The following is a 57671-nucleotide window of genomic DNA, read 5'->3' on the forward strand; positions in this document are numbered from 1 at the left end:
GGTCGCCGCGCAGCAGGCGCTGCCGGTGTCGGTCATCGTGCCCGGCGCGGCGCCGGCCGACCAGACGCTGACGCTGCCCGGCTCGGTCGCGCCGTATGCGGACGCGTCGATCTATGCGCGCACGAGCGGTTATATCGCGCACTGGAGCGTCGATCTCGGCACGCACGTGAAGGCCGGCCAGACGCTCGCGCAGATCTCGGCGCCCGATCTCGACGCGCAGTTGCGCCAGGCGCGCGCCGACGAAGCGAGCGCGCAGGCGAACTACGACTATGCGAAATCGACCGCGCAGCGCTGGCAGGACATGCTGAAAATGCAGTCGGTGTCGCAGCAGGACACCGACACGAAGGTCGCGGACATGAACGCGAAGCGCGCGATGCTTGCCTCAGCTCAGGCGAACGTCGCGCATCTTGCCGAGCTCGTGTCGTACGAGTCCGTCACCGCGCCGTTCGACGGCGTGATCACCGCACGCAACGTCGACGTCGGCACGCTGGTCACCGCGGGCGGCACGCCGGGCAGCCCGGGCCTGTCCGGGGAACTGTTCCATCTCGAACAGACGGACACGCTGCGCGTGTTCGTCGATGTGCCGCAGGACAGCGCGACCGGCGTGTCGGCCGGCACCTCCGTCTACCTGACGACGCCGCAGTATCCGGGGCGGCGGTTTGCCGCGCAGGTCGCGCGCAGCGCGGGCGCGATCGATCCCGTCACGCGCACGCTGCGTGTCGAGATCGACGTCGACAACCGCGACGGCGCGCTGATGCCCGGCGCGTATGCGCAGGCGCATCTCGTCTTGCCGAGTGCGGCGCCGGCGCTCGAGCTGCCTGTCAGTGCGCTGCTGTTCCGCCCGAGCGGCGTGACGGTCGCCACCGTCGGCGCGAACGGGCAAACCGCGCTGAAGACCGTGCAGATCGGGCGGGATTTCGGCACGCGCGTCGAGATCGTCGCGGGGCTCGCGGCGACCGATCGTGTGATCGACAACCCGGGGGATGCGATCACGGCCGGGGAAGCCGTGAAGATCGTGTCGACTTCGCACGATGCGGCGCCGGTTGCGGCTTCGTCTGCTTCGTCTGCTTCGTCTGCTTCGTCTGCTTCGTCCGCGCAGCCAGCGTCCGCGACCGGTGTGCACAACGTGCCGCCGCTGCGCGCGGCCGGCGTCGCACCTGCTGCGTCGACACCCGCTCCAGCGCCCGCCCGCGGCTGACCCATCGACGACGACTCACGAGATACTTGCCATGCGCCTTCCTCATCCGCTCCCGTTCGCTCGCCGCATCGTCGCGCTCGGCGCCGTCGCCGCACTGACCGCCTGCTCGACGCTGCCGCCCTATTCGCCGCCCGCCGTCGCGGTGCCCGCGCACTACGCGGGCGCACCGGCAGTACCGGCCGCGCAAGCCGGCTGGCACGTCGCGATGCCCGCCGACGACGCCGCGCGCGGCGCATGGTGGACCGTGTTCGGCGACGCCGATCTGAACGCGCTCGAAGCGCGCGTCGACGTGTCGAACCAGACGGTGAAGAAAGCCGTCGCCGACCTGCAACAGGCCCGCGCGATGGTCGACTATCAGCACGCCGGGTTCCTGCCGACGATCACGGCAGGCGCCGCGCAGAGCCGGGCGCGCGTGTCGCAGAACCGGCTCGGCTCGTCGCTCGCCGGCAAGACGACGCCCGACTACCAGGCAGGCGTGGCCGCGAGCTGGGAGCCCGACCTGTTCGGCCGCGTGCGCGATGCGGTAACGGGCGCACAGGCGAACGCCGCCGCGAGCGCGGCCGACCTGCAGGCCGTGAAGCTGTCGGTCACGGTCGAACTCGCGACCGACTATTTCGCACTGCGCTCGCTCGACACGCAGAAGCAACTGCTCGACGACTCGGTACGCGCGTACGCCGACGCGCTGACGCTGCTCAAGCAGCAACTCGCGGCCGGTGCGATCGACGCTTCGGCGGTCGCGCAAGCCGAGACCCAGCTCGAATCGACGCGCACGCAGGACACCGACATCGATGCGTCGCGTGCGCAGTTGCAGCACGCGATCGCGACGCTCGTCGGCGAGAGCGCATCGACGTTCGCGCTGCCGCCGCGCGTGCAGGCGTTCCACGTGCCGGCCATTCCGGCCGGCGTGCCGTCGCAACTGCTGGAGCGGCGGCCCGACATCGCGGCGGCCGAGCGTCGCGTGGCGGCCGCGAACGCGCAGATCGGCGAAGCGCGGGCCGCGTTCTTCCCGGATCTCGTGCTGTCGGCGAGCGCCGGCCTCGAAAGTTCGTTCTTCGCGCCGTGGCTCGCCGCGCCGAGCCTGTTCTGGTCGCTCGGCCCGCAACTTGCCGGCACGTTGTTCGACGGCGGCCGCCGCAGCGCGTCGCTGCGCGGCGCGCATGCGCAATACGACGGCGCGGTCGCCGATTACCGGCAAACCGTGCTCGTCGCGTTCCAGCAGGTCGAGGATCAGTTGTCCGCGATCGATGCGCTCGCGTCCGAAGCTGGCAGCCAGCAACGCGCGACCGACGCGGCCGACCTGTCGCTGCGGCTGACGACGAATCGCTTCAACGCGGGCGCCGTCAGCTATCTGGACGTGGTGACCGCGCAGACGATCGCGCTGACGAACCGGCGCACCGCCGATCAGATCGACGCGCGAAGGATCGAGGCCGAAGTCGGGTTGCTGAAGGCGTTGGGTGGTGGCTGGCAGGTGAGCGCGAGCGCCGGGGCAGACGCGGAATCGAACACCGGCAAGAAGGACGCCGCGGCAACCGCGCGGCCCCAACCCGCCGCCGTCACGCAGCCGGCGGCCGGTTGAACGTGAGCACGAACCGCGTGCCGCGCGCGTCGCTTTCGACCTGCGCGGTGCCGCCGTGCAGTTCCATCACCGAGCGCACGATCGCGAGGCCGAGCCCGGCCGTGCCGCCCGGCGCACCGCCGCTGCGCGCGGGATCGCCGCGCACGAAGCGGTCGAAGATCCGCGGCAGCAGCGCGGGATCGATCGGCTCGCCCGGATTCTCGACGACGACGCGTACCGCATCCGGCGTTTCATCGACGGCGAGCGTGATGACACCTCCGGCCGGCGTGTAACGCAGCGCGTTCGCGAGCAGGTTGCCGACGGCGCGACGAAACAGCTCGACGTCGGCGGTCAGTTGCCCGTGCCCGTCGACGCGCAACGTCGAGCCCGCTTCGTCGGCGAGCCCTTCGAAATACTCCGCGATGCGCTCGAGTTCTTCGCGCACGTCGAACCCGCGCTGCCGCGTGACGAAGCTCGGATGCTCGGCGCGCGCGAGAAACAGCACGTTCTCGATCATCCGCGCGAGACGGTCGTATTCCTCGAGATTCGATTCGAGCAGCGTCTGGTACTCGTCGACCGAACGCGGCCGCGCGAGCGCGACTTCGGTGGCGCCACGCATGTTGTTCAGCGGTGTGCGCAAGTCATGCGCGAGATCGGCGCTGAATTGCGACAGATGCGCGAACGCCTGCTGCAGGCGGCCGAGCATCGCGTTCTGCGCATCGACGAGCGCGCGCAGCTCGGGCGGCGCACGCGACGCGTCGAGCCGCGTGTCGAGCTTGTCGACCGTGATCCGGCCGGTGTCGTCGACGATCTCGCGCAGCGGCGCGAGCGCCTTGCGGATCAGCCCGTAGCCGAGCAGCAGCGCGAACAGCGCGCCGAGCCCGCCGGCGAGCTTGAGCCGGTCGCGGTAGCCGTCGAGCAGATCGGCTCGGTCGCGCATGTTGCGCGCGATCGCGATGCGGATCGGCGTGCGGTCGCCGAGCGCGGCCTCGATCACGACGCCGCGCATCGGCGTGCCGCCGTCGGCCGTCCACGTGACGAGCCGGTCGGCCGTGATCCGGTCGTTTGCGGGAACCGGCACCGCGTGCGGCGCGAACAGTTGCGCGTCGGCCAACGGAGCCGACGCGGCCGCCGGCGCATCGTCGAGCACGGCGAGCCGGACGTTGTGGCGCGCAAGCACGTCGCCCCCCGCATCGACGACGGCCATCGACAGCGCCTCGTTGCCCAGCACCTGGCTCGTCAGCCGCTCCGCGTGCGTGCGCACCGCGTCGAGCGACTCGAGTTCGCCCGCGAGCCGGCGCGTGTGGCGCGCGGCCAGCACGATGTCGAGATCGTCCTGCGTGTTCACCTGCCGCTCGAGCCCCGCATACACATACGCACCGACGAGCGCGAACGCGGCCAGCGTGGTCGCGGCGAACGCGAGCGCGAGCGTCGCGGCCAGCGAGCGCGGGCGCGTCATGCGTCATCCTTCGGTTCGAGCACGTAGCCGACGCCGCGCACGGTATGGATCAGCTTGACCGGAAACGCGTCGTCGATCTTCGCGCGCAGGCGCCGGATCGCGACCTCGACGACGTTGGTGTCGCTGTCGAAATTCATGTCCCACACGTATGACGCGATCTGCGTGCGGCTCAGCACCTCGCCCTGCCGGCGCGCGAGCAGTTGCAGCAGCGAGAATTCGCGCGGCGTGAGGTCGATCCGCGTGGCGCCGCGCTTCACGCGGCGGCGCACCACGTCGATTTCCAGATCGCCGACCGCCAGATGTTCGGTCTCGCGCGGCGGCCCGCGACGCGCGAGCGTGCGGATGCGGGCGAGCAGCTCGACGAACGCGAACGGCTTCACGAGGTAGTCGTCGGCGCCGAGTTCGAGGCCGTGCACGCGGTCCTGCACGTCGTCGCGCGCGGTCAGGAACAGCACCGGCGTCGTGTGCGTGTCGCGCAGCCGCTTGAGCACGGCCCAGCCGTCGAGCACGGGCAGCATCACGTCGAGCACGATCACGTCGTAACGCTCTTCCTGCGCGAGCGTCAGCCCTTCGCCGCCGTCCTTCGCGAGATCGACGCTGAAACCCGATTCCTCGAGCCCCTTCTTCAGGTACGCGCCCGTCTTCGGTTCGTCTTCGACTATCAGGATGCGCATGGCCGGCTCCGTCGCATTCGTGGGGACATCCGGCGATGTTACCCGGAAACGGCGACACGGCTTCGCTGCGTGCAAGCGCGAACGGCGTAGATGACAAAACGGTAATCAGACGGTCAGCCTGGCGTGCGATGGCGGAGCCGAGCGGTGGATTCCCGTCCCGTCAGCGCTGATGGGCGTCCGCCCGGCCAGCATCCGGTACGAAAGGTGCGGGTACTGACCGAACTGCTGCTCGAATGCCTGGGGCAGGACGCAAGCGAGACGGGAACGACTGCGGCCTGAGCGATGCATCGGTATCGATCGATTCGCCGAACGCGGCTAGGTCCGCCGACTCACGCATTGCCGCTCGCTTGCGTCGACGCGGTCGACCCAGCCGCGGTAGAACGCTCGGTACTTGAGCACGAGCTTGTCGTACTTGCTGTACGCGCCGCCGCCGTCCGGCTTCATCCCGTTCCAGATCTTGACGTCGTACCCCGCGGCCTGCCGGGTCTGGAGCCCGAACAGCACGTAGTCGGTCGCGCGGCGCAGGAGGCCGCCCACTTTCTTGATCGAGATCAGCATGTGCATGACGTTCCGGCCGTCGCTCACCGGCGTCACGCACTGGAGCAGCTTGTATTTGACGACGCCGTCCAGGGCGACGGTCATCACGCAGCCGCCGGGGTAGCCGTCGAAGTGCAGGTTCATCTGCGACATGTTCAGGCCCAGCGCGCGCGACAGCATGCCGAGGGGTCCGAAGTAACGGTTCACTGTGAAGTCGATCCCGGCGCCGAACCACGCACCCGCCCGCGCCAGCGACTCGACCTCCGGCCACTCGCGCCAATCGTCGCAGAGCTCGAGCTCGAAGGCCGAGATCGGCAGCGCGTGGACAGGGGTCGCGTGCTGCGCGTCGTAGAAATTCTCGACGATCCGCAGGACCGCCGTCGTCGTCTCGAACGCGAAGTGCAGGTGCATGAACTCGCCGTTGTCGACGTCGGCCGCGGCGATGTCGGGCAGCGGGTGCAGCGGCTGCGCGGAGCCGTACCAGACCCACACGTAGCCGTACCGCTCGGCGGTGACCCACGTCGGCTGGCGCGCGCCGCGAGGGACGGGCTCCAGCCGGCACACCGTCTGGTTGTGGCCGGGAATATGCACGCACTGGCCGTGCTCGTCGTACCGCCAGTGGTGAAACGGGCACTGGATGCAACCATCCTTGACCTGCCCGTCAGCCAGGTTCGCGCCAAGGTGCGCGCAATGGCGGTCCATTATCACGGCCCGGTTCGTCGTGCCGCGCCATGCGACGCACGGCCGGCCGAAGAGCGTCAACGCCGTCGGCTTGTCCTTGAGGTCGTCCGAGCGCATCGCGACGTACCAGCTCGCGGCCACCCGCGTGGTCGCGTCGTACACGCTCGCCGGATGTTCGTTGGCACGCACTTGATTCAATTGAACGTCGTCTATCATTTTCATTTCGGGGTCGGTCGACTACTTCAGCGCCAGGCCGATGCGGGTCGTGACGTACGCCCTGAGCAACGCGAACATCGGGTTGTAGTCGAAATACCGCTTCACCTCCGCCGGCGCGCTGGTCTGCGTCCAGTGCAGCAGTTTCATCGCCGGCAGCAGGCTGTACTTCGAGTTGTTGAGCTGCGGTTTGGCCCCGGTGATGCAGTACCCAAAGCCGAACATCGGCTTGGCGAACTCCCGTTCGTCGATGAGCGCGTGAATCCGCGCCGCAGCTTCCCCGGCCGGCTTGCGCCCCGCGCTCACGGCCTCGACCTCGGCCTTGGCGTCGTTGAACAACTGGTAGTACCCCTCCATGTCCGCGCACAGGTACCCGAGGTATGGGGGGTTGTCGTCGAGATGGTCGAGGGCGCGCTCGTCGCGCGACGCGCGGAACCTCGCGTGGGCTTGCACCAGCCGGAACTGCCCGAGGATCGTGCCGACCGCCCACATCCTGTGGAACGCGTCCCACAGCCGGAAGTCCGAGAACGCCGTGTAGCAGCAACTGACGAAGTCGTCGTTGTGGTCCAGCAGCTTCTGCTGCAGACGCTCGATGTACTCGAAGCGCTCGGGCGAGAAGTCATCGTCGCGCAGCGCCTTGATCAGGCGCGCCGCGAGCGCGTGGATGGTCACCGCGGTGTTCTCGAGCCCGCGGGAAAAAAGCGGATCGATGAATCCGTTCGCGTGCAGCATCAGGCAGTAGCGGTCGCCGACGCACGCGCGCGACGAGAACTGCAGGCGGTCGGTCCTGACCCAGTCGCGCACCGGCACGGCGTCCCGGAACTGCGCCGCGATGCTCGGGAACCGCGCGAGGAATGCATCGAATTCCTGCTGCGGGGAAATATCCGGTTTCGGATGCACACGCGGGTCGAGCTGCAAGCCGACGCTCACCAGGTTGTTGGTCGACCGCGGATGGTTGTTGAACGGAATCACCCAGAGCCAGCCGCCCTCGAACATGTGGTGCAGGGTCCCCTCGTGCCAACGCCAGCGCTGCCCCTTGACCTTGAAGATGTCGTCGAACGGCTTGACCCCGAGCATGTGCGTGTAGAGGCTGCGCGAGTGCGTCTTGAAGCGGCACGGCTCTTCGCGCAGCCCGAACTTGGTCGCGAGCGGCGCGCGTGGACCTCCGCAGTCGATCATGTACCGGCCGGTGAACCGTTCACCTTGCGCGGTAGCCACCGCGACGCCGTCCTCGTCGGCGTGGTATTCGGTCACGCTCGTCTTCTGGCGAACCGTGCAGCCGTATTTGATGGCGGCTTGCAACAGGTAGGCGTCGACGTCCTGCCGGTAATAGTGGCTCTCCGGCCCCCACGGCAGCTCGGGAATCACGCACTGCGTGAACTCCTTCGGATCGTGCTCCTCGCCGGGCTTGTGGAACACGAAGCCGAAGTTGCGCTTGATGCCCGTGCTCGACGCGACGTAACGCTGCGTCGCATAGAACGACGTGATGTGGTCGAGCTCCGGAATGCCGTAGCGATCGGCGATGATGCGGTTCATCAGCGACGTCTCGGGAATCGACGATTCGCCGATCGTGAAGCGCGGGTGCGACGACTCCTCGATGATCAGCACGCGAAACCGCTGCTTGGCCAGGATGGCCCCCATCTGCGTGCCCGACATGCCCGAGCCGAGGATGATCACATCGAAGTGGTTGCTGTCGTGTCCGTTCGCGAGGCTCTGCTGAGTCATGGGGGCACACTCTCCTGGTGGGATGGAACACATGGCCGCGCGCGTCAGGCGCCGGGGTCGTCGAGCGCAGCGCGAACGCGCGACCGTGCCGCACGCGTGAGCGTGAGCAGATCGCCGAGCATGCTCGGCGCGTAGCCTCCGCTGCCGATCGACGGGCCGCTGCGCCCGACTTCGTACGCGCGCTCGGCCAATTTGACGTGCGGCGCCCGGAAGCGCAGCAGGATCTCGAATACCCGGTCGACGGCCGCCAATCCGGCCTCGACCGGCTCGCCCCGCGCCCGGGCCGCTTGCGCTTCGCCGAGCACGCGGTCGACGAGCGCCGGCTGCCCGGCGAACCGGGCGTAAATCGCCCTGAACGCTGGCAACACGTAAGGCAGGTACGTCTCCTTGAATTCCCGATAACCCTGGTGGTCCGATTGCGCGCCCCACAGCACGTGCTCCAGCACGAAGAGCGGCATCTCCACGGCACCGGGGCCGAGATAGCTCCGGCCGCCGACTCGAATCGGTTCGTAGAACGGACGGAGTTCGTCGTAGAAGACCTGTAGCGAGATGAAGCGGTACGCATAGACGATCGATTCGACCATTTTCTGCAGATAGGCCGCCAGCGCGTCGCACCCTTGCGCGAACGCGGGCGAGCGCAGCGGCACGTCGGTCAGCTCGATGGTCAACGCGATGGCCGCCTCGAGGGCCGCCATCGAGATGCGCACGCTCTCGAGCAGGTGCGCTTCGTCGCGCAACCCGGTGTAGCTGCGCTGCGCGTCGGCCGCCGCGGGGTTCCAGACCGTTACATGCAGCAGCGTCTCGCGCGGCGGCAGGCCTGTCACGCGCGCCAGGTCGAGCAGCACCGGCTCGAGCCCGGGCACTACGTCCACAGGCTCGTGTCCATGCCGCTTGAGCGACCCGAGGAAGAACCCGATGTCCCGCATCGCGGCTGCCGCCTCGACAAAGCCCCAGCCCGAGTACACATCACGCGCCGGGAGAAACTCGCGCAACAGGCTGACGATGCCGCGCACATCCTTTTTATGGTTGAGGCCCGGCAGTTGCAGGACGAGCGCGCGCGCCTGCAGCGGATCGCAGGCCGCCACGGCAGCGTGCGTGGCCGCGCATGCGCATACGCGGTCCAGGACGGCCTCCACTACAGCGTCTCCGGCGTCGCGAGCGTCGGCCCGGGCTGGCTGCGAGACCGCCCCGCGGCGCGCTCGCGCAGCGAGCGCAGGTAATCATGGTTCGTCGGCAGGCTCGACCGCAGACGCTCGGCCTCGCGCCGGATTCGGGCGAACATCGCCTCGGCCTTGTCGATCGACTCCGGCCGGTGCCGCAACAGCGGCAGCGACTGGTCGGGCAGCAGCCCCAGGCCGGCAAAAATGCAGTAGTAGTTTCCGTTCAACCAGAAGTTCCGGAATTCGTAGTCGAAGGTTTCGTAGTATGTCGAATCGTCGAACGACGTGGTGGTCAGCGGCAGCCCCGCCTTGTAACGTTCGACCTTCTCCTTGATGGCGTCGGAGAGCCGCAGGTCGTGCCGGTTCGCGCGCCAGAACGGGGTGTCGTCGCGCGACGTCGTGAAATAGTGCGCCTGCACGAAATCCCGGCAGTCGTCGAACATGTAGACGATCTCGGCGTTGAAGGCGTCGGCCAACCGCGGGTCGAACGCGGTATCAGGGAAGTGCTTCACGAGCTGGTAAAGCGCCGCGTAGATGAAGTAGATGCCCGTCGATTCCAGCGGCTCCAGAAAGCACGACGACAGCCCGATGGAGACGCAATTATTGACCCACGCGCGCCTGTTGCGTCCGACCCGGAATTTGATCTGGTTGAGCGGCTGCTTGTCCGAGAGCCCCCAGAGGTCGAGGAAGTCGGCGGTAGCCTGGTCGCGCGACGTGAACTTGCTCGAGAACACGTAGCCGCTGCCGAATCGGCCCAGCATCGGAATCTTCCAGGTCCACCCCGAGTTCATCGCGATCGCCGACGTGTACGGCTCGATCCCCACACGCGCGTCGTCGCTGGGCACCGCGCTGGCGACCGCGCTGTCGCACAGCAGGTAGTCGGACATGTCGATGAAGGGCTCCTTCAGGGCCTGGTTGATCAACAACCCCCGCATGCCGGAACAGTCGATGAACAGGTCGGCTTCGAGCGTGCGCCCCTCCTTGGTGGACAGGCTCGAGATGTGGCCGCGGTCGTTCAGGTGGACCTGCTCGACCTCGTCGACCACGCGCTTCACCTCGCGTTCGGTGGCCCAGCGTTTCAGGAAATCGGCCACCAGGTGCGCGTCGAAGTGCCACGCGTGGGACATCTGGCGGGTGCCGTCGAGCGAGCACGGTGCCAGCTTGCCGTCGAGCGCCTCGGTCTGCGGATAACACGCGTATTCCATCGGCTGCTGGAAACCCTGTTCGCGCTTGCGCAGCCAGTAGTGGGTCAGCGGCACGCCGTCGCAGTTCGGCACGTTGCCGAACAAGTGGTAGAAGTGGTCGCTACGCGAACCGTCGGGAGATTTCCTCCAGTTCACGAACCTGATGGCGGACTTGAACGCGCCGTTCACCTGCGGCATCCACTCCCGCTCCGGTATCCCGAGGAAATCGAAGAACACCTTCTGCAAACTCGGAATGGTCGCCTCGCCCACGCCGATCCGGGGGATCGCCGCGGATTCGACGAGCGTGATGTTCGCCTGCTGCTGGAGCGCCCGGACGAGGTACGAGGCGGACATCCAGCCCGCCGTGCCGCCGCCCACGATGACGATATTCTTGATCGGGTGAGTCATGACACGCTTCCCATAGGATTTAAAACCTGAATGGATAGTGCCGCCTTGTCGAGTCGAACCGAAAAATCATCCCGTCACACGTCACGGCGTGGGTAGCTCGTCACGACAAATGACACCTGAAATGCGTAGCGAATTGCAGAAAAATCAAGCAACAATGCGAGTCCCTATTGCGCGCGACGGCACACCGCGAGAGGGACTCCGCCTCGACAGATCGACTTTCTTAGTCGGCGATCACCATTAGTGCATTTATATGATTAGCGAGCTCAATCTTTTACAGGTTTGCCGCATCATGCATTTGGCCCGTTCGACACACCATAGCAGCGTTCACGATGGCACACCGAGAGAAATTTCATATCAATCCCCGGCGATTCAGAGAAATTCCAAATCTCGGCAAACATCGATGAAATATCCCACGCCAAACTATTTACTTTTATCAAACAAAGAAATTCATTTTTTCATTTATAACGCCACCCCCAATAACCTTGTTTTCCAAAAAATAAAATGGCCGATGAAATTTACTTAAAAGAAATAAACGCTCAGCCATTTCCAAAACAAAGACCTCGACCTTTTCGAATTTCGGCGAGTTTGATTTTGACCCAAAAATAATCCGACTCGTCAGCAGAGAAATTCGTCATGATGTATCCCCGCGGACATGAAGGCCATGCGATGAAGACGAGCAAGTTCACGACAGCACGGGTCGCATTTGCACTGAAGCATTTCAACGGCGCGCCGACTCTGGCTGGACGCGAACCGCGACACTGATGAATCGAGGAGGCCGCGTGCCCATCCAGGAAGCCTTGCTGAAAATGTCGATGTACGTATCGCTGGTGCTGATCGTGCCGGGGCCGACCAATACGTTGCTGCTCTCGTCCGGGTTGAAGGTCGGCCTGCGTGGCACCTGGCCGCTGGTCGTCGCCGAGGCGCTCGGCTACGCGATCGCGATTGCCGGATGGGGATTCTTCCTGTCCGCGTTCGCTGCCGGCCGGCCCTGGCTTTATGACGTAGTCAAGCTCGCGAGTTCCGTCTACATCCTTTTCCTCGCGCTCAAGATGTGGACGCACAGCCGCGTGCTGCAGGACGTATCGATCGCGCCGGTGAGCTTTCGCGACGTGTTCGTCGCGACGATGATGAACCCGAAGGCGCTGCTGTTCTCGAGCACGCTGTTTCCACTGGAGGCGTTCAGGTCGGCGCACTATTTCGCGTGGGCGCTCCTCGTATTTCTGGTCGTGCTCGCGCCGATCGGTGTGGGCTGGTCGTCCCTCGGGGGGCTCCTCACTTCGCGACGCGCGTGGGCCGCCCGCACGTCGACGCTGCTGCGCGGCGCCTCGCTCGTGTTGTTGATGTTCTCGGGCACGCTCGTGTACTCGGTCGTAAACCGCTGACCGACGCCCGCGCGGCGCCGCAATCGATTTCCATCCAAGGGAACATCGTGGACATCCAACGGACGAGCGGTGCATTGATGCCATACCTCGACCGCCCCCCGCGGTTCACGTGCCCATATCAATCGTGGCCAACCTCGCGGTCAGGATCGATGGTCGAGCGGGTGTTCCGCCTGCTTGACCAGCGCCTGTAATCCGCTGGCGTCATGCCGATAAGCTGGCCGAACGCGCGCCGAAACGAAGTCTCGTCTCCGTAACCGCATTGCAACGCGACCTGCTTGATACTCGCCCCCGGTGTTTCCAGCAGCACACAAGCCATTTCGATTCTGACGCGCGTAATGAACCCTTTCGGCGATTCGCTGGTCAAGCCCTTCAGTCGACGATGCAGGGTCCGTTCGCTGAGACCCAGTGCGCCGGCCAGCGCTTCCGCGGTCATGCCGGGGCTGGCATGGCGGACGATCTGCTCGGCTTGAAGCAGGAGCGGATCGGTAGCATTCACGTATCCCCGAGGGGCGTATACCAGCTGCGGCAGCGGCGTCGTGTCGGCCACCGAAATATCGGCGGCCAGGCGAGCGACGTCGGCCCCTGCTTCCCGCCTGATGACGTGCAACGCCAGATCGACCCACGACAACGGCCCGCCGGTCGTGACGATGCGATCCTGTTCTTCCACGGCGGTGCCCCACACCGGGCGCGCTTTGGGAAACCTCTGCCTGAACGCATGGTGCAACCACCAGGTCGTCGTGCACCGCCTGCCGTTCAACAGGCCGGCCTCGCCCAACACGAAGGTCCCCGCACAGGCCGCGCCCACCAGCGCGCCGTCACGATGACGCGCTCGCAGCCACGCGGCTGCCTGCGTGGTCGAGGCGGACACGGGCGGTAGCCGGTCGGGACCGAGCGCCATGCCGGTGACGAGCGCGACATCGCATTGCGTCAGTTCATCGAACGTGGCATCGACCGGAATCAGACGGCCCTGTGGGTCCCGCAACGCCCGCCCGTCGGCGCTCGCGATGACGGTCTCGAAGCCGGACACGACCGGCTGCCCGTGAGCGCCCCCGCCGGGCGGTGCCCGCAATGCCTGGGCGGTCATCCAGAACAGGTCGGCAAGACCCGTAATGGGAGACAGCAGGCTCCCTTCGACTGCAACGATTCCTATCCGCACGCGGTACTCCGTCAATTCGGCCGGGTTGGCGAATTTTGCACGAACAGCAGTTTGCCTGCCAACTGAAGCGTGCCGAGCCGGCCTCTCGGGCGACGACCGCTCTCGAATCCTCGCTGAGCCACCTGGTTGCGCCACTTTGCGTCACAAACGAGGCCAGAGCGAAATTGCGAGAACACGTTTCGCCCCGGAAGATATTTGCGGGCGTGGAGAAGCAGTTTGCGGCCCGATGGATCGAAGCGCAGCTGATTCGGCGCGAACCGACTGGATGCATGCCTCGGCGCGGACGGCGCGCCGCGTCGCTTTAGCGAGTACAAGGAAAATGACTCATCGAGACACCAAGTCGGTGGACTACATCGTTGTCGGCGGCGGATCGACCGGTTGCGTCATCGCCGGACGCCTCAGCGAAGACGAACGCTCGAGCGTCGCCCTTCTCGAGGAAGGGCCGCGAGACCGCAGTCCCTATATTCATATCCCCGGCGCCTACTACAAGACTGCGCAAGGCCCGCTCCTCAAGCGCATCCCGTGGCATCCGGCCCAAGGCCACGCCCGCCCCGCAATGCCGACGATGGTCCAGGCCAGCGTGCTTGGCGGTGGAAGTTCCGTGAACGCGATGATCTACATCCGTGGCGTCCCGTCGGACTACGACCAGTGGCGAGATTCCGGCGCGACCGGCTGGGGCTTCGATGACGTCCTGCCCTACTTCAAACGCTCGGAAGACAACGAGCGCTTCTGCAACGACGTCCACGGCACCGGCGGCCCGCTGCGCGTGTCCGACATCCCGCATATTCATCCGTTGACCAAGGCATGGCTCAAGGCCTGCCAGCAATCCGGCTTGCCGTACAACGAGGATTTCAATAGCGGGCATCCGGCCGGCTGCGGCCTTTATCAGATCACCGCACGCGATGGCCGTCGCAGCAGCGCTGCCGTCGCCTACATTCATCCGGCGCTGAATCGCCCCAACCTGACGGTCCGTACCGGCGTGCGGGTCACGCGAATTCTGATCGAAAAAGGCCGTGCAGTCGGTGTCGAATTCCGGCGAAACGGGCGCATCGAGCAGATGCGGGCGAATCGCGAAGTCATCGTTTCGGCGGGTGCGCTCAGTACCTCGAAGCTGCTGATGCTGTCCGGGATCGGACCGGCCGCGGCGTTGCAAAGGCACGGAATTGCCGTCGAGCAGGACCTCCCGGGCGTGGGCCGGAATCTTCAGGACCACATCGAAATTTCGCTCGTCTACCAGTTGAACGGACCGTATAGCTACGACAAATACAAGAAGCCGCACTGGAAGGCGCTGGCCGGCCTGAACTATCTGTTGTTCAGGAACGGGCCGGCCGCGTCCAACCTGATCGAGGGCGGCGCGTTCTGGTGGGGCGACAAGGAAGCCTTGACGCCCGACATTCAATATTTCCTCGTGGTCGGCGCCGGAATCGAAGAAGGCGTCGACAGCGTGCCGGGAGGCAACGGCTGCACCATCAATCTCGGACAGATCCGCCCTCGCTCGCGCGGCTTCGTCGAGTTGTCGGGACCCAATCCGATGGACGCCCCGCGAGTGTTCCCCGAGTACTTCAGCGATCCGTACGACCTCGAAGCGGTGGTCGACGGTTGCGAAAAGGCGATCGACATCATGGGACAGCCCGCGATCGGCAAGTACATCGCGCAACGGATCGTACCGGGCAAACAGGCAGCCAGTCGCGACGAATTGAGGAAATTTGTCCGGCAGGAGGCGCACGCCGCGCTTCACCCTTGCGGAACTTGCCGCATGGGCATCGATAGCGACTCCGTGGTGGACCCTTCGCTACGCGTACACGGTATCGACGGACTGAGAGTGGCGGACGCGTCGATCATGCCGAACATCATTTCGGGCAATCTCAACGCCGTCTGCATCATGATCGGCGAAAAGGCAGCGGACCTCATCCTGGGCAAGGCGCCGCTGACGCGCATCGGGCAAGCATCCGTTCCGATCGATTCCGAAGCGTCTCGAGTCACTTCGTGATCCTGCGCTCGAGCAGCGCAATCATTCCGTTCTCGACTGGACAATTGAACATGGCCGCACACGGCAAAGCAAATGCCTTGATCTTTCATACCACTGTCTCGAGGTTTTCCAACCTGGTCACCGACCTCGACACGATCGCCGCAATCGGGTTCGACGGCATCGAGCTGGGTGCGGACAAGCTGGAAGCGTACCTCGCGTCGGGCTACGGCGCCGACGACTTGAAAGCGCTGCTCGAAGACGTCTATGTCCCCGGAATGGGATTCCTGACCGATATCGAGCGGCAGGGTCGGCAAACATCGGAGATGTACGCGCGTACCGACGCGTTGTTCGAACTGGCAACGCTGTCCGGCGCGCAAGGCGTGCAGGTACTGACCGGGCCGGTCGACGTTCGGTCGGTCGTCGAATGGACGCAAACCGGGAGGACGGACCGTTACGCCGGCGTACTCGGCCTGCCGCACGCGCGGCAGATCGCGGTCACCGCGAAAAATCTCGCTCGTCTGGCCGACATGGCCGCCGAGCGCGGCCTGGTGCTGTACCTGGAAGCGCTGTCGTGGGCGCCTGTCAGCGGCATCGACAAATCGATCCAGCTGATCGATGCAGCCGGTCGGGACAACGTGAAAATCGTCATCGACTACTGGCACTGCCACACGTCCGGCGTGACACCCGACGACATCGCGAAGCTGGACGCGCGCCTCATTCATGGCGTCCATGTGTGTGATTCGCTCCCTTTCCCCGGCGGGATTCCGGACGAACAGGTGCTCCGCGACGTACCGACCGGAGAAGGTGTCATCGACCTGCAGCAATGGACCGATGCGGTCAAGGCAACCGGCTATCGGGGATGGTGGAGTTGCGAGTTGTTCTGCAGAAAGCAGCAGCAACAGAACGCCGCAACCGTTGCCGCACAGCTCAAGCGCCTGCTGGCGCGCCTCGTCGCGTAACCGCCCCATGTGGCGCCCGTCACGCGCCACTCGCCGTCCGATCGCGAGCCCCGTATCGTCCCGTTTGGTCGGTCCCGCTCGCCCGTCAGTGCCGCGTTCGACTCCGACGTCGATCGCACGCGCCTGCCCCCTCATCGACGGTGCCCCGGGTGGCGAACTTTGCATGAACAATGTCCGGTCTGCCCTCTGCAATTGTCGACAAGAGCCGTATAAATTTGGCCCATGTCTGCAATTATCGGAGCGCCTCCCTCATGCCATTCCCGCCTCGTCCGGGCCGTCCGCATTTCTTTCCGACGCGACAGGGCCGCTGCCCGTTCAGCCGGTTCGGCCGACTGCTCGCGGCCGTCGCGTTCATGGTGACGTTCGCAAGCGGTCACACGATCGCGGCCGCAGCGCCGGCGGTGCGCAACATCGTGCTCGTCCATGGCGCGTTCGCCGACGGGTCGAGTTGGCAGCCGGTCATCACCAGGCTGCAGCACATGGGTTACCACGTGACGGCCGTGCAGAATCCGCTCACTTCCCTAGACGATGACGTTGCCGCGACCGAGAACGTGTTGCGCCGACAAACCGGAGACGTACTGCTGGTCGGCCATTCGTGGGCCGGCGCGGTGATTACGCAAGCCGGTAATGCCGCCAATGTGAAGGGCCTTGTTTACCTGTCGGCACTGGCTCCGGATGACGGCGAGTCGGTCGACGACCTGCTGCACAGCGTCGGCGCACCGATGACGGGCCTGTCGCCGGACGCGCGGGGACTGATATGGCTGGACGATGCCCGCCAGTTCCAGCGCGTCATGGCGGGAGATCTTCCTTTTGAACGGGTCAACGCGCTGACCTCGACCCAACAGCCGATCGCGGCGGCCTGTTTCGCCGGCAAGGTGCGGCATGCGGCCTGGCATGACAAGCCCCGTTGGTACCTGCGAACGACCGACGACAACGCGCTCGACGCGACCGTGCAGCAGGCCATCGCGCAGCGGATCGGCGCAACGGTCACGACCATTCGCTCCAGTCACCTGTCGATGCTGTCTCACCCCGACGATGTCGCGAGACTGATCGACCGGGCCGCACGAACGGTTCATCCATGACGCCCTTCGGATTTCGAAGCAATTTGTCTTTCCCTCACTGCGAGACTGAAATGAAGCTCCTGCATCTCGATTCCAGCATTCTGGACGGCAACTCCATCACGCGAACGCTGTCCGCTGCCGTCGTAGCCGATTTGCGTGCACGACATCCGTTGGCCGAAGTGACCTACCGCGATCTCGTCCGCGACGAAATTGCCCACCTGACCGGACCGATCGCTGCCGGGTTCCGTGACGTCGCGACAGACGCATGCGACGACGATGCGATCCGCGAGCATCAGGTTTCCGACACCCTCGTGACGGAGTTTCTGGCCAGCGACGTCATCGTCATCGGCGCGCCGATGTACAACTTTTCGGTACCGAGTCAGTTGAAAGCCTGGCTGGATCGCATTGCACAGGCCGGACGAACCTTTCGATACACCGAGCATGGCCCGGTTGGCCTGGCCAGCGGCAAATGCGTCATCGTCGCCTCCGCACGCGGCGGGTTTTATGCGGAAGGACCTCTGGCCGGCATGGACTTCCAGGAAAACTATCTCAATCGCTTCTTCGGCTTCCTGGGTGTAACGGATGTCCGGTTCGTCCGTGCCGAGGGGGCATCGAAAGGCCAGCGGGTGCGGGACGAAGGTATCGCGCTCGCCAGGGCCGCCATCGCCGACGTACTCGCCGGCGTACCGGCGCCGGATGCACGGCCCGTCAAGTAACAGGATTCCTCATGCTGTTTGCGATCAAGCTGGATTACATCCGTCCGACGCAAGAGGTTCACGCTCACCTGGAGGCCCACAAGGCGTGGCTCGTCAAACACGTTCAGGCGGGAAGCATCCTGTTCGCGGGGCCGCTGCAGGGAGAGGCCGCCGGTTTTTTACTCGCGTATGCGGACCACCGGCGCGATATCGAGCAAATGATCGCGGAAGACCCGTTCGATATTCTCGGGTTGGCGACCTTCGACATTCAATGCTGTGAACCCGCGCTGCGTGCAAACGCTTTTCCTGCGCACTGGGCAGGAGGCGCCCGGCCGGTCTGACTTCCGTCGCGTCACGTCGAGCGGCCGTCCCCGCAACAATCCGGAATCGTCGCGAGACAAGCCCGGGCCGTTCACGCGGCCGGCCGAACACGCGCCGCTCGCGGATGCGCGACGAAGCCGGCGCAACACGGAACCAGGCAAACCAGGCCGGCCAGCAGCCAGAACGCGGTCGACAACCCGGCTTGATCGGCGATGAAGCCGATGCTGGCCGGGCCAACGAGATTGCCCGCATAGCCGGTCATCGTGATCGCCACGACGGCGAGCGACGGCGACATCGCGCGTTGAGCCCCGGCTCGGCGAAACATGATCGGCACGACATTCGATGCGCCCAGCCCGATCAACAGGAAACCCGCCAATGCCACCGGCGCGATCGGCGCGACGAGCAGAACGACCATCCCCGCCGTGGCGACCGATCCGCCCCAGAACATCATCGACCGGTCGCCGATGCGCGTGGTCAACGTGTCGCCACTCAACCGACCGGCCATCATCGCGATCGAGAACAGCATGTAGCCGAGGCCGCCCTGCGTGGCGGGAACCAGCCCTTTACCGGAAATGAACAACGCGCCCCAGCTGAGCAGCACGCCGTCGAGCAGGAATGAAATGGCCACCAGGCCCGCCAGCAACAGCACGATGCCGCGCGGCACCGCAAAAAGCGGGCCGCCCCGTCTTCGCGGCGTTTCGATCAGATGGCGCCGTGCAATCAGGATTCCGGCGAACATCAGCGCCGAGCACAGCAACATACTCGCGAACACGCCTGTATGCGCGGCCAGCAGAAAGGTCGCCAATGCCGAGCCGCCGAAGCCGCCCATGCTGTACTGAGCATGAAACCCCGACATCAGCGGCCGCCCTTCCACGCGCTCGACCTCGACCGCGTTGATGTTCATCGCGACATCCAGCGAACCGAGCGCCGCACCGAATCCGAACAGCGCAACGCCCAACGTGGCGGCGTCGTGCGCGATCGCCAGAAGCGGCAGGATCACGGCCAGCCCGACGCCACCACCGAAAACGATCGGCTTGCTGCCGAACCGGGTACCGAGTGTGCCCGTCAACATCATGGCGATCACGGAGCCTGCGCCGACACACAGCAGCAAGGCGCCGAGTGTCGCCTCGTCGATGGCCGCGCGCTGTTTGACGAACGGAACGAGCGACGCCCAGCACGCCGCGCCGAATCCGGCCACGAAGAATGCGATGCGTGTTGCGACCCGGGCCGCCGGTCGATATGAAGTCATGCCATGACACGCGTAAACGGTTGAATCGCGGGCGCCCCGCCGACATCGACGCCCACCTGCCGGTATCGGCGTGACGACGGGATGCGACGGGAGCGTACGGCCATCCCGGCATTCATGCAGGCCGTCTCCCGGCTGCGGCGCTCACGCTGTCGCAGGCTGCCTGCAGACGGCTCGCGTCCAGTCGACCGTCCGCTACCGCGCGTACGATTGCTTCGGCTACCTCACCGATGCGCGGCACCGCATTGGGCGACAGCAGCAGCAAATCCGCGCCGGCCGCCAGCGCGGCAACAGCCACGTCACCGAGTGCGCGATCGCCCTGAGTCGCCCGGTGATCGAGGTCGCAGGTCATCACCAGGCCGGAAAAACCCAGCTCCACGCGCAGGGCCGAAATCAGTTCGCGCGACAGCGAAGCCGCCACCGCCGGCTGAACCGCGCGGAAACGGGCCGGCCCCATCATTACCGCGTCGACACCCTCGTCGATCCCCGCTTCGAACGGCGCCCAAAGCGATCTCAATTCGGCGAGCGAAAGCGGCACGGTGGCATCGCTCGTGGCCGGGTGGCCCACCAGGTCGGGATGCCCGGGAAAATGTTTGAGCGTGGTCTGCAGACCGGCGCGACGAACGCCGCGCACGTACGCCCGGACCATCGCCGCCGCCTGAACCGGATCGTCGGCCAGCGTCCGGCCGTTCAGCCACAGGTTGCGCCCCGTCACGACATCGGCGGTCGGTGACAGCACCAGATTGATCCCGGCTTGCGCGACCCCCTTGGCCATTTCAAAGCAGACATCCTCCAGCTCGCGTGGCGGCATCCGTTGCGCATCGTCCCGGCCCGGCAACGGCGGCGTCAGCCATTGCAGCCGATGGACGGCGGCGATGTCCGCATCGGCCGCGAGCAGCATGTGCCCCGCACGCGCGGTTGCCTGTTCGACCGTGCCGTGCCACGCATCGAGCGTTTCGCGACGCCGGCGCTCCGCATTCATCTGGCCGGACACATATTCCTCGCCGGTCTCGCCGAACAGCAGGCTCTTTCCGCCGTTATCGAGAAACCGGCCGATGTGATCGTCGAGTTCGAGTGTCACGAGCACCGGAAACAACACGGCATGGGCTTGGCGCGAAAGTTCGCTCATCGATTGGCCTCACGCGCGCTCGTTGCGGCCGGCGACCTGCGCGCCATCCAGTTCCCGTGCGAGCGCGCGCACGCGGTTGGCCGCCTGCGCCAGCCGCGACGCGTCGAGCGCGCCGCTCCTGACGGCTTCGACGATCGTGCCGGCAATGCGGTCGAGCCCGGCTTCGCTCGACAGGAGCAGCAGATCGGCACCGGCATCCAGCGCGGCGACGGCCGTGGCCTCGATGCTTCTGCCGCGCAAGATGCCGGGCGCATCCAGATCGTCGGAAATGATGAGCCCGTGAAACGAGAATTCGTGACGCAGCATCGAAAGCGTATCGCGCGACGTGCTCGATGGATGCTCGACATCGATGGCAGGCACCAGCGCGGGCCCCGCCATGACCGCCTTGACGCCGCCGGCGATCAATGCCCGAAACACGTCGAGCGTCGGCGCGAGCTCGGCGAGCCCGCCGCCCACGACCGCCTCGTCGAGCGCCGGATCGAGCGCCGTGACCGGATGCCCGGGGAAATGCTTGGCGGTTGCCGCGACGCCCGCCGATTGCACGCCCTGCACGAACGCGTGGGCAATGCGCAGTACATCGGCGGCATCGGCGCCGAGATGCCGCCCGTCGAGCCAGGGATTCGCGCCCACCACGACATCGGCGATCGGCGACAGAAACAGGTTGACGCCCAGTTCGCGCGCCGCCGCGGCGACCGCGGCGGATCTTTCAACGATCGTCTCGGTGCCGGCGCGCAAGGCGTCGTCGAGCGACGGCAGCGCGGGCACGAGCGCATGCAGTCGTTGTATCCCGCCGAGTTCCTGATCGACGGCCACCAGCACTCCCGACCCTGCCCGCCTCCGGGTCGATTCGACGACATCCCTGAAGTGCGCGGCGGTCTCGTCCGCGCGGCGCTGCGCGCTCATCGCGCGTCCGACGTACTCGTCACGCGTCTCGCCCAGCAGTACCGACACGCCGCCCCGGTCGAGATATCGGCACACATCGTCGCTGAGCGTCAGGCCCGCGAATGCCGGCAACAGAACCGCGTAAGCGTCTCGATCGTAATCGTTCACAGCAGGACTCCCCTGTATAAGGTGCAAATTTCGCCACGACGGCCGCCGAGCCCGCCCGAATCCACGCGATGCAGTGGGTGCACCCGGCGGTTTCCCCCTGCAAGACGCTCGGCGAAGTGCATGCCGGCATGGTCTCCATAGAAAAATGTCGCGACAAGTTCGCGACTCGCCTTTTTGCGACGCACAGCGAAGCAGATCGGGCGTCGGTCCGCGCATCCTCGAGTGCGCGCGGTTTTGACCTGCGTCGACCGACTGCCGCGAGATACCCCGACATACCCGCTTGCTCCGCCCGGTAGCGTCATCGTGCGTCTCGAAACGGACGATCGCGAAATTGCGTACGTCAATTTGCCTTCCGATACTCGCCGGGCGCTCGTGCATAGCGACGCACGAGCGGGAACCGGCGTAGGTCAGATGTCATCTGAGGAGATTGGATTGTGAAGGCAAAAACAAGATTGCGGCGTATTTCGGCTCGGGCGGTCGTATCGACCGTCGCGAGCTTTTCGATGGTCGGCATGGCCGGTGCGCAGGCGCAAACGGTCGAGGTCGTTCATCAATGGACCTCCAGCAGTGAAGCCTATGCGCTCCAGGCGCTCAAGGACGCGTTGCAGAAGAAGGGCATCGGCTGGAAAGACAGCGCGATCGCCGGCAACGACGGCGCCAATCAACAACAGGCATTGCAGGCGCGGCTGGCGGCAGGGAGCGCGCCGGCAGCGGCGCAGGCCCAGCCGCAGCTGCTTTTTTCGTATGCCGAACAAAATGAGCTCACGAATCTCGACAGCCTCGCGAAGGCCGGCAACTGGGACAAGCTGATCGCGCCCGAGCTGATCCCCTACGTGAAATACAAGAACGACTGGTACGGCGTTCCGGTCAACGAGCACCGCGAGAACATGTTCTGGATCAACGCCAAGATCCTGCAGAAGTACGGCGGCAAAGCCCCGACCACCTGGGATGAATTCAACGCGCTGGCCGAGCGCATGAAGAAGGACGGCATCATCCCGGTCGCGCTGGGCGGCGAGGACTGGCAGGAAGCGGAGATCTTCAGCGATCTCGTCATCGGCATCGGCGGCCCCGCCTTTTACAAGAAGGCGATCATCGATCACGACCCCGCGACGATCCAGGGACCCACCATGCTCAAGGTGTTCGACCAATTGCGCAAGATCATCGGCTTCACGGATCCGAACCGCGCCGGTCGCGACTGGAACGTGGCGACGCAAATGGTCATCGACGGCAAGGCGGCGATGCAGATCCATGCGGACTGGGCCAAGGGCGAATTCCTCCGGGCAGGCAAGAAGCCGGGCATCGACTTCGTGTGCGCGGCGACGCCGGGAAGCGGTCACGCGTTCGTATGGGTCGTGGACACCATGACGTTCTTCAAACAGAAGAATCCCGCTGCCGCCGCCAATCAGGCGACGCTCGCCAATCTGGCCATGAGCGCCGACGTGCAGGAGAACTTCAATCTGCGCAAAGGTTCGATCCCCGCGCGGCTCGACGTGCCGCAATCGAAATTCGACGACTGCGCCAAGCTGAATTTCGCCGACCGAGCCGCGGCCGCCCAATCCGGCGCGGTCGTGCCGTCGTTCATCGAGAATGCCGCATTGGAGCGTGACGTTCGCGCATCGTTCGTCGATGTGATCACGCAATTCGTGAACACCCCGTCGATGACTTCCGCCACTGCCGTCAAGAAGCTGGCAGCCGCGGCGAAGAACAACTGACGTCGCCGGTGTCGTCCCGCTCCGTCCGGAGCGGGACCAGCCTGTCTGCCGGATTTCCCCGAATAGCTCAGAACTTGTGGCGCAGGCCGACGATTGCGACGATCTGCGAATTCGCGCCCGAATTGACGTCGTAAGAGCCGATCACCGCTTGAGCGCTCCCCTGGCCATTGTCGCCGCTCGCATGCTGATAGCCGGCCATCGCATAGACGTCGGTCCGTTTGCTCAGCAAATAGTCGACGCCGAGATTGACCTGCTGATAGGTCGCCGACGAATGGCCGCCCGAACGCGTGTAGTTGTAGCCGCCGATCACCTGGAACGTCGGCGTCGCCATCCAGCTCGCGAACACGGAGCCGTTCTGGAAGTGCTGCGAACCCGCGAACGTCGACGCGCCGTCCGACGTATAGCGCGTGTACGAGTACGCCGCGCCGGCCGTGACCGGCCCGACGACGTACTGTGCGCCGATCCGCCCGATATCGATGCCGCGGGCAGTGGCGTACGCAGCATTGACGGCGCTGTTGAAGAAACTGTCCGCGCTCGACGTGCCGCGTGCCGACGTCCTGGCGTTGCCGTTGTCCACGTGCAGGAACCCGCCCGCCACGCTGAGCGCGCCGCCGCTGTAGGCCGCCGCGGCCGACCAGCTTTGCCCGGAGCCCGTCGATCCCGCCACGCCGCCGAACGCATACATGGTCTCGACCGTGACACCGCCCCACGACGGGCTCGTCCACTTGACCGCACTATTGAAACGCGCGCTGTCGTCGTAATTGTCGATATCGCCCGGCGGCGCGAACAGGCCGCTGTACGAATCGGCGGTGATCGGCTGAACCAGATCGGTCACCGGATCGTATTGCCGACCGAGCGTGACCGTCCCGAAACGCGTGCTGCCCAGCCCGACGAACGCTTGCCGGCCGAACATGCGGCCGTCGTTCTGCAACTGACCCGAGCCGAGATCGAAGCCGTTCTCGAGCTGGAAGCTCGCTGACAAGCCTCCGCCAAGATCTTCGGTGCCCTTGAGCCCCCATTCGTTTCCGGACAGATTACCGGCCGACATCTTCCATTGCGACGCTTGTCCGCCGCTGTTGTGAATGTATGCGATACCGGTATCGACGATGCCGTAAAGCGTGACCGAGCTTTGCGCATGCGCGCCGGCCGCGTAGGCGGTAATCGACAGAGAGATCGCCGAGATGACTTTTCTTTTCATTTCACTTGTCCGTCCACGAAGTACACATCGATCAGAGCGGTATTGATGCGTCTCCCGCATACCGCTCCGCTTCTTTCCCGTCGTCAGGAGAACTATCCAGAGCGATGGGTGTACGGTAGGGAGGCCGTCATGCGACGGCTGATCGTCACCCCCTCCTGCCGTTTGACGACCGCCGCGTTTCCGGCCGGGCTGCCGTCCGACACGCGTTGTGTCGGACGAAAACCCGGTCACTGCCTCCTCACCCGCGACGCAGTATTGAAGTCCAATAAATGCCGCTCAATTTCGCAAAGACACAATTTGTGTCGCACTACGACGCACTCGCATCCACGCCATGAAAAGGGCCTCCGCGCGCCGCGGAACCGCGCAAACCCGCTCGACTCGACGCAAAAAAAACGGCACTCTTTCGAGTGCCGAATCGCTGCCCGATCTCTCGGCCCGATGTCAGTCCGCTCGCTTTCCGAAGCGGCGAACGCGGATATCGGCCTGTTCCTTGTGCCCCGCAAAGCCTTCCATTGCACACAGTCGCGAACAGTATTCACCGAGCATGGCCGATGCTTCGTCGGTCAACACCCGCTGATAGGTGCAGGTCTTGATGAATTTGCCGACCCACAGCCCACCGGTATAGCGCGCGGCCTTCGTCGTCGGCAACGTATGGTTCGTGCCGATCACCTTGTCGCCGTACGACACGTTGGTACGATCGCCGAGAAACAGCGCACCGTAGTTCGTCATGTGCTCGAGGAAATAGAGCGGATCGCGCGTCATGACCTGAACGTGCTCGGACGCGATCCGATCGGCTTCTTCGACCATTTCGTCGACGGTGTCGCACAGGATGATCTCGCCATAGTCGCGCCACGCGACCGACGCGACGGCCGCTGTCGGCAACACCGCAAGCTGGCGCTCGATCTCTGCCGGCAGGCCGTCCGCGAGCCTGGCGGAATTCGTCAGGAACACGACCGGCGAATTCACGCCATGCTCGGCCTGGCCGAGCAGGTCGGCCGCAACGATCTCGACGTCCGACGAATCGTCGGCGATGACGAGCGTCTCCGTCGGGCCCGCGATCAGGTCGATCCCGATCTTGCCGAACAGCTGGCGCTTCGCTTCGGCCACGTAGGCATTGCCCGGGCCGACGATCATGTCGACCGGCTCGAACTGATCCGTACCGAGCGCCAATGCGGCAATCGCCTGCACGCCGCCGACGCAGTAGATCTCGTCCGCGCCCGCGAGATGCATCGCCGTGACGATCGCCGGGTGCGGCTTGCCGTCGAACGGCGGCGCCACGGCCACCACACGCTTGACGCCGGCAACCTTGGCCGTGAGCACGCTCATATGAGCGGAAGCCAGCAACGGATACTTGCCGCCCGGGATATAGCAGCCGACGGAATTCACCGGAATGTTGCGGTGACCGAGCACCACGCCCGGCAGCGTCTCGACTTCGACGTCGCGCAATGCGTCCTTCTGCGCCAGGGCAAACCGGCGAACCTGCTGCTGCGCGAACTTGATGTCGTCCAGTTCGCGCTCCGACAGGGTCGCGACGCACGCGCTGATTTCCGCGTCCGTCAGCCGAAAGGATGCCGGGTTCCATTTGTCGAACCGCATCGAGTATTCGCGCACGGCAGCGTCCCCGTTGGCGGCGACGTCCGCGATGATCTGCTCGACCGTATCGCGCACCTGCTTCGCGATCTCGAGTTGCGCCTCCATCGGCTTGCTTTTCTTAAGATGCTGGATCACAAAAATCTCCAAGAGTGTTTCCCGACCATGCAGCGCGAAACCCGCGTTGCGACGGTGCACGATCCGAACGAGTTCGATCACACGGGCAAATTTTCGCGGGCCGAATTTGCCGACACAATTTCGCATCCGCGTCGAAGCTGACGCGACATGACGCACCGCGCTGACGCACCTGCCGAGGCGCGTCCCTCCCGGCGTTTCGCCGCGCCCGCCCGACTGCCCGCGCGCCCGGATACCGTCTTCCGGCCCCCGCCGGCCGAGGGTTTTCTAGTGCTTGACATCGCCATTTTGGGCGCGCAGCATTTCGCCAACTTATACGTATAAGTTCCATTGAACAAGGAGTGAAGTCATCATGCGAGTTCTCCATCTGTACGGCGGCTGGCCGGGGCACTACCCGTATGAAGTCGCCGCATGGACGCGCGGACTGTTCGACGAACTGGGCTGGGAGGTCGAAGGTTCGACCGACATCTTCACGCTCGATCGCGATCTGTCCGCCTTCGATCTGATCGTGATCGGCTGGAACAACGCCGTCACGACCGAGACGCTGACCGCGTCCCAGGAAAGGCATCTGCTGGACGCCATCGAGAACGGCACCGGCCTCGCCGCATGGCATGGCGCCGCCGCGGCGTTTCGCGCAAGTCTTCGCTATCACATGGTGCTCGGCGGGTCGTTCATCGAGCACCCTGCCGGCGAAGGCTATCCGCATCCGTACATGGTCAACGTGATCGATCACGACCATCCGGTCACGCGCGGCGTCGAGGACTTCGAAGTCCGTTCGGAGCAGTACTACATGCAGGTCGATCCGAACAACCACGTGCTGGCCGAAACCACCTTCGACGGCAAGCCGTTCCCGTGGCTGGCCGGCAATCGCAGCCCGGTCGCATGGGTCAGGCAGTGGGGACGCGGCCGCGTGTTCTACCACTCGATCGGCCACGACGTCGGCAACCTGTCCGACATCAACGTTCGCCGCCTCACGATGCAAGGCCTGCAATGGGCCGCGCGACCGGCTGCGTGACGCAGTCAAAGAAAGTCCGCGCGGGCCGACCGTCGTCGCGCGCGGGTGTCCTCAAATCCTAGTCAGGATAGAAAAATGGCAAAGCTTACCGGAAGTCAAATCGTCGCCCAGACGTTGAAGAACTACGGTGTCGAATACGTCGCCGGCATTCCCGGTCACGGCATCTGGACGCTGACGGACGCGTTCCTCGAGAAGGACTCGGAGATTCGCTTCATCCAGGTGTTTCACGAGCAAAGCGCGGTGCATCTGGCCGACGGCTACTACCGTGTGTCGGGCAAGCCGATGGCGGCAGTCACGTCGATCGGCGCCGGCGCGAGCAATACGGTCATCGGAATGGCAACGGCCTTCACCGATTCGACGAGCGTCATGCTCATCACCGGCGGGCCGCCCACGCACATGCGCGGTCACGGCCTGCTTCAGGAACTCGAACGCTACGTCGACAACGATTTCCCGAAGATCGCCGAAGCCGTGTCCAAGCGTCATTGGGTGGCCCAGCGCGTCGAGGAGTTGCCGTTCATCATGCATCGCGCATTCAGCTCGATGCTGACCGGCCGCCCCGGCCCGGTTCATGTCGAGATTCCGATGGACACGCAGGCCGAGGCCGCGGAAGTCACGCTGCACCAGCTCGAGGAACGCGTGCCGCTCGGCAAGGTGTATCCGGACCCCGTCGCCGTCGAAAAAGCGGCCGACGTGCTTCGGCAGGCCAGGCGCCCGGTGATGGTCATCGGCGGCGGCGTCATCACCGGCGAAGCGGCCGCGGAAGTGCTTGCGCTCGCCGAGAAGTGGCAGATTCCGGTCGTCACTACCTGGAACGGCAAGAGCGGCTTCCCCGAAGACCATGCGCTGTTCGCGGGCAGCGTCGGCCAAACCGGCACGATGTGCGGCAACAAGGTCGCATCGAGCGCGGACGTGATCATCGCCGTCGGCTGCCGTTTCACCGACTGGTCGTCGTCGAGCTACGCGAAAGGCGTCACGTTCTCGATTCCGCCCGGCAAGCTGATCCACATCGACATCGATCCGCACGAGATCGGCAAGAACTATCCGGTCGCCGTCGGCATCGTGGCCGACGCGAAGTACGCGCTCGCCCATATCGTCGAAGCGCTCGAAGGCGATGCGGCCGACCGCGGCGAATATCTGGCCGAGGTCGCCGCGCACAAGGCGGAATGGGAAGCCAAGCTGGCCACGCGCCGCGATTCCGACCGCTTCCCGTTCACGTCGCAACGACCGCTGGGCGCGCTGCGCAAGATCTTCCCGCGCGACACCATCGTGGTGGTCGGCTCGGGCAATACCCAGGGCGCGGTCAAACAGACCTTCCCGGTCTACACGCCGCGTACCCACCTGACCTCCGGCGGCTTTTCGTCGATGGGCTGGGCGGTGCCCGCCGCCATCGGTGCGAAGCTCGCGAAGCCGGACAGCCCGGTGGTATGCATTCTCGGTGACGGCGACTTCCTGATGACGTCGCAGGAAATCGCGATTTGCGTCACCAACAACCTGCCGGTGATCTTCATCGTGCAGAACAACGCCGGGTATATGTCGATTCGCGGCGGCCAGCGCAAGCAGACGAGCCGTCATATCGGTACCGAGTTCAACTATCCGGACGGACGCCCGTACTCGCCCGACTTCGAGGCGGTCGGCAAGGCATTCGGTCTCAAGTCGTGGCGCGTCAACAGCAATGACGAACTCGAGCCGATCCTCCAGCAGGCGCTCGACAGCAACGCGCCGTGCCTGATCGAGATTCCGACGGATCGCGACGCGGCCGGCCCGTGGGTGCCGGGCTGGTGGGATTTCCCGATTCCGGCCTATATCGACGACGAGCGCCAGGAAGAGTACGCGCAATTCCGCAACTCAGAGCAACATCTGTAAGGTAGTCAGCGCATGAGCGATGCAACGCATGTTCATCGTCCGGCGTCCGGTCTGTCCAGTTTCGCGCCGGTGCTCCGGCGCGAAATCCCGACGGTCGTGCCCGGCAGCGATGGAATCATTACCTGCGACGTGGTCATCGTGGGGTCCGGCATGGGCGGCTCGAGTTTCGCGCAAGGCATCGCAGGTCACGGCCTCGACGTGCTCATCGTCGAGCGCGGCGATTTCCTGCCTCGTGAAATCCAGAACTGGCAGGCCGAAGCCGTATTTCGCGACGGACGCTACCGCAACGCGGAGTCGTGGGACGACGACGCCGGCAAACCGTTTTCACCCGGCGTGTTCTACTACGTCGGCGGCAACACGAAGGTCTTCGGCGCGATGCTTCCACGGTTCAGGGAAGCCGATTTCGGCGCGATTCAACACGCCGAGGGAATTTCGCCCGAGTGGCCGATCACTTATGCCGACATGGAGCCGTACTACGCGGCCGCGGAGCGGCTTTACAACGTCCATGGCGCGGGAGGCCAGGACCCGACCGATCCGTGGCGCTCCGGCGACTATCCGTTTCCCGCGCTGGAACACGACCCCGCGTTGCGGCCGCTCGCCGCGGCGATGTGTGCGCAAGGCCTTCGTCCGTTCGTGATGCCGGCGGCCGTCAACTACGGAGGCGAACGGCCGTGCGTGCTCTGCTCGACCTGCGACGGTTATCCCTGCCTCGTCGATGCGAAGGGCGATGCGGAAGTGTCCGTGCTGAGGCCGCTCGTCGGCAGCGGCGGCGCACGGCTGATGGTGCGCACCCGAATCGATCGTCTCGTCATGTCGGCCGACGGCACGCGCATCGAGGAGGCGCTCGGCGTTCGCGACGGGCAACCCGTTCGCATCCGCGCCAAGCGGTTCGTCCTCGCGTGCGGCGCGGTGAACTCGGCGGCCCTTCTGCTGCGATCGGCCGATCACGCGCATCCGGAAGGTATCGGCAACCGCTCGGGGATGCTCGGCCGGAACTATATGGTTCACAACAGCACGTTCATGCTCGCGGTCGATCCGCGTCGCGCCAACGACGTGCTGTTCCAGAAAACGCTCGCGGTCAACGACTGGTATTTGCGCTCCCCGCAGAACGCGTTTCCGCTCGGTAACGTGCAGATGCTCGGCAAGATCCGCGAGCCGATGGTGACGGGCATGTATCCGTGGCTGCCGAAGGCCGTTTCGCGCTACATGACCGACCACAGCGTCGATCTCTACCTGACCAGCGAGGACCTTCCCGATCCGGAGAACCGCGTCACGGTCGATCCGCAGTCGGGCCGCATCCGCATCAGGTGGCGTGCCAACAACCTGCGTGCACACCGGGCGCTCGTGAAGAAGACGGTCGCGATGATGCGGCGGGCCGGGTATCCGCTCGTGTTGACCAAGCGCATGGGCATTGCAACCAACTCGCATCAATGCGGCACGGCCGTGATGGGCAACGACCCGGGCACTAGTGTGCTCGACACGAACTGCAGGCTTCACGACGTGGAAAACGCGTGGATCGTCGACAGTTCGTGGTTCCCGTCCTCCGCGGCGGTGAATCCGGCGCTCACGATCGCCGCGAATGCGCTTCGTGTGGCCAGGCAGTTCGTCGGTCGCTGAAGCGACGCTTGCCCCTGCGCCGCGATCCGCCGGCCGCGCTCATCTTGCCGCGGCCGGCGCCTGCGTCGTCGATCGCACCACCAGCTCCGTCGGCAGGAGCACCCTGGGCACGCGCGGCTTGCGGGCGGCGGGGCCACTCAGCAGTTCGCTGAGCAGTTGCGCGGCCTGACGGCCTTTCTCGATCAGCGGCTGGCGGATGGTCGTGAGCCCGGCACCGGCTGCTTCCGGTATATCGTCGAAACCCGCCACGGACAACCGATCGGGCACCGCCACCCCGCGTTCACGCGCCGCCTGCACGAGCGCGAGCGCCATCACGTCCGACGTCGCCGCCACTGCCGTGAGGCCCGTATGCTGCAGCATCTGTTCGGCCGCCCAGATGCCCGATGCACGATCGAAGCCGCCGGCCTCGACGATCAACAGGTCGTCGAAGCCGAGCCCCACCGCTTCGGCCGCGCGCAGATAGCCTTCGATGCGGGCGCGCACGACGTTTTCCGTGGCTTCCTGGAAGCGCTGCCTGCTGACGATGCCCCTGACGCCGTCCGGACGCAGCCGGTCGGCCACGATGCCGATCCGCCGGTGACCGAGCTCGACCAGATGCCGCATCTGGACGATGGCGGATTGCAGATCGTCGATCCCGACGAACGGCACCTTGTCGATGATTGGTGCGTCCACGATCACGACCGGGATGCCCTGCCGGCGCGCGACCTCGATGACCGGATAGTGGTCCGGCAGCGAGTACGCGATCAGGCCGTCGACGAACCCGCGTACCGCGAGGCTGCCGTTCGCGGCGTCGCCGGCATGATTCGCCAGATCCTTCTGTAGCGGGAAGAGCGCGAGCGCGACGTTCGCGAGTTCGCTGATTTCACCGATGCCGCGCAGCAGGCAGGTGGTCGCCGGATCGGCGAATGCGTAAGGCAACTCGTCCATGATCATCAGGCCGACGGCACCGACCCGCCCGGAGCGCAGGCTGCGCCCGCGGACGTTGGGCCCGGGATAGCCGAGCTTTTTCGCCACGGCGAAAATATGCTCGCGCTGTGCCTCGGAGATTTCCGACGGCTTGTTGTACGCATAGGAGACCGCGGGCTGAGAGACGCCGGCGGCCAATGCGACGTCCTTCATGGATACGGCACGCTTCATCGATGGGAAGGCATCCGCCTGTGGGCTGGCAATGCCGCATTTTACAGGGATACACGCCGAACCCTTCACGCATTCGAGCCGGCCAGCAATGCCATCACGCTTGCATGAAGCGCGCCGCTCGACGCCGCGACGACGTCGCCGGCCGAGCGCTCGGTCAATCGTCGTCCGCGCCAGTCCGTCATCCGGCCGCCGGCCGCTTCGACGATCGGCACGATCGGCAGGAAATCGTGGGGGGCGAGTCCCGATTCGACGACGAGGTCGCACCGCCCGCTGGCCAGCGCCGCGTAATTGAAGCAATCGCCGCCGTATCGATGCACGGCGACACGCGCGACGAGCCTGGCGTATACCGCGTGCTGGTCGGGTGTGAACTTGTCCGGCGTCGTCGTGCACATGCGCGCCGCCGACAGGGGCACCGCCGTGCCGGCAGCCGACTCGACGTGCGTCGCGGCATCGGTGCTGCTCGCGATCATTCGTTGGCCGAGCGCGGGCATGTCGATCGCGCCGAGCCACGGCACGCCGTCGCACAGCACGCCGACGAGCGTGCCCCATAGTGGACTGCCCGTCACGAACGCGCGCGTCCCGTCGAGCGGGTCGATGACCCATCTCCGGTTCGACACGCCGTGTGCGAGGCCGTCGACCACGCCGAACTCCTCGCCGACGCTGGAATCCAGCGGGTGCCGCGCCTGAATGCGGCTGCGTAGCGCCAGCTCGATACGCTTGTCGAGTTCGGTAACGGGCGACGTGTCGCCCTTTCGCGTAATCGCGAGCGTGTCGTGCGCCACGGCGCCGCACAGCGTGCGAGCCAGGTCGCAGAGCTCGATCACCGTGTCCCGATAGTATTGTTCGTCGATACCCGACATCGGTCCCGCCATCGAAGGTTCGTCATTCCACTCCACGTTCATCGTCCTGATACGGGCCGGTCGGGCACGCCACGATCCCGACCGACCCGTCCTTTCAGACGACGCGCTGTTCGGTCGCCGGATCGAAGATCAGTGCCTTGTCCGCATTGACGACGAGCTGCATCACGTCCCCGACGCGTCCGACACCGGGCGCGAACCGGGCCATGATCGATTCGCCCGCGACCGACAGCAGCACGAAGTTGTCGGCACCCGTCGGCTCCACGACGTCGACCGTCGCCTGGAAGCTCGTTGCCCCGACGCCCGGCGCGAGCCATTCCGGGCGAACGCCCAGTACGACGTCCCGGTCGAGGTAGCCGCGTTGCGCGTCGCTCAGCGCGCCCAGCGCGATCTCGACGGTGTGCCCGCTGCCGTCGCCGCCGATGAAAACCGCGTGGGTGTCACGGCCACGCAGCACGCCCGTCAGGCAGTTCATCGCGGGCGACCCGATGAAACGCGCGACGAACAGGTTCGCCGGACGATCGTAAACATCCTCCGGCGTGCCGATCTGCTGCACCTCGCCGCCCCGCATGACGACGATCTTCGTCGCCAGCGTCATCGCTTCGATCTGGTCGTGCGTCACGTAGACCGTGGTCGTGCCGACACGCTGGTGCAGCTTCTTGATTTCCGCGCGCATTTCCGTGCGCAGTTTCGCGTCGAGATTCGACAACGGCTCGTCGAACAGGAAGATCTTCGGTTCCCGCACCATCGCGCGCCCCATGGCCACGCGCTGGCGCTGCCCACCCGACAGCTGGCTGGGCTTGCGATCGAGCAACTGATCGAGCTGCAGGATCGCCGCGACCCGCTTGACCGCCTCCTCCTGCTCGGATCGCGATGCCCTCCGCACGCGCATCCCGAATGTCAGGTTGTTGCGCACCGTCATCGTCGGGTAAAGCGCATACGACTGAAACACCATCGCGATATCGCGCTTCGCGGATTCGACGTCGTTGACGACCGAACCGTCGATGACGATCTCGCCGTCGTTGACCGGTTCGAGCCCCGCGATCGCGTTCAGCAAGGTCGACTTCCCGCAGCCGGACGGGCCGAGCAGCACGAGGAATTCACCGTCGTCGGCATCGATGTTGATTGCCTTGAGGCACGCAACGCTGCCGTAGTTCTTGCGGACGTCGCGAATATGCAGAGAAGCCATGATTACCCCTTGACCGCGCCGGCCATCAGGCCGCGCACGAAATACTTGCCCGCCAGGAAATAAATGACGAGGGTTGGAAGAGCGGCCAGCAACGCACCGGCCATATGGACGTTGTACGGACGTTCGCCCGCGCTCGCACTCACCATGTTGTTCAGCGCAACCATGATGGGCGTGTTCTGACCGCTCGTGAACGACACGCCGAACAGGAAGTCATTCCAGATCGACGTGAACTGCCAGATCACGGTAACGACGATCATCGGTACCGACAGCGGCAGGATGATGTACGCGAACGTCGTCCAGAAACCCGCTCCATCGACCCGCGCCGCCTTCACGAGATCCTGCGGCACCGTCATGAAGTAGTTGCGAAAGAACATCGTCGTGAACGGCAAGCCGTAGACCGTATGCACGAGCACGAGGCCTGCAAGGCTGCCCGACAGGCCGAGCACGCCCAGCGTCTTCGCAAGCGGTATCAACACGGATTGATATGGCGTAAAGGTGCCGAACAGGATCACCCCATAGACGAACTTCGATCCTCTGAAATTGAATTTCGTCAACGCGTAGCCATTCAATGCGCCAAGCAGCGTGGACAACACGACGGCAGGCACGACGATCAGCACGGTCCGCACGTAGAACCCGTTCAGGCCCACGCAGTCGATTCCGACGCACGCGTTTTGCCATGCATCGATCCACGGCTGGACCGTGGGCGCGAGCGGAAAGGACAGAATCGACGTCGACCGGATCTCCTCCATGTCCTTGAACGAAGCGAAGACCATCACGACGAGCGGCATCACGAAGAAAGCCGCGCTGCCGACGAGAATCGCATAGAGCACCGCACGCGCGACCACACGCAGCGTCGTGCCCGACGGGCGGGACACGCGACGCACGTGCCGGGCCGTGTCAGAGACTGTCGTTGTGTTCACGCTTGAACTCCGAGTAGAGATACGGGACGGTAAGTGCGACCACGACGAGCAGGATCATGACGGAGCTGGCGGCGCCCTGCGCGAGCTGACCGCGGCTGAACGTCAGGTTGTACATGAACGTCGTCGGCAGGTCGCTCGAGAAACCCGGGCCGCCGTTCGTCAACGCCACGACAAGGTCGAACGACCGCACCGCCTGGTAGATCAGGATCACGACCACGCTGAACACGGACGCGCGCAGCATCGGGATGATGATGGTCAGGTAGATGCGCAGCGTGCCGGCGCCTTCCATGCGCGCCGCCTTGATGATTTCGCCGTCGATCCCGCGCAGGCCCGCCAGGAAGATCGCCATCACGAAGCCCGCGGTTTGCCAGACGGCGGCGACGACAAGCGTATAGACCGCCATCTGCGGGTCGATCAGCCAGTTGACATGGATGCCGGTGATGCCGAGATCCTGCAGCAGCTTTTCCAGCCCGAGGCCGGGATTCAGGATCCACTTCCACGCGGTGCCGGTCACGATCAACGACACGGCCATCGGATACAGATAGATCATCCTGAACGCCCCCTCGCCCCGCACCTTCTGGTCGAGAAAAATCGCGAGCAACAGGCCGAGCACGAGCGAGATCAGCATGAACGCGATCGAGAACAAACCGAGGTTCGTTACCGCGACATTCCATCGATCCGAATCCCATAGCCTTGCATACTGCGCAAGACCGACGAAGTCGTAGTTCGGCGCGAACTTCGAACTGGTGAACGAGATGACGATCGACCAGCCGATGAACACATAGACGGCAATCAAAAGTACGACGACACTCGGCGCCAGCGTAAGGGCCGCGGGGCTCGCGCGCAGCCAGCGTCGCCGCTGCCCGGGCGCTCCGGCATGGATGCCGCCTCCTGGGGAAAAAGACATCTCGAATCTCCGTGTGGTTTCTGCTTTCATGCGCTCCCCTCTCCTGATACGGTCACGCGATGCTTGCGGCATCCCCGCGGCGCGTCATGCCCGGATGGTGCCGCTCGTTCCGTGCACGACCGTGTCGGGATCATGCGATCGGTGGCTGGAGTATTTGCCGCTAAAAACACGTGCTCAATTTCGCGGAGCGCTCAAAAGAGACGCACAGTGACGCACGAAACGCAGTACACTCGATCACGCGCGGAGGCAGTGCGGCGGCCCACGCTTCGGATACCGCACGATGCGCTCAATGCGTCGATTTCCTTCGGTTTCCATACGGAAAATCCCGCACGGGAATCGACGCATCGCGGCCCGCGACCGACCGTTGCACGCCGGTTCGCCGTTCATCGCAGGTCCCTTCGATCATTTCTTCAGAAACGACATGGATCGTCAGCACGACCTTTCAAACCTCGCCAGCAATCTGTCGCTGCTCGTGGCGTCCTTCGACTCCATCGCGGATTTTTGCCGGAAGCTGAACATCAATCGCCAGCAGTTCAACAAATATCTGGCGGGCCACCACGTTCCGTCGCAGAAGGTGCTGCTGAAGATCGCCAAGTTTTTTCTGATGGAGCCGGCCGACCTGTTCCGGGCGCCGCCGGAATTCCGCAGTTTTTACGAAGGACTCGAATACGAACTGCCGTTCGATTTGAAATCCGCACCGAGCTTTCTGCGATTTCTGCCGCTGATCAAGTCGTCGAGCGCCGCGCTGCAGGATTTTCTCGGGGTGTACTACCGGTACCACAACTCGTCGATCTACAAGGGGCGCATCCTGCGCTCCGTGACGTGCCTCTACGAGCGCGATTCGGTGGTGCAGTACGTTACCGTGGAACGTTTCCCGTTACTGGATCAGGACGGCAAAGTCGGCTACTCGTTCAAGTACCACGGCTTCTGTTTCCTGATGGGCGACCGGATCTTCATGATCGATTTCGAAGGGCGGCAGAAGAACGAAATGACGTTCTCGGTCCTGACGCCTCAGCACCGTCGCCCGATCCGCTTCCTGTACGGCGTGGTCACCGGCGTGGCGTCGTCGTCGTTTCGCCAGCCCTTCTCGACGCGCATCGCGTTGAATTTCACCGACCGCGGACACATGCAAAGGAAGCACCTGCGCAACGCGACGGTACTGCTGCCGACGGACAGGTCGCTGCCCGCGGAAATCCGCGACTACATGACCGGCGATCAATCGACCGTGCTGTGGGGCGGCGAGGGTTAGGGCCTGGCGGTGTCCGCCGGGGCACCGCCGCTTGAACACCGGCAATCGTGCCGGCTAGGCAGGCCGCCCGCCTAGGGCCTGTTCACGCTAATAACGGGCTTGCGAACGTGCCTTTGCGCCCGCAGGGCAAGGAGTGAGGAGGCGCAATAGCCGTAGCTATTGCAACGACGAACGACGCCGCCATGCGGGCGCAAAGGCACGTTCCCCTGTTTGGAAAAATGCATTCGTCGGGCTGGTCCCCAGAAGGGCCGATCGCCGCGTCATGCTCCTCGCGAATACGTCGAGTATTCGCTTCGTCGCAATCCTCGCGCTCGGCCCTTCTGGGGACCAGCGCAAGCCCGTTATTAGCGTGAACAGGCCCTAGCCGACGTCGCGGGATACGATGGTGTGCGCCGACAACGCTATCGGCAAAAGCATCGCGGCGATCGTCAGAAGCGAAGCCGAAAGCCCCGCCAGCTCCCCTATCGCGCCCAGAACGGCCGGCCCGGCAAGCATGCCGGCATAGCCCAGCGTCGCGACGACCGGCATTGCCAGCTCGACCCGCATCCGGCGTTGCCGCGAGACGTGCAAAAAGAACAGCGGGACGATGTTGGCCAGGCCGAAACCGACCGCTGCGAACAGCGCGATCAGGATCATCCAGTGCCGTGCGAAAACCAGCGCGACGAGGGCGGCCGCAGTCCCGACCGAACCGGCGACGAGAATCGATCGCGCACCCGACACACGGGCCAGGCGGTCGCCTGTCAAGCGCGCGATCGTCATCGCCAGCGCGAAGGCGGCGTAGCCGTAGCCCGCACTGGACTGCGGGAACGCCTTTTCGGTCACCAGGAACACACCGCTCCAGTCGAGTACGGCCCCTTCCGCCAGAAAAACGACAAAGCAGAGCATGCCGATCCAGACGATATACAACGTGGGGCGTGCGAATCGGTGCGTTTGCGCGGTACCCGTTCGCGCGATGAAATGCCGGCCGACGACACACCAAAGGGCAACCATGACCGCAAAGATGCACGCGATCGCCCCGACCGGTGAGATCTGAACGGACAACAACGTGCTGACGCCGGCAGAACCCGCAATGGTCCCGATACTGCACCATGCATGAAATCCCGACATGAGCGGCTCGTCGTGCATACGCTGCACCACGGCAGCCTGCAGGTTCATCGCCGACTCCGTGGCGCCGATACCGAAACCGAACAGGAAGAGGCACACGGACAGGATGTCGGCGCGGTCGGTCGACGCAAGTCCAAACAGGCATGCGCACGTGATCGGGCCGGCCAGCAGGATGATCCGTCGACATCCCACGCGCGCAACCGCTGCGCTACCGATCGGCATCGCAACCAGGCTGCCGACGCCGAACCACAGCAGCGCAAGCCCGAAGTCGCCATCGCTCAGGCCAATTCGGGATTTTGCAAGAGGCGCGAGCGGCGCCCACGCGGACAGGATGAAACCGAACGAATAAAAGCCCGCCCGGGTCGAAAGGCGCGCCCAGACGCCACTGCGGGACTGACCATCGACTGCGAAAGTACTCATGAAATAGACGTGCCCTGTCACGCACCCACAACGAAAAATGACCCGACGAGCCCTTCATCGCGAAGGGCCGGCGTCGAGTCATCGCGCATCAAGCCTGCAAGCGAAAATTCCTCGTGAGCGACGGAATCATCGATGTCGTTCTCAGATCTTCAGTGCTGCACTGCGTCCAAACACATGACGCATCACAAAGTAATAGACGAGCCCGATCACGAGCCAGATGATGCCCATCTTCAACGTTGCGGCCCTCATCGCGACCATGAGTGCAACGATGACGAGAAATCCGATCGCCGGCAGAACCACGTGATTCCATGTGTCCTTCGACTGCTTCCTGATCCTGAAGTAACCGATGACGGAAAGGTTGACCAGGATGAATGCAGAGAACGCGCCGAAGTTCTGGAACAAGGCCAGGTCGTCGAGCCGATCCTGAAAGACCAATGCGATGATCAGCGAGATGGATGCAACGAAAATATTCGCCACATACGGTTGCTTCGATCTGCGCGACAGACGGGAAAACACCTTGGGAAGCTGCCGGTCGCGCCCCATCGCGAAGATGATGCGGGCGATTGCCATCTGGCAGACGATCGTGCACGGCACGCCGAATGCCAGTGCAGTGCTGATGGACGTCATCGCGAACAGCCAGTGGCCGCCCGCATAACCGGATATGTCGTAAAAGGCGCTATCCGGCGACAGTACCTTTGCGCCAGGCGCGAGGTCGGCGGCAATCCAGGTCTGCAGCACGAACAGGATCGCGATGATGACCAGCGATGCCATGCCGGCAAAGCTGGCCAGATGACGCTTCTCGCTCCTGACTTCTTCTCCGAGCGTCGTGATCGCGTCGAAGCCGAGAAAGTTCGTCGAACCGATGAGGATACCGGTGCCGAGCCCCGCCCATGTGAAAGTATGGACATTGAAGAGCGAACCGAACGTGAGCCGGCCGTGCCCCATGCCGCTGTAAAGCGCAAAGAGACCGACTCCGACGAACGCGGCCAGAATGACCAGCATGATCACGAGGAACGCCTGGTTCACTTTCGCGGTCACCGAGATACCGACCAGATTCAGGATCGTTCCGAGGCCGACGAATCCGATCACCCAGACGGAACGGGGAATCTCGGGCACCAGGCTGTTCATCGCAACCGCGCTGACGACCGCGAGCAGTCCCGGCGCGATGATGTAGTCGAGAAACACCAGCCATCCGGCCAGAAAACCAGCCAGATCGCCGATGCCGTTTTGAGCATAGGTATAGGCCGACCCGGCTGCCGGAAATTCCTTGCTGAGTATCTGGTAACTCCGGGCCGTAAACATCATCGCAACGACACTCACGATGTATACCAGCGGCACCATACCGCCGCTCACATTGGAAATGATTCCGTAAAGTGCGAACGGCGCAATTGGAAGCATGTAAACCATGCCGTACACGATCAAATCGAGCACACTCAATTCGCGGCTCAATTTCAAGGACGATTCGCTTATTCCGGCAGTTTGTTCAGACGCATTCGCACCGGCGAACCCTGCTGACGAAATAGCGGCCTGACTTCCAGATCCGCGCGAAATATGAGTATCCATTCCAGACATCCTTCCACTTCGTTGCTCAAGGCATGATCGGAATCCAGCCTCCGACAGTCGCCCTGAGCCGACCATGAGGCTGAACATTGACTTATACGTATAAGTCAAATGCTCGACGCTTCAAATTGTGCTGTCAACGGGCTGTGGGAGAGCGTTTACCCGGAGTGGATGGTTATTTTCGATTCGAGAGGCAAAGTCCGGTCGATCGGCGACACCGTATGCGTCGCGACGCGCGAAAGTATGCGTCTGGTCGAGAAGGATTCGACGCGCACTTGCGTCAGGCTGCGTCACATTTCACAGCCTCGAATATCGCGATTTATCTTCATATTTGAATCGTCGACTCTATGCGCGACACGGCGACTCAAAGTCCGCACCTTGCACGCCGCGCTAAAGCGACGCCCCGCCGCACATGACGATCTGCTGCCCGGTGATCGCACCCGCATTCGCGCTCAGCAGAAAAGCGGTCAGCGCGGCGACTTCATCGGGCGTGATGAATCGCCCGATCAGCGGCAGCCTGGGCGGCGTGGCCGCGCGCGCCGGATCGCGCAGGAACGGCGTGTCCGTCGCACCGGGCGCGACGACATTGACCGTGATGCCGTGCGGCGCGAGTTCGGCGGCCCACGATCGTGCGAGCCCGACCAGCGCGGATTTGGTCGCCGCATACTGGCTGCGCGTGGCCGCGCCGTTCGCGGTGCGGCTGCCCAGCAGCACGATGCGGCCGCCGGCAGACATCCGCGGCACCAGCCGATCGGCGAGAAAGGTCGCGGATTCGACATGCAGGCGCCACATTGCCGCGCCGTCGTCGTGCGACAGTTGGCCGAGCGGCGCGGTGCGCATGAAGCCGGCCGCATGCACGAGCGCGTCGACCACGCCCAGGGCGTCGCATACGGGCGCGAGCGCCGCAAAGTCGGTGACGTCGACCGGCACGATCTTCAACGAATCGTGCGCCGTTTCGACGTGCGACCGGCACAGTCCGGTGACGCGCCAGCCGTTGGCGAGCAGGCGCTCGACGATCGCGCGGCCGATTCCCGACGACGCACCGGTGACGACGGCATGACGTGAATCCAGACCCGGCTGCTCCCGTTGCGCCACGATGTCTCCCGTTACGTTTGAACTTGCAGCGGCCCGCCGGATGCGGCCGTTGCTTTCGTGCTGACCGCCTGAACGGTGACCCTCGCCTGCGCACGAAACGGTTCGAGCTGCTCGTGCAGCGCGCCGTCATCCGTCACGAGCGTCCAGTCGCGTTCGAGCGGCGTCCAGTGCTGTTGGCTCGCGCGCCCGAGCTTGTCCGCGGTCACCAGCACGAACACCTCGGCTGCCTGCCGCATCACGCATTCCTTCAGATACGACTGCTCGCTGCTCGCCTCGCACAATCCCAGCTCGGCCACCACGCCATCGGCGCCGAGGAATGCCTTGTCGACGCTCAGCCGGCTCAGCGCGATTTGCGCGAGCGGCCCGAGCGTGCTCATGCTGGACGACCGCACGTCGCCGCCGATCACCGTCACGTGCACGCCCGATGACACGAGCGGGCTCACGATCAGCAGGTTGTTGGTGACCACGTGAACGTCCGTCCGGCCCGCGAGAAGACGCGCGAGCGCTGCCGTCGTGGTGCCGCCGTCGAGAAACACGGTGTCGCCGTCCTCGACGAACGAACTCGCCGCGTGCGCGATCGCTTCCTTCTGTTCCTGCGAGCTGATGCGCCGCTCCTCGAGCGACGGCTCGGGCTCGTGGCCGCCGACCGCGGCGGCACCGCCGTACGTGCGCAGAATGCGGCGGTCGCTCGCCAGCGCACGCAGGTCGCGACGCACCGTCGCCTCGGACATCCCGAAGTGCTCGCACAGCGTCGCGACGTCCGTCATGCCCCCGAGCACGGCCTGCAGCATCGCCTCCCGGCGCCTGGTCACTTTCATGTGCGTGAATTCCTGGTCTGATCGATTCGGCGCACCATGGCGCGCCTCTGGACCGACAAGTTTATCGAATTGCCGCAGTGACCGCCCAGTTGCCGCGGGGAGCGTCATCGGCCGCGAACCCATGTTTCGTCGACGCGCACGTACTTGATCTTCTGGCGGAACCAGGTGAACGCGATGTGCAACGCGCCGTCCCGCGACTGCACGATCGACGGATACGAGTATTCGCGGTTGCGCTGGTCGGCCGAGTTGTTCGTCATGCAGTACCCGTCGCCGATTTCGAGGTTGCGGCGGCGCGGCCACGTCCGGCCGCCGTCCTCCGAGATGGCGAGCGACATCGGCGCGCGCGGCGCGCCCCAGAACGCGGTGCCGCGCACGGACGCCTGCTGGTCGCGCAGCTCGCCGCTGTCCTCCGAGTCGTCGATGTCGTCGTACAGCGAAGCACGGCGCTCCTTGCCGTGCGACGCGTCGCTTTCGTTGAACACGAGCGCGAGATGACCGTTCTGCAGCACCGTGAACTGGATCGACGAGTTGTTGTTCGGCAAGTCGGTGCGCTCGGGCGCGCTCCACGTGCGGCCGTCCGTCGAGCGGCTCGCGTGGACGAAGTCCGCCCAGCGGCTGCGGTAGAGGGCCAGCAGCGACCCATCGTGCAGCACGTGAACGTTCATATGCACGCACCCGACGCTGTCCGGCACTTCGTGCGGCGTCCACGTCCGACCCTGGTCGTCGGACACCATGACCGCGCTGACGTCGTCGTTGCCGACCCAGCGCTCGCCGGGCTCCGTGCGGCACAAGAAGATCGGGCAGATCCACGTGCCGTCGTCGAGCGCGACGATCGGCTGGCGCACGAACGTCCCCGGCCGGTCGAACAGCGTGTCGACGGGACCCCACGTGAGGCCGCCGTCCGTCGACACGCGGCGGCGTACGATCGCAGTGTTCTGATGCCCGGACAACTGCGCGGTGTAGATCAGCCACAGCCGGCCGTCGGGCGCGGTGAACAGCACCGGGTTCTGTTCGGAGCGGGTCGGGTCGTCCGACAGCTTGCGCGGCGCGGACCATTCGTCGGTCCCGGCCGCAAGACGCGACAGGTAGATCGACACGTCGGGAATGCCTTCCTGGGTGCCGCCGAACCACACGCACAGCAGGTCGCCGTTGTCGAGGCAGTGCAGGTTGGCCGCGTGGTTCTGCACGCAGGCGGCGGGCAGAAACGCCTCTTGCCGTTCCGCGTCGGCATAGGCCGTGCGAACGCAATGATCCGACGCGGCGCTCGCCGCTTCAACGAGGTTCGTGCTCATGAAATCTCTCTGGGGTGGGCGACATCAGTGCGATTCGCGATGCGTGAGCGGCTTGTCGCGAAGGTTCGCGCCATCGCCATGAAACAGCAGCTTGCCGATCACCAGCACGATGGCCGGCGTAACGAGTGCGACGTACATGTTGTCGATGCCGAACGGGTTGCCGAGCAGGTACCAGAACGTCGTGGCGAGCGTCGCGACGACGAGGGCCGACACGGCACCGCGCTTGCCGCTGAAGAACGGCAGATAGATGCCGATCAGCGCGACGACCGACACGGACAGCCGCAGCGCGCGGCTGAAGAACGACAGCGCGAGGATCTGCGGGACGAACAGCACGAAGATCAGCGGCAGGAAGCCGACGACCAGCGAGATCCAGCGCGTCATTCTCAGTTCGACGTCGGGCGTCGGATTGAAACGCGGCACATAGAAGTCCTTCACGATCAGCGACGCGATTGCCAGTGCGACGGTGCATACGCTGACGAAGATCGATGCCACGAGCGACGTCGTGACGATGCCGGCCAGGATCGGATTCATGTGCTGCAGGAACACCGGCAGCGCGTACAGGCTCTTGACGCCGGGATACAGGTACTTGGCCGCCACGCCGATGAAGCCGAGCGCGAGCGCGATCGGCACGCACAGGAACGCGGCGATCAGCGACGATGCACGCGCCCCCTCGGGGCTGCGGGTGGCCGAGATCGCCTGGATGATGAACTGCGTCGAGAAGATCGCCCCGGCCGTGCCGATGATCCATGCGCCGATCGTGCCGCCCGACAGCACACCGGACCACGTGAAGTAGTGCGCGGGCAGGCTCCGTGCCATCGGCGCGATACCGCCCGACAGCTTCCACGCGACGCCGACCAGAATGGCGATGCCGAGCAGCTTCACGGCGCTGTGCACGACCGTCAGGTATGCGACGCTCTTGAGGCCGCCCCACACGAAATAGATCGTGCTGACGATCGCGGTGATGACGGCGGCCGTCGGCAGGTTGATGCGCATGACCGTCGAGATCGCCGCCGCGCCGCTCACGTAGTTGCCGACGTTCACGACGAACAGCGCATAGATCATGATCGCGGAAACGGCGAGCTTCGCACCGTGCCCGTATCGCTGCGCGATGAATCCGGAGATCGTGAATTCACCCGATGCGTACAGGCGCCGGGCCATGAACAGGCCGAAGAGCAGGAAACCGATGGCGGCCGCGAGCACCGACCACGACGCGGCGATGCCGGCCGAGAACGCCTCTTGCGACGTGCCGACGGTCGATTTCGCGCCGATGAATTCCGACATCAGCAGGATCGCGACCACCAGCGCCGGCATCGAACGCCCGGCCACCATGAACTGTTCGGAATTGCGGCTGCGCAGCCGGATGCTGACCACGCTCGTCACCACGATGTAGGCAACCACCATCCCGATGATGGTGGCGGTATCCCAATAACTGAAGGTGGCCATCGCTTGTCTCCACGTTACCTTCGGTTGATGTGCGTTCGATGCGTCGAGCGATCCGGCCTGTGCCTGCCGGTATCGCTCGACGGTGCTGCGTGTCGTTGCGTACGGGGCCGCTTACGCGGCGCTGGCCACGGGCGACGATTCGTTGCGCCGCGTCGCGAGATCCACGGCCTGGCGGAACGCTTCGAGCAGGCTGCGTTCGTCGGCGATGCCCTTGCCCGCGATGTCGAACGCGGTGCCATGGTCGACGGACGTGCGGATCACGGGCAGGCCGACCGTCACGTTGACGCCGGCTTCGAGGCCCATCACCTTCACCGGCCCGTGTCCCTGGTCGTGATACATCGCGACGACCACGTCGAAATCGCCGCGGCCCGCGCGGAAAAACAGCGTATCGGCCGGCAGCGGGCCTTCCACGTCCCAGCCGCGCGCCTGCAGGACTTCGACGGCCGGCACGATCTTCTCTTCCTCTTCGCCGTAGCCGAACAGCCCGTTCTCGCCGGCATGCGGGTTGATCCCGCAGACGCCGATGCGCGGATTCGCGATGCCGGCGCGCACGAGCGTGTCGTGCCCGCGTTCGATCGTGCGTTGCACGAGGCCCGGCTCGATCTTGCGGATCGCGTCGAGCAGGCCGATGTGCGTCGTCACGTGGATCACCCGGAGATTGGGTGCGACCAGCATCATCGACACCTCGTCGATGCCGGTCAGATGCGCGAGCATTTCCGTGTGGCCGGGGAAGATGTGGCCGCCGGCATGCAGCGCTTCCTTGTTCAGCGGCGCGGTGCAGATCGCGTCGAGCTCGCCTTTCGACGTCAGTTCGACGGTGCGCGCGATGTATTGGTACGCGGCGTCTCCCGCGATCGCCGACAGCTTTCCATAAGGCAGGTCGGCCGGAATCAGCGCGAGGTCGATGCAATCGACGACGCCAACGCGGAACGCGCCTTCGGACGGACGGCCGATCGCGCTCACCTCGAGATCGACACCGGCTCTGCGGCCTGCATCGCGCAGGCGCGCGGCGTCGCCGACGACCACGGGGCGGCACTCCTCGTACACGGACGCATGCGCGAGGCTCTTCATGATGATTTCCGGTCCGACGCCGGCCGCGTCGCCCATGGTGATGCCGATGATGGGACGGTTGTCCATGGCAATTCCCTTCACTGATTGGGTTGGGCCGTGTCGGCCGGCTCGCCTGTGTTCGCAAACCGGCGCCAGGCGTGATAAATCGATTCGGGCTGGCCGAAACCGCCGGCCTTGGTCACGACGGGCAGTGCGTTGCCGTGCAGCCGGCATTCGAGCAGCGGCATGCCGTCCTCGATTTCGTCGACGACACGCAGCGCGCTCGCGCCGGCCGCGGTGAGCAGCGCGCGTGCCGTTTCGCCGCCGGTCGCGATGATTGCGCCGGCGTGGCGCACGGCTGGCGCGAGCAGCGCGGCGAGGCGCGTGGAGAACAGCTGCCCGTCGTCGACGTCGCCGCGCCGTGCCTGGCTCAACGAGACGACGACATGCCGGCCGCCACGCAGCGCGTCGCTTACCACGGTCGTGACGTCGCTTCGCGGGTCGTCCAGCGCGCAGACGCTGACTTCGAGCGCAACGAGATGGGTGCCCGCGTTCGCCTTGAGGCAGTCCAGCTGCGCATGCGAAATGCTCGACATGCTGCCTACGACCGTCAGCACGGGGCCTTTCGAATGCGGGCCGCCGGCTGTCGGGCCGCTCGCGCCATGCGGCGGCCCCAGCGCTTCGATGACGCCGTGGGCCAGGCCGGCCGAGCCGACCCAGAACACGCCGTCGAGCGCCGCGGATGCACGCGCGATGCGTTGCAGGTCGTCGTCGGATTCCGCGTCGCAGACGACGGCTTGCACGCGGTCGGATTGCAGCTCGCGCAGATGCGCGGTGAGCGCGTTTGCGTTGCCGCGCACCGTGCCGATTGCCGTGTAGGCGACACGCAGGTCTTCGGCGGACAGCAATGCAACGAGATCTGCCGTGCCCGGGATGTGTTCGTTGCGCCAGTATTCGCTCGCTTCCACGGGCACGCCGCGCACCCATTGGCGGCCGTCGATGGTCGTGCGCCCCGAGGCCGGGTAGGCCGGGCATACGATCGCCATGCCGGCACGCGACACCAGCGCGGCGACTTCCGCCGCGAAGTTGCCGCGCAGCGTCGAGTCCACCTTCTTGTAGAGGCGCGTGCCGGCACTCGACAACGACGCGACCGCATCGGCGGTGCGTCGCGCGGCCACGTCCTTCGGCAAGCGGCGCGAATCCACGTCGATCGACAGGATGTCGACCCCATGCGGCGGCGCCGCCGCGTACGCGGCATCGAGCATGACCATGGCCGTCAGGCCGTGACGCAACCCGGCAACCGCGCAGTCGGCCGCGCCCGACAGGTCGTCGGCGACGATCAGCAGCCGTGCTGCGTGCGGGGCGAGCGCGTTCACGGCAGCAGGCGCCGGTAGATGGACTTCATGTCGTCGAGCGTGAGCGCCTTCGGGTTGTTGCCGAGCAGGCGCTTGACCTTCGATGCGGCAACCGCGAGCGCGTCGAGATGTGCTTCGGACACGCCGAACTTGCGCAGATCCTGGGGAATGTCGACGGCGGCGGTCCACGCCTCCATCTTGTCGATCAGCTTGCGGGCCGCGTCGGCGTCCGTGTCGGCTTTCGACGCGAGATCGAGCGCGCGCGCCACGTTCGCCAGCCGGTCTTCGATCGCATCGAGGTTGAACGCCATCACATGCGGCAGCAGCATCGCGTTCGCGACGCCGTGCGTGACGTTGAACATTCCGCCGAGCGGGTACGCGAGCGCATGTACCGCAGCGGTACCGGCGGCGGTGAGCGCGAGACCGCCATACATCGACCCGAGCATCATCGCCTCGCGCGCCTTCAGTGACTGGCCGTTTTCATACGCGTCGACGATGTTCGCGCCGATCAGGCGCATCGACTCCATCGCGTACATGTCGCTGATCGGGTTCGCCTTCGTCGAAATGTACGATTCGAGTGCGTGCACGAACGCATCCATGCCGGTCGCGGCGGTGATCGGCTTCGGCAGGCCGATCGTCAGTTCGGGGTCCAGAATGACGATCTGCGGCAGCAGGTGACGGCTGACGATACCGACCTTCAACGATTCGTCCGGCAGCGTCACGATTGCGTTCGGCGTGACCTCGGAGCCGGTGCCGGCCGTCGTCGGCACCAGGATCATCGGCACGCCGGGGTGCTTGATCAGGTCGATGCCGAGCCAGTTCCGCAGCGGCTCGTCGTTGGTGAGCCGGACCGCGAACAGTTTCGCCGCGTCGAGCACGCTGCCGCCGCCGATTGAAAGGATCGCCTGCGGCGCAAACGGCGCGATCTGCTCGTTGAACACCGTCTCGACGTTGCCGATGGTCGGCTCCGGCTCGACGCCGCGAATGATGCGCACGTCGACGTCCTTCGCGTCGAGCGATTCGATCACGCGATCGACGATGCCGAGCGCTTCCATCGACGGTTGCGTGATCAGCGCGATGCGCTTGACCGGCGTATCGAGCAGCGCGAGCTTGTCGGGAAGCGTGGCGAGGCTGCCTGCACCGTGGACGACGTGCCTGACTGTCTGGAAATGGTAAGTCGTCATGCTGAGACCTGTTTCAGTGGCCGCGCGCGGCGTCGCGGTAGACGGAGAGCGCTTGCGCGAGGCGCTCGCGGGCCTGGGCATCGAGCGGCTGCGCGGGCGAGCGCGCGGGGCCGGCCGGCATCCCGAGCATCTGCGCGGCGGTTTTCAGCACGACGGGCATCGTGCCGAGTGCGAATGCGTCGCGCAGCGCGCGCAGCGACTCCTGCGCGGTGCGTGCGCCGGCGATATCGCCGGCGTGGAACTTGTTCCAGATCGACATCACGACATGCGGGACGGCGTTGGTCGTCGCGGCGACCGCGCCGTCGCCACCGGCGATCAGCGTCCAGAGGATCATCGAGTCGGTGCCGGTGAAGACAGCAAAATCGTCGCGCCGCAGGTCGATCAGTTGCAGCAACCGGTCGAAGTCGCCGCCGCTATCCTTGATGCCGCGGATGTTGGGAATCTCCGCGAGGCGGCGCACCGTATCGACGGTCAGCGTGACGCCCGCTTTCGCGGGAATCGTGTAAAGCATGACCGGCAGCGGCGTCGCGTCGGCGATCTGCTTGTAGTGCGCGTAGAGTTCCGGCTGCGTGGCGCCGTTGAAATACGGCGTGATCACGGACACGGCATCGACGCCGGCATCGGCCATCTTCCGGTTCAGGTCGATCACATCGCGCGTCGCATACGCACCGGTTCCCGCGATGACCGGCACGCGCGAACGTGCCTGACTGACCGCGATCCGCGCGATGCGCAGCTTCTCTTCTTCATTCAGCGCGATGAATTCACCGTTGGTGCCGAGCACGAACAGCCCGTGCACGCCGGCCTCGACGAGCCGCTCGACCAGCGCGCGCAGGCCGTCTTCATCGACGTTCTCGTTCGCCGTCATCGGCGTGATCAGCGCGGGAACGATTCCCTTGAACGCAATTGACATGCAGGCTCCGTCGCGGAAGGGACGGCGAACGGGATCGCCGTCTGTAGGGTTGTCTTGTGTCGATAGCGGCGCGGAGGGCGCGTTTGCGGTCGCGACCACGCCGCCACGTACGCCAGCCAGGGCAGCTCGTATGAGGAAACGCGGTGTCCGGGGTGTTCTCCGCACACATGATCGCTTCAATCAAAACAACTGCTCGATGTGTGCATTTTAGCCTGTTTCATGACGATATCAGTCAATGAAAACCCTTATATGATCGAATCGATCATTTTTTTGTTCGCGGAGCAATCGGGAATGCGCGGAAGGCTCAGTTTCGCCGACGTGTGCCGCGGTCGCGGAAATCGAGTGGGAGCAATAGCGGAACAATCCGAAATTCGCATGAAGCAATAGCCAAACTGGATCGACGGTGAAGGCGCCGGCCGCAGGCAGTTCACGGAGAGGCGCGAAACCCGGCTTAGCCGCTTCCCCATCCTCAGACCATCCACCAGAAAGTGACCCTTCTAACACAACAGGATTGCATTTTCACATTCAATGTGATTTTATTATCACCTGTCGCGACCCGCCGCCGACCACGTGCGCGCGGCGCCCCCATACCAAGGAAGAGACGCAGATGGAGACAATCGCCGTCATCGGCAGCAACATGGTCGATCTCGTGACCTATGTCGCGCGCATGCCCGTCCGGGGCGAAACGCTGGAGGCCCCGAACTTCGAGCTCGGCTGCGGCGGCAAGGGCGCGAACCAGGCCGTCGCGGCCGCGCGCCTCGGCGCGCGCGTCGTGATGGTCACGAAGGTGGGCGACGACGTGTTCGCCGACAACACGATCCGCAACTTCGAACGCGAAGGCATCGACACCACGCACGTGCGCAAGGTCGCCGGCGTGCCGAGCGGCGTCGCGCCGATCTTCGTCGAGCCCGATTCGAGCAACAGCATCCTGATCGTCAAGGGCGCGAACCGCCACCTGCAGCCGGCCGACATCGACGCGGCCACGCCGATGCTCGCCGAATGCGCGCTGATCGTGCTGCAGCTCGAGATCGAGCTCGACACCGTCTATCACGCGATCGAATTCGGCGCGCGGCACGGCATTCCGGTGCTGCTGAATCCCGCGCCGGCGGTCGCCGACCTCGATTTCGAACGCATCCGTTCCGTCGAGTTCTTCGTGCCGAACGAAACCGAGCTCGCGATCGTGTCGGGTATGCCGGTCGATTCGCGCGAGAGCGCCGCCCGCGCCGCCGAAGCGCTGGTCGCACGCGGGCTCAAGCACGTGCTCGTCACGCTCGGCAGCAACGGTTCGCTACTGGTGTCGCGCGACGGCGTGCATCACGTGCCGGGCGTCCCGGTCGACGCGCGCGACACGACGGGCGCCGGCGACGCGTATATCGGCTGCTTCGCGCGCTGCTATGCGGCGTCGCGCGACGCGGTCGATGCGATGCGCTACGCGTCCGCGTACGCCGCGCATTCGGTCACGGGCCTCGGCACGCAGAAGTCGTACGCCGACGCCGCGACGTTCGAACGCTTCCTCCGCGACGCCGGCTTCTGACCGGCGCCTTCATCGACGAGACATTGGGAAGGAGACACCCATGAGCAGAACCCGGATCGAACACGCCCCCGACGGCTATTACCTGAATCGCACGCCCCTCTTCGCGTTCACGCTGCTGTGCTGCCTGTTCGCGCTGTGGGGCACCGCGGCGAACCTGAACGACGTACTGATCGCGCAGTTCAAGAAATCGTTCTTCCTGTCCGATTTCGAATCGGCGTTCGTGCAGTCCGCGTTCTATCTCGGCTATTTCTTCCTCGCGATTCCGGCCGCGACCGTCGTGAAGAAGTTCAGCTACAAGACGACGATCCTCGTCGGCCTGCTGCTCTACACGACCGGCTGCCTGCTGTTCTTCCCGGCCGCGTCGATGGCGAAGTACGGGATGTTCCTCGTCGCGCTGTTCGTGATCGCCGCGGGCCTGTCGTTCCTCGAAACGGCGTCGAACTCGTATTCGACGCTGATGGGCCCGCGCGACACCAGCACGCGGCGGCTGAACATCTCGCAGACGTTCTATCCGTTCGGCGCGATGGCCGGCGTCTACATGGGCAGCTTCCTGATCTTCAAGGAAGGCGACGCGTCGCATGCACAGCTCGCGGCGATGTCGGCCGCCGACGCGCACACGCACCAGCTCGCGATGATCCAGGCCACGCTCGAGCCGTACAAGTGGCTGATCGTCGTGCTCGTCGCGGTGTTCATCGTGTTCGCGCTTACGCCCTATCCGGCGTGCAAGGGCAATGCGGCGAGTACGGTCACGCACCGGATCGACGCACGCGGCACGCTCGCGCGCCTGTTCGGCAACCGGCGCTTCGTCGCGGGCGTGGTCGCGCAATTCCTGTATGTCGGCGCGCAGGTCGGCGTGTGGAGCTTCACGATCCGGCTCGCGATGCAGATCGGCGGCCTCACCGAGCGCGGCGCGTCGCGCTACCTGCTCGCGACCTTCTTCGCGTTCTTCGTCGGCAAGCTGATCGCGACGCTCGTGATGAAGCGCGTCGGCCCGGCCAAGGTGCTGATCGTCTACGGCATCCTGTGCATCGCGCTGCTCGCGTACACGATCAGCGTGCACAACATCACCGCCGTGTATGCGGCCGTGTGCGTGAGCATCTTCCTCGGCCCGTGCTGGCCGACGATCTACGGGCTGACGATCGACGGTCTCGGCAAGGACACCGAATACGGCGGCTCGATCCTCGTGATGAGCATCGTCGGCGGCGCGGTCGTGCCGCTGATCCAGGGGCTGATCTCCGATCACACCGGCGGCAACATGCAGCTCGCGTTCGTCGTGCCGCTCGCGTGCTTCGTCGTGATCGTGTACTACGGCTTCTACTGCCTGCGTCACCTGCCGGCGGCGACGCCCGACGCGGCGGCCGACGGTCATGCGCCCACGCGCTACGCCGCGACGCGCAACACGTCGGAAGCCTGACCATGCGCGGCGAGATCGAACTGCGGCGCGACGACTTCCGCGAAGCGCCGCGCACGCTGTACCGCACCGACGGCCTCACCGTCACCGCGTTCGCGTATCCGTCCGGCGTCGAGGCGCTGAAGCTCGAGAACCGCCGCGGCCATCTCGTCGTGCTGCCGTATCTCGGCCAGATGATCTGGGCCGCCGAATTCGACGGCCGCGACCTGACGATGAAGCACATGTTCCGGCAGCCGAAGCGCGCGGCGTCGATCATCGATACGTACGGCTGCTTCATGTTCCACAGCGGGCTGCTGCGCAACGGCTGCCCGGGGCCGGACGACACGCACGCGCTGCACGGCGAGATGCCGTGCGCGCCGATGGACCGCGCGAGCCTCGTCGTCGGCACGGATGCGCGCGGCGCGACGGTCGAGGTGACCGGCGAATACGAATACGTGCAGGGCTTCGGCAGCCACTACGTCGCGCGTCCGTCGGTGCGGCTGGCGGAGCACGATGCGCGGATGACGATCGCGATGGAGGTGACGAACCTCGGCGGCGCACCGATGGACCTGATGTACATGGCCCACCTGAACTACGCGTACGTGCCGGGCGGCCGCTTCGTGCAGTCGCTGCCGCCCGGCGGCATGCGGCTGCGCGACAGCGTGCCCGCGCACGTGAAGCCGACCGCCGCGTGGCGCGACTACACGGCCACGCTCGCGCGCGAACCGGCGCGGCTCGCGACGCTCGATGCGCCCGCGCTGTACGACCCCGAGATCGTGTTCTTCATGAACGACGTGGAAACGGATGCCGACGGCGTCGCGCATTTCCGGCTCGCGCATCCGGACGGCGGCGCGTTCCACACCGCGTACCGTCCCGCGCAATTTCCGCACGCGACGCGCTGGGTCCTGCACAACGCGGATCAGCAGGTCGCCGCGTTCGCACTGCCGTCGACCTGCGAGCCGGAGGGTTACGAAGCCGAACGTCGCAAGGGCCACGTGGCAGCACTGGCGCCGCGCGCATCGCGCCGCTTCGAAGTGGTCACCGGCTACCTGAGCGCGGCGGAAGCCCGCGATGCGTGATGTGATGAAAAGCGCGACGAAAAGTGCGACGCAGCGCGCGCCGCACGCCCGCGCCGCATCAGGTCACGAGCGCGATCCCGTGCTCGCGGATCGCGGTTTCGTAGCGGCGGCTCAGTTGGCCGTCGGAGATCACGTAGTTGAAATCGGTCAGTTCGGCGAAATAGGCCGCGCGCACTTCGTCGAATTTCGTATGGTCGACCAGCAGAAAGCGGTTCTGCGCGCGCGCCATCACCTTCTTCTTCGCATCGACTTCGTGGAAATTGAAGCACGTGACGCCGCAGCGTTCGCTCACGCCGGCCGCCGAGATGAACGCCTTCGACACGCGCACGGAATCGAGGATGCCCGTTTCGGCGACCGATTCGAACACCATGTTCTGGCGGTGATACGCGCCGCCGCACAGGATCACGTTGCAATGCTGCTTTTGCTGCAGCTTCGCGAACACGTTCAGCGAATTGCAGACCGCCGTGAATTCGAGGTCGTCGGGAATGAAATCGACGATGAACGGCGTGGTCGACCCGCAGTCGACGAAGATCGTGTCGCCGGTCGTCACGAACTGTGCGGCCAGCTTGCCGATGCGGCGCTTTTCCTCGGTCTGCCGGTTGTTCTCGGCGCTGATCAGGTATTCGCCGATATCGCTGCGCTGCGCGGCGAAATGGCGCGTCACGTAGCCGCCGATCAGGCTGAGGCCGTGCGGATTGTCCGCGAGATCGCGGCGGATCGTCATTTCGGACACGCCGAACAGCTCGGCGACTTCCCTCAGATGAATCGCGTTCTGCCCTTGCAGCACGTTCATCAATGTCTTGATCCGTTCGCCTTTCTTTGTTTCCATGCCTGTATCCTGCGTGCCCGCCGCGTGAGTCGCTCGTCGTGCCGGGCGCGCGGGCCCGGCCGGAATGTCGTATTTGTAACAAACCGATGTGAAAACATCAACTTTCCGTGTGCCCTTTCCGCACACGATCCGTGGAGTCCTGACACATGCCGCTTTCCAACGCCCAACTCGCCCAAACCATCGATCACACGCTGCTCGCGCCCGACGCGAGCGACGCGCAGATCCGCGAACTCTGCCGCCAGGCGGCCGAGCATCGCTTTTACTCGGTCTGCGTGAATTCGGCGAACGTGCCGCTCGCCGCGCGCGAGCTGGCCGAAACCGGCGTGCTCGTCTGCGCCGTGGTCGGCTTTCCGCTCGGCGCGGGGCTGTCCGCCGCGAAGGCATTCGAAGCCACCGCCGCGATCGCGGCGGGCGCGGGCGAGATCGACATGGTGATCAACCTCGGCGCGCTGAAAAGCGGCCGCGCCGACGACGTGAAGGCCGACATCGACGCCGTGCATCGCGCTTGCGGCACGGTGCCGCTCAAGGTGATCCTCGAAACGGGGTTGCTGACCGACGACGAGAAGGTGCGCGTGTGCGAGATGTGCCGCGATCTCGGCGTCGCGTTCGTGAAGACGTCGACCGGCTTCGGCCATGGCGGCGCGACGCTCGCCGATGTCGCGCTGATGCGCCGTACGGTCGGGCCGACGCTCGGCGTGAAGGCGTCGGGCGGCGTGCGCGACCGCGCGGCCGCGCTCGCGATGCTCGAAGCCGGCGCGACGCGGCTCGGCACGAGCTCGGGCGTGGCGATCGTCACCGATCAAGGCGGCGACGCGTCGGGGTACTGACGCGCGAACGGCCGGCCTCCGCACGCATGCCTCGCGCGTCAAGACCGGCCGTCGACATGGCTCGCACGCGCCGCACCGTGCGGCGTCGCCCGGCGGATGCAAAAAAATCGTCCGGGTTGCCGCGCTCGGCAGCCAACGTAAGGTATCGAACAGAAGCGCCGCGCGCGAAAATACGAAAATCGAAAAACCAGCGGCCATCCGCAGCGCTTCGCGATCCGTGAACTCATCGTCAAGGCTCCAATGCAAGCCAATCTTCGATCCCGGTTCCATCACGACGGCTTTGCGGTTATCGACCGGCTGATCGACCCATCGGAGATCGAAGCCTTGCGCGAAATCGGCCATCGTCTGCTCGGCGGTCGCACGGGCTACGCCGAGGGCCTGATGTTCGATTTCTATCCCGAGACGAACGGGCGCGATGCCCGGCCTCAACTGCTCCAGCTCCACTGGGCCTCCTATTTCGAGCGTCGGCTATCGGCACTCCGTATCCGTCGCGCCGCGTTCGGGATCGCCCAGGCGCTGCTCGGCCCGGAGGTTCGTTTTGCCGGCGACAGCTTTTTCCTGAAGCAGCCGCGTACGGGCACCGTGACGCCCTGGCACCAGGACGACGCGTTTACCGACGCGCGTATCGAGCATCGCGAAGTCAACTTCTGGATTCCGCTGCAAGCCGTCTCGGTCGACAACGGATGCATGCAGTTCATCCCCGGATCTCATCTGTACGACGTCCTTCCGCATGGTCCGCTCGGGGGTGACGTGACCGCACATGGGCTCGAGTGTGTGGGCGGATTCGATCCGGCGCACGCCGTGGCATGTCCGTTGATGCCGGGAGACTGCACCGTGCATGCGGGGCGCACGCTGCATGCCGCGGGGGCAAACCTCTCGGATCAGCCGCGGTACGCGTATGCGCTCAATTTCCGGTTGCCACGACGGCGCTCGAGCGTGGCGACGAACTTCCCCTGGCACAACACGTGGCGGCCCTCGCGCATCGAGCGTGCCCGCGCGTCCCGTAGCCTGCGTGGGTACTGGCCGTATCTTCGACGCGAACTGTACACGTTCGATTTCCGCAATCCGTTCGAGTGGCGACTCGCGGGCGGCAGGATCGCGCGTTGGCTGAACGTGCCGCGGCGGCAGCTGCGCGAACCCGGGCCGGAATGAATCGTGGCGGGATTCCGTCGCACGAGCGGCACCATGCGGCGGCGCCCGGCAAATGCACGCGGTTCGGCCAAAGACCTCGCCTCTTCCGCGTACGCGGCAACCCCGGCACAATGCCGGCCATGCGCTACGACAACGCCTTCGTCTACCCGTCCACCGGCCTCGCCGGCCGGCTCGCCAACCGGATCGTCGCGAGCGGCCCGCTACTGCGCGCACGCCGCGCGCTGCTGTCGCGGCTGCCGTTCCTGCAACTCGCGAGCGACGTCGAACAGGTCGTGTATTGCACGTGGATCGTCGATGTCGCGGCCGTCGCGCACCTCGTGCCGCGTGGCGTCACGCTCGCGAGCCGCGGCGGCCGCACGCCGTTCACGACGCTCACCTACCGGCACCGGCACTTCGGCCCGCGTCTTGCCGGCCCGCTGCGGCGCGTGTTTCCGTCGCCGCTGCAGAGCAACTGGCGCCTCTACGTCGACACGCTGCCGCACGGCGCGCCGGCCGGGCGCACCGTGCTGTTCGTGAAGAACGTGTTCGACCATCCGCTTTATGCACTCGGCAGCCGGCTGTTCAGCGACGCGCTGCCGTCGCATCTCGCGCGGCCCTTCACGCATGCGGCACGCGATGGCCTTTGGGTGACAAATATTGTGGAAATTTCCGCCAAAAGAACTAGCCTTCACTCATCATGGATTGGAATGCTAGTCCGGCGGTTTATCCGCCACATCTGCGTTCTCGCGTGCGCCGCGGTTTCGGGATAGGCATAGGTCCAGATTATCGATCATGGTGCCAGATCAAAGGATCCGGCGGAAAAGGAACCTCAGCCTACGTCCGTGGAATAAAAGTCGACCGGATCTACCAGCTACTCAGCGAGAAGGAAACAACCTATTTTTATTTGCTTGAACGGAGCCGGTCCATCATCGACATCCGGGAACACTGGCCCATCCTCGATCTCGATCGTACCTTGCAGTTGTCTCGACAATGTGGCGTTCATCATCCATTCCGCAACGGCGCCCCCGAACCGTTCACACTGGATTTCCTCGTTACAGAGCTGACCGACAAGGGGCTTACGTATCGAGCAGCGAACCTATCTCCTACGGTTGCCAACTTGCATGATAGAAGCGGTCAGCTACTATATGTCCAGTATTTGTGGTGTATAGAGAATGGTGTGCCCTGGTTCCGCGTTGACACCAGCCAATTTGATCGCAAAGTCCTCCAAAATTTGCGCTACATCCGGTCGTGGTTTCTCCATCAATACCGCAGTGACGACGAGTTGGCAGAGTCATACGCCGAAACCTTCCTCGCATGCTACGAACGCAATGTCCCTCTACAAAGTCTCCTAGTTGCATCACGTCAACGTTTGCATCTCACCGACACGGCGGCGCTCGATACATTTCTCTATTGTGCGTGGTCCGAGCGTATTCCGGTTTCTCTGACGCATCGTCTTGCACTTAGCGCACCTGTCGTCCTAGACGACGGCTACAATCATG

49 protein-coding genes (2 of these 49 only partly in view) are annotated in these 57671 nt (G+C 65.0%); 21 read left to right on the forward strand and 28 right to left on the reverse strand.

Annotation, left to right across the window (positions count from 1 at the left end; translation table 11 throughout):
• Together JMF86_RS33860 and JMF86_RS33865 are read left to right on the forward strand one after the other, a co-directional pair.
• On the forward strand, positions 1-1198 hold a 1198-nt coding region (locus JMF86_RS33860), incomplete at its 5' end, for an efflux RND transporter periplasmic adaptor subunit (protein ID WP_201317374.1).
• A 31-nt stretch (positions 1199-1229) separates the two neighbouring features.
• Positions 1230-2774 (forward strand): efflux transporter outer membrane subunit, encoded by a 1545-nt coding sequence (locus JMF86_RS33865; RefSeq protein ID WP_201317375.1) that lies wholly within the window; start codon positions 1230-1232, stop codon positions 2772-2774.
• Here the strand turns inward: JMF86_RS33865 and JMF86_RS33870 are convergent.
• The 6 genes from JMF86_RS33870 to JMF86_RS33895 all read right to left on the reverse strand — a co-directional run bounded on the left by JMF86_RS33870 (position 2752) and on the right by JMF86_RS33895 (position 10794).
• Positions 2752-4212: a heavy metal sensor histidine kinase gene (locus tag JMF86_RS33870; protein WP_201317376.1), complete on the reverse strand. Its 1461-nt coding sequence runs from the start codon at positions 4210-4212 to the stop codon at positions 2752-2754. The genes JMF86_RS33865 and JMF86_RS33870 overlap by 23 nt on opposite strands.
• The gene (locus JMF86_RS33875; RefSeq protein WP_011545700.1) at positions 4209-4886 is read right to left on the reverse strand and encodes a heavy metal response regulator transcription factor; all 678 of its coding nucleotides are present in this window, start codon (positions 4884-4886) and stop codon (positions 4209-4211) included. Before JMF86_RS33875 ends, JMF86_RS33870 begins: the two co-directional genes overlap by 4 nt.
• 315 nt (positions 4887-5201) lie before the next feature.
• Positions 5202-6317 carry a Rieske 2Fe-2S domain-containing protein gene (locus JMF86_RS33880; protein WP_200161728.1) on the reverse strand — a complete coding sequence of 372 codons (1116 nt, stop codon included), beginning with the start codon at positions 6315-6317 and terminating at the stop codon, positions 5202-5204.
• A 24-nt stretch (positions 6318-6341) separates the two neighbouring features.
• Complete coding sequence (locus tag JMF86_RS33885) at positions 6342-8042, reverse strand: NAD(P)/FAD-dependent oxidoreductase (RefSeq protein ID WP_200161693.1); 1701 nt, start codon at positions 8040-8042, stop codon at positions 6342-6344.
• A gap of 44 nt (positions 8043-8086) precedes the next feature.
• Complete coding sequence (locus JMF86_RS33890) at positions 8087-9178, reverse strand: monodechloroaminopyrrolnitrin synthase PrnB family protein (RefSeq protein ID WP_200161694.1); 1092 nt, start codon at positions 9176-9178, stop codon at positions 8087-8089.
• Complete coding sequence (locus JMF86_RS33895) at positions 9178-10794, reverse strand: tryptophan halogenase family protein (RefSeq protein WP_201317377.1); 1617 nt, start codon at positions 10792-10794, stop codon at positions 9178-9180. The genes JMF86_RS33890 and JMF86_RS33895 overlap by 1 nt, the downstream gene beginning before the upstream one ends.
• Positions 10795-11573: 779 nt before the next feature.
• On the opposite strand from JMF86_RS33895, the gene JMF86_RS33900 reads away from it, so the two are divergent.
• Positions 11574-12176 carry a LysE family translocator gene (locus JMF86_RS33900; RefSeq protein WP_175788844.1) on the forward strand — a complete coding sequence of 201 codons (603 nt, stop codon included), beginning with the start codon at positions 11574-11576 and terminating at the stop codon, positions 12174-12176.
• Positions 12177-12294: 118 nt separating this feature from the next.
• On the opposite strand, the gene JMF86_RS33905 is transcribed toward JMF86_RS33900, so the two are convergent.
• Positions 12295-13332, reverse strand: coding sequence for a GlxA family transcriptional regulator (locus tag JMF86_RS33905; protein ID WP_201317378.1), 1038 nt, complete (start codon positions 13330-13332; stop codon positions 12295-12297).
• 343 nt (positions 13333-13675) lie between these two features.
• Between JMF86_RS33905 and JMF86_RS33910 the strand changes: the two genes are divergently transcribed.
• The 5 genes from JMF86_RS33910 (at position 13676) to JMF86_RS33930 (ending at position 18357) form a co-directional block, all read left to right on the forward strand.
• Positions 13676-15322 (forward strand): GMC family oxidoreductase, encoded by a 1647-nt coding sequence (locus JMF86_RS33910; RefSeq protein WP_236593051.1) that lies wholly within the window; start codon positions 13676-13678, stop codon positions 15320-15322.
• Complete coding sequence (locus tag JMF86_RS33915; protein WP_236593052.1) at positions 15319-16260, forward strand: sugar phosphate isomerase/epimerase family protein; 942 nt, start codon at positions 15319-15321, stop codon at positions 16258-16260. Before JMF86_RS33910 ends, JMF86_RS33915 begins: the two co-directional genes overlap by 4 nt.
• Before the next feature lie 251 nt (positions 16261-16511).
• Entirely contained in the window at positions 16512-17342 is an 831-nt protein-coding gene (locus tag JMF86_RS33920; protein WP_201317380.1) for an alpha/beta fold hydrolase, read from the forward strand.
• Between the two features lie 50 nt (positions 17343-17392).
• Positions 17393-18037, forward strand: coding sequence for an FMN-dependent NADH-azoreductase (locus JMF86_RS33925; protein WP_201317381.1), 645 nt, complete (start codon positions 17393-17395; stop codon positions 18035-18037).
• Positions 18038-18048: 11 nt separating this feature from the next.
• Positions 18049-18357, forward strand: coding sequence for a YciI family protein (locus JMF86_RS33930; RefSeq protein ID WP_011545706.1), 309 nt, complete (start codon positions 18049-18051; stop codon positions 18355-18357).
• 71 nt (positions 18358-18428) lie between these two features.
• Here JMF86_RS33930 and JMF86_RS33935 read toward each other — a convergent pair whose 3' ends face one another.
• The 3 genes from JMF86_RS33935 to JMF86_RS33945 form a co-directional block, all read right to left on the reverse strand.
• The gene (locus tag JMF86_RS33935) at positions 18429-19586 is read right to left on the reverse strand and encodes an MFS transporter (protein ID WP_201317382.1); all 1158 of its coding nucleotides are present in this window, start codon (positions 19584-19586) and stop codon (positions 18429-18431) included.
• A 112-nt stretch (positions 19587-19698) separates the two neighbouring features.
• The gene (locus JMF86_RS33940) at positions 19699-20712 is read right to left on the reverse strand and encodes a glycoside hydrolase family 3 N-terminal domain-containing protein (protein ID WP_201317383.1); all 1014 of its coding nucleotides are present in this window, start codon (positions 20710-20712) and stop codon (positions 19699-19701) included.
• A 9-nt stretch (positions 20713-20721) separates the two neighbouring features.
• The gene (locus JMF86_RS33945) at positions 20722-21762 is read right to left on the reverse strand and encodes a glycoside hydrolase family 3 N-terminal domain-containing protein (RefSeq protein WP_201317384.1); all 1041 of its coding nucleotides are present in this window, start codon (positions 21760-21762) and stop codon (positions 20722-20724) included.
• Positions 21763-22196: 434 nt separating this feature from the next.
• On the opposite strand from JMF86_RS33945, the gene JMF86_RS33950 reads away from it, so the two are divergent.
• A complete protein-coding gene (locus JMF86_RS33950) occupies positions 22197-23474 on the forward strand; it encodes an ABC transporter substrate-binding protein (RefSeq protein ID WP_201317385.1) in 1278 nt (425 codons plus the stop codon).
• A 67-nt stretch (positions 23475-23541) separates the two neighbouring features.
• On the opposite strand, the gene JMF86_RS33955 is transcribed toward JMF86_RS33950, so the two are convergent.
• Together JMF86_RS33955 and hisD are read right to left on the reverse strand one after the other, a co-directional pair.
• Positions 23542-24672 (reverse strand): porin, encoded by a 1131-nt coding sequence (locus tag JMF86_RS33955; RefSeq protein WP_201317386.1) that lies wholly within the window; start codon positions 24670-24672, stop codon positions 23542-23544.
• Between the two features lie 441 nt (positions 24673-25113).
• Positions 25114-26400, reverse strand: coding sequence for a histidinol dehydrogenase (hisD, locus tag JMF86_RS33960; protein ID WP_011545712.1), 1287 nt, complete (start codon positions 26398-26400; stop codon positions 25114-25116).
• Between the two features lie 349 nt (positions 26401-26749).
• Here hisD and JMF86_RS33965 point away from each other — a divergent pair, with 349 nt between their 5' ends.
• The 3 genes from JMF86_RS33965 (at position 26750) to JMF86_RS33975 (ending at position 30892) form a co-directional block, all read left to right on the forward strand.
• A complete protein-coding gene (locus tag JMF86_RS33965) occupies positions 26750-27412 on the forward strand; it encodes a ThuA domain-containing protein (protein ID WP_077217190.1) in 663 nt (220 codons plus the stop codon).
• Positions 27413-27487: 75 nt separating this feature from the next.
• A complete protein-coding gene (locus JMF86_RS33970) occupies positions 27488-29275 on the forward strand; it encodes a thiamine pyrophosphate-binding protein (protein WP_074806867.1) in 1788 nt (595 codons plus the stop codon).
• Positions 29276-29287: 12 nt separating this feature from the next.
• Positions 29288-30892, forward strand: coding sequence for a GMC oxidoreductase (locus JMF86_RS33975; protein ID WP_201317387.1), 1605 nt, complete (start codon positions 29288-29290; stop codon positions 30890-30892).
• A gap of 39 nt (positions 30893-30931) precedes the next feature.
• Here JMF86_RS33975 and JMF86_RS33980 read toward each other — a convergent pair whose 3' ends face one another.
• The 5 genes from JMF86_RS33980 to JMF86_RS34000 form a co-directional block, all read right to left on the reverse strand.
• A complete protein-coding gene (locus tag JMF86_RS33980; protein ID WP_236593053.1) occupies positions 30932-32098 on the reverse strand; it encodes a LacI family DNA-binding transcriptional regulator in 1167 nt (388 codons plus the stop codon).
• On the reverse strand, positions 32095-32901 hold the full coding sequence (locus tag JMF86_RS33985; protein WP_226292373.1) for an inositol monophosphatase family protein: 807 nt from the start codon (positions 32899-32901) through the stop codon (positions 32095-32097). Before JMF86_RS33985 ends, JMF86_RS33980 begins: the two co-directional genes overlap by 4 nt.
• An 82-nt stretch (positions 32902-32983) precedes the next feature.
• Positions 32984-34075 (reverse strand): ABC transporter ATP-binding protein, encoded by a 1092-nt coding sequence (locus JMF86_RS33990; protein WP_201317388.1) that lies wholly within the window; start codon positions 34073-34075, stop codon positions 32984-32986.
• Between the two features lie 2 nt (positions 34076-34077).
• Positions 34078-34863 carry a carbohydrate ABC transporter permease gene (locus JMF86_RS33995; protein ID WP_234044226.1) on the reverse strand — a complete coding sequence of 262 codons (786 nt, stop codon included), beginning with the start codon at positions 34861-34863 and terminating at the stop codon, positions 34078-34080.
• A gap of 109 nt (positions 34864-34972) precedes the next feature.
• Complete coding sequence (locus JMF86_RS34000) at positions 34973-35902, reverse strand: carbohydrate ABC transporter permease (protein WP_050768789.1); 930 nt, start codon at positions 35900-35902, stop codon at positions 34973-34975.
• A 289-nt stretch (positions 35903-36191) separates the two neighbouring features.
• Here JMF86_RS34000 and JMF86_RS34005 point away from each other — a divergent pair, with 289 nt between their 5' ends.
• Complete coding sequence (locus tag JMF86_RS34005; RefSeq protein ID WP_234044219.1) at positions 36192-37151, forward strand: helix-turn-helix transcriptional regulator; 960 nt, start codon at positions 36192-36194, stop codon at positions 37149-37151.
• Positions 37152-37511: 360 nt separating this feature from the next.
• On the opposite strand, the gene JMF86_RS34010 is transcribed toward JMF86_RS34005, so the two are convergent.
• From JMF86_RS34010 to dapA, 10 genes are all read right to left on the reverse strand, one after another.
• Positions 37512-38675, reverse strand: a complete 1164-nt coding sequence (locus JMF86_RS34010; protein WP_200161709.1) for an MFS transporter — start codon at positions 38673-38675, stop codon at positions 37512-37514.
• Positions 38676-38816: 141 nt separating this feature from the next.
• The gene (locus JMF86_RS34015) at positions 38817-40238 is read right to left on the reverse strand and encodes an APC family permease (RefSeq protein WP_201317389.1); all 1422 of its coding nucleotides are present in this window, start codon (positions 40236-40238) and stop codon (positions 38817-38819) included.
• A 387-nt stretch (positions 40239-40625) separates the two neighbouring features.
• Entirely contained in the window at positions 40626-41330 is a 705-nt protein-coding gene (locus JMF86_RS34020) for an SDR family NAD(P)-dependent oxidoreductase (RefSeq protein WP_201317390.1), read from the reverse strand.
• An 11-nt stretch (positions 41331-41341) separates the two neighbouring features.
• Positions 41342-42148 carry a DeoR/GlpR family DNA-binding transcription regulator gene (locus JMF86_RS34025; RefSeq protein ID WP_201317391.1) on the reverse strand — a complete coding sequence of 269 codons (807 nt, stop codon included), beginning with the start codon at positions 42146-42148 and terminating at the stop codon, positions 41342-41344.
• Positions 42149-42252: 104 nt separating this feature from the next.
• Positions 42253-43440 carry an exo-alpha-sialidase gene (locus JMF86_RS34030; protein ID WP_011545726.1) on the reverse strand — a complete coding sequence of 396 codons (1188 nt, stop codon included), beginning with the start codon at positions 43438-43440 and terminating at the stop codon, positions 42253-42255.
• Between the two features lie 24 nt (positions 43441-43464).
• The gene (locus JMF86_RS34035; RefSeq protein WP_201317392.1) at positions 43465-44883 is read right to left on the reverse strand and encodes a sodium:solute symporter family protein; all 1419 of its coding nucleotides are present in this window, start codon (positions 44881-44883) and stop codon (positions 43465-43467) included.
• 111 nt (positions 44884-44994) lie between these two features.
• Positions 44995-46020, reverse strand: a complete 1026-nt coding sequence (pdxA, locus tag JMF86_RS34040; RefSeq protein WP_011545728.1) for a 4-hydroxythreonine-4-phosphate dehydrogenase PdxA — start codon at positions 46018-46020, stop codon at positions 44995-44997.
• Positions 46021-46031: 11 nt separating this feature from the next.
• Entirely contained in the window at positions 46032-47309 is a 1278-nt protein-coding gene (locus JMF86_RS34045) for a four-carbon acid sugar kinase family protein (RefSeq protein ID WP_201317393.1), read from the reverse strand.
• Positions 47306-48472, reverse strand: coding sequence for an iron-containing alcohol dehydrogenase (locus JMF86_RS34050; RefSeq protein ID WP_201317394.1), 1167 nt, complete (start codon positions 48470-48472; stop codon positions 47306-47308). Before JMF86_RS34050 ends, JMF86_RS34045 begins: the two co-directional genes overlap by 4 nt.
• 13 nt (positions 48473-48485) lie before the next feature.
• On the reverse strand, positions 48486-49382 hold the full coding sequence (dapA, locus tag JMF86_RS34055; protein WP_201317395.1) for a 4-hydroxy-tetrahydrodipicolinate synthase: 897 nt from the start codon (positions 49380-49382) through the stop codon (positions 48486-48488).
• Positions 49383-49989: 607 nt separating this feature from the next.
• Between dapA and rbsK the strand changes: the two genes are divergently transcribed.
• Genes rbsK through JMF86_RS34070 form a run of 3 tightly spaced genes read left to right on the forward strand, consistent with a single transcriptional unit; the run spans position 49990 to position 53385 of the window.
• Complete coding sequence (gene rbsK, locus JMF86_RS34060; protein ID WP_201317396.1) at positions 49990-50916, forward strand: ribokinase; 927 nt, start codon at positions 49990-49992, stop codon at positions 50914-50916.
• Positions 50917-50956: 40 nt separating this feature from the next.
• Positions 50957-52330 (forward strand): L-fucose:H+ symporter permease, encoded by a 1374-nt coding sequence (fucP, locus tag JMF86_RS34065; RefSeq protein ID WP_201317397.1) that lies wholly within the window; start codon positions 50957-50959, stop codon positions 52328-52330.
• A gap of 2 nt (positions 52331-52332) precedes the next feature.
• A complete protein-coding gene (locus JMF86_RS34070) occupies positions 52333-53385 on the forward strand; it encodes an aldose 1-epimerase family protein (protein WP_201317398.1) in 1053 nt (350 codons plus the stop codon).
• Between the two features lie 58 nt (positions 53386-53443).
• Here the strand turns inward: JMF86_RS34070 and deoR are convergent, their stop codons facing one another.
• Positions 53444-54214 carry a DNA-binding transcriptional repressor DeoR gene (gene deoR / locus JMF86_RS34075; RefSeq protein WP_201317399.1) on the reverse strand — a complete coding sequence of 257 codons (771 nt, stop codon included), beginning with the start codon at positions 54212-54214 and terminating at the stop codon, positions 53444-53446.
• A gap of 146 nt (positions 54215-54360) precedes the next feature.
• Here deoR and deoC point away from each other — a divergent pair, with 146 nt between their 5' ends.
• The gene (gene deoC / locus JMF86_RS34080; protein WP_201317400.1) at positions 54361-55041 is read left to right on the forward strand and encodes a deoxyribose-phosphate aldolase; all 681 of its coding nucleotides are present in this window, start codon (positions 54361-54363) and stop codon (positions 55039-55041) included.
• Positions 55042-55281: 240 nt separating this feature from the next.
• A complete protein-coding gene (locus JMF86_RS34085) occupies positions 55282-56193 on the forward strand; it encodes a phytanoyl-CoA dioxygenase family protein (RefSeq protein WP_201317401.1) in 912 nt (303 codons plus the stop codon).
• A gap of 119 nt (positions 56194-56312) precedes the next feature.
• Positions 56313-56942, forward strand: a complete 630-nt coding sequence (locus tag JMF86_RS34090; protein WP_236593054.1) for a DUF2071 domain-containing protein — start codon at positions 56313-56315, stop codon at positions 56940-56942.
• A protein-coding gene (locus JMF86_RS34095) for a TnsA endonuclease N-terminal domain-containing protein (protein WP_201317402.1) crosses the window boundary here: on the forward strand, positions 56870-57671 show its 5' portion. The gene runs 5 nt beyond the window's last position; only the first 802 of its 807 coding nucleotides appear in the window; its start codon is at positions 56870-56872; the stop codon falls past the right edge of the window. The genes JMF86_RS34090 and JMF86_RS34095 overlap by 73 nt, the downstream gene beginning before the upstream one ends.
• Positions 57669-57671 carry the 5' end (the start) of a DDE-type integrase/transposase/recombinase gene (locus JMF86_RS34100; RefSeq protein WP_201317403.1) on the forward strand. Its footprint extends 1377 nt past the window's final position, so only the first 3 of its 1380 coding nucleotides appear in the window; the start codon lies at positions 57669-57671; its stop codon lies beyond the right edge, outside the window. Before JMF86_RS34095 ends, JMF86_RS34100 begins: the two co-directional genes overlap by 8 nt.

The sequence above is a fragment of the Burkholderia sp. E168m15 genome (genome assembly GCF_016586105.1).
Classification (GTDB): domain Bacteria; phylum Pseudomonadota; class Gammaproteobacteria; order Burkholderiales; family Burkholderiaceae; genus Burkholderia; species Burkholderia orbicola.

What these genes read in the sequence shown, in the direction of transcription:
- JMF86_RS34085 (WP_201317401.1), top strand. Translation starts at nt 55,282, where the DNA reads ATGCAAGCCAATCTTCGATCCCGGTTCCATCACGACGGCTTTGCGGTT.
- JMF86_RS34015 (WP_201317389.1), bottom strand. Translation starts at nt 40,238, where the DNA reads ATGGATACTCATATTTCGCGCGGATCTGGAAGTCAGGCCGCTATTTCG.
- JMF86_RS34050 (WP_201317394.1), bottom strand. Translation starts at nt 48,472, where the DNA reads ATGACGACTTACCATTTCCAGACAGTCAGGCACGTCGTCCACGGTGCA.
- JMF86_RS34025 (WP_201317391.1), bottom strand. Translation starts at nt 42,148, where the DNA reads ATGAAAGTGACCAGGCGCCGGGAGGCGATGCTGCAGGCCGTGCTCGGG.
- JMF86_RS33865 (WP_201317375.1), top strand. Translation starts at nt 1,230, where the DNA reads ATGCGCCTTCCTCATCCGCTCCCGTTCGCTCGCCGCATCGTCGCGCTC.
- JMF86_RS33990 (WP_201317388.1), bottom strand. Translation starts at nt 34,075, where the DNA reads ATGGCTTCTCTGCATATTCGCGACGTCCGCAAGAACTACGGCAGCGTT.
- JMF86_RS33925 (WP_201317381.1), top strand. Translation starts at nt 17,393, where the DNA reads ATGAAGCTCCTGCATCTCGATTCCAGCATTCTGGACGGCAACTCCATC.
- JMF86_RS34030 (WP_011545726.1), bottom strand. Translation starts at nt 43,440, where the DNA reads ATGAGCACGAACCTCGTTGAAGCGGCGAGCGCCGCGTCGGATCATTGC.
- JMF86_RS34010 (WP_200161709.1), bottom strand. Translation starts at nt 38,675, where the DNA reads ATGAGTACTTTCGCAGTCGATGGTCAGTCCCGCAGTGGCGTCTGGGCG.
- pdxA (WP_011545728.1), bottom strand. Translation starts at nt 46,020, where the DNA reads ATGGACAACCGTCCCATCATCGGCATCACCATGGGCGACGCGGCCGGC.
- fucP (WP_201317397.1), top strand. Translation starts at nt 50,957, where the DNA reads ATGAGCAGAACCCGGATCGAACACGCCCCCGACGGCTATTACCTGAAT.
- JMF86_RS33930 (WP_011545706.1), top strand. Translation starts at nt 18,049, where the DNA reads ATGCTGTTTGCGATCAAGCTGGATTACATCCGTCCGACGCAAGAGGTT.
- JMF86_RS34090 (WP_236593054.1), top strand. Translation starts at nt 56,313, where the DNA reads ATGCGCTACGACAACGCCTTCGTCTACCCGTCCACCGGCCTCGCCGGC.
- JMF86_RS33955 (WP_201317386.1), bottom strand. Translation starts at nt 24,672, where the DNA reads ATGAAAAGAAAAGTCATCTCGGCGATCTCTCTGTCGATTACCGCCTAC.
- JMF86_RS33985 (WP_226292373.1), bottom strand. Translation starts at nt 32,901, where the DNA reads ATGGCGGGACCGATGTCGGGTATCGACGAACAATACTATCGGGACACG.
- deoR (WP_201317399.1), bottom strand. Translation starts at nt 54,214, where the DNA reads ATGGAAACAAAGAAAGGCGAACGGATCAAGACATTGATGAACGTGCTG.
- JMF86_RS34035 (WP_201317392.1), bottom strand. Translation starts at nt 44,883, where the DNA reads ATGGCCACCTTCAGTTATTGGGATACCGCCACCATCATCGGGATGGTG.
- JMF86_RS33940 (WP_201317383.1), bottom strand. Translation starts at nt 20,712, where the DNA reads ATGAGCGAACTTTCGCGCCAAGCCCATGCCGTGTTGTTTCCGGTGCTC.
- deoC (WP_201317400.1), top strand. Translation starts at nt 54,361, where the DNA reads ATGCCGCTTTCCAACGCCCAACTCGCCCAAACCATCGATCACACGCTG.
- JMF86_RS33975 (WP_201317387.1), top strand. Translation starts at nt 29,288, where the DNA reads ATGAGCGATGCAACGCATGTTCATCGTCCGGCGTCCGGTCTGTCCAGT.
- JMF86_RS33920 (WP_201317380.1), top strand. Translation starts at nt 16,512, where the DNA reads ATGCCATTCCCGCCTCGTCCGGGCCGTCCGCATTTCTTTCCGACGCGA.
- JMF86_RS33995 (WP_234044226.1), bottom strand. Translation starts at nt 34,863, where the DNA reads ATGCCGCTCGTCGTGATGGTCTTCGCTTCGTTCAAGGACATGGAGGAG.
- JMF86_RS33885 (WP_200161693.1), bottom strand. Translation starts at nt 8,042, where the DNA reads ATGACTCAGCAGAGCCTCGCGAACGGACACGACAGCAACCACTTCGAT.
- JMF86_RS33935 (WP_201317382.1), bottom strand. Translation starts at nt 19,586, where the DNA reads ATGACTTCATATCGACCGGCGGCCCGGGTCGCAACACGCATCGCATTC.
- JMF86_RS34005 (WP_234044219.1), top strand. Translation starts at nt 36,192, where the DNA reads ATGCGTCGATTTCCTTCGGTTTCCATACGGAAAATCCCGCACGGGAAT.
- dapA (WP_201317395.1), bottom strand. Translation starts at nt 49,382, where the DNA reads ATGTCAATTGCGTTCAAGGGAATCGTTCCCGCGCTGATCACGCCGATG.
- rbsK (WP_201317396.1), top strand. Translation starts at nt 49,990, where the DNA reads ATGGAGACAATCGCCGTCATCGGCAGCAACATGGTCGATCTCGTGACC.
- JMF86_RS34000 (WP_050768789.1), bottom strand. Translation starts at nt 35,902, where the DNA reads ATGTCTTTTTCCCCAGGAGGCGGCATCCATGCCGGAGCGCCCGGGCAG.
- JMF86_RS33875 (WP_011545700.1), bottom strand. Translation starts at nt 4,886, where the DNA reads ATGCGCATCCTGATAGTCGAAGACGAACCGAAGACGGGCGCGTACCTG.
- JMF86_RS33970 (WP_074806867.1), top strand. Translation starts at nt 27,488, where the DNA reads ATGGCAAAGCTTACCGGAAGTCAAATCGTCGCCCAGACGTTGAAGAAC.
- JMF86_RS33870 (WP_201317376.1), bottom strand. Translation starts at nt 4,212, where the DNA reads ATGACGCGCCCGCGCTCGCTGGCCGCGACGCTCGCGCTCGCGTTCGCC.
- JMF86_RS33965 (WP_077217190.1), top strand. Translation starts at nt 26,750, where the DNA reads ATGCGAGTTCTCCATCTGTACGGCGGCTGGCCGGGGCACTACCCGTAT.
- JMF86_RS34070 (WP_201317398.1), top strand. Translation starts at nt 52,333, where the DNA reads ATGCGCGGCGAGATCGAACTGCGGCGCGACGACTTCCGCGAAGCGCCG.
- JMF86_RS33895 (WP_201317377.1), bottom strand. Translation starts at nt 10,794, where the DNA reads ATGACTCACCCGATCAAGAATATCGTCATCGTGGGCGGCGGCACGGCG.